57 protein-coding genes (2 of these 57 cut by a window edge) are annotated in these 56,830 nt (G+C 65.6%); 30 read left to right on the top strand and 27 right to left on the bottom strand.

From position 1 onward, the window contains the following. A protein-coding gene (locus ACFO6S_RS10850; RefSeq protein WP_378416767.1) for a TetR/AcrR family transcriptional regulator crosses the window boundary here: on the top strand, position 1 shows a 1-nt sliver of it. It extends 548 nt beyond the left edge of the window; only 1 of the gene's 549 nt is visible here; its start codon lies off the left edge, out of view; its stop codon straddles the left edge of the window (only 1 of its three bases is visible, at position 1). Positions 2-52: 51 nt separating this feature from the next. Beyond that, positions 53-1,702: a GMC oxidoreductase gene (locus ACFO6S_RS10855; RefSeq protein ID WP_378416769.1), complete on the top strand. Its 1,650-nt coding sequence runs from the start codon at positions 53-55 to the stop codon at positions 1,700-1,702. A 94-nt stretch (positions 1,703-1,796) separates the two neighbouring features. Here ACFO6S_RS10855 and ACFO6S_RS10860 read toward each other — a convergent pair whose 3' ends face one another. Further along, on the bottom strand, positions 1,797-2,606 hold the full coding sequence (locus ACFO6S_RS10860; RefSeq protein ID WP_378416771.1) for a class I SAM-dependent methyltransferase: 810 nt from the start codon (positions 2,604-2,606) through the stop codon (positions 1,797-1,799). 112 nt (positions 2,607-2,718) lie between these two features. Beyond that, complete coding sequence (locus ACFO6S_RS10865; protein WP_378416773.1) at positions 2,719-3,189, bottom strand: hypothetical protein; 471 nt, start codon at positions 3,187-3,189, stop codon at positions 2,719-2,721. 258 nt (positions 3,190-3,447) lie between these two features. On the opposite strand from ACFO6S_RS10865, the gene ACFO6S_RS10870 reads away from it, so the two are divergent. Further along, the gene (locus tag ACFO6S_RS10870) at positions 3,448-4,353 is read left to right on the top strand and encodes a hypothetical protein (protein WP_378416774.1); all 906 of its coding nucleotides are present in this window, start codon (positions 3,448-3,450) and stop codon (positions 4,351-4,353) included. Positions 4,354-4,466: 113 nt separating this feature from the next. Here ACFO6S_RS10870 and ACFO6S_RS10875 read toward each other — a convergent pair whose 3' ends face one another. Beyond that, complete coding sequence (locus ACFO6S_RS10875; protein ID WP_378416776.1) at positions 4,467-5,867, bottom strand: wax ester/triacylglycerol synthase domain-containing protein; 1,401 nt, start codon at positions 5,865-5,867, stop codon at positions 4,467-4,469. 269 nt (positions 5,868-6,136) lie between these two features. On the opposite strand from ACFO6S_RS10875, the gene ACFO6S_RS10880 reads away from it, so the two are divergent. Beyond that, entirely contained in the window at positions 6,137-6,478 is a 342-nt protein-coding gene (locus tag ACFO6S_RS10880) for an ArsR/SmtB family transcription factor (RefSeq protein WP_378416778.1), read from the top strand. A 3-nt stretch (positions 6,479-6,481) separates the two neighbouring features. Then, positions 6,482-6,967, top strand: coding sequence for an SRPBCC family protein (locus ACFO6S_RS10885; protein WP_378416780.1), 486 nt, complete (start codon positions 6,482-6,484; stop codon positions 6,965-6,967). Positions 6,968-7,026: 59 nt separating this feature from the next. Here ACFO6S_RS10885 and ACFO6S_RS10890 read toward each other — a convergent pair whose 3' ends face one another. Next, positions 7,027-7,422 (bottom strand): RidA family protein, encoded by a 396-nt coding sequence (locus ACFO6S_RS10890; RefSeq protein ID WP_378416781.1) that lies wholly within the window; start codon positions 7,420-7,422, stop codon positions 7,027-7,029. Positions 7,423-7,557: 135 nt separating this feature from the next. On the opposite strand from ACFO6S_RS10890, the gene ACFO6S_RS10895 reads away from it, so the two are divergent. Further along, positions 7,558-8,532 carry a helix-turn-helix transcriptional regulator gene (locus ACFO6S_RS10895; RefSeq protein ID WP_378416783.1) on the top strand — a complete coding sequence of 325 codons (975 nt, stop codon included), beginning with the start codon at positions 7,558-7,560 and terminating at the stop codon, positions 8,530-8,532. Between the two features lie 32 nt (positions 8,533-8,564). Here ACFO6S_RS10895 and ACFO6S_RS10900 read toward each other — a convergent pair whose 3' ends face one another. Both ACFO6S_RS10900 and ACFO6S_RS10905 read right to left on the bottom strand, forming a co-directional pair. Next, a complete protein-coding gene (locus ACFO6S_RS10900; RefSeq protein WP_378416785.1) occupies positions 8,565-9,188 on the bottom strand; it encodes a class I SAM-dependent methyltransferase in 624 nt (207 codons plus the stop codon). Between the two features lie 118 nt (positions 9,189-9,306). Further along, on the bottom strand, positions 9,307-10,227 hold the full coding sequence (locus ACFO6S_RS10905; RefSeq protein ID WP_378416787.1) for a poly(ethylene terephthalate) hydrolase family protein: 921 nt from the start codon (positions 10,225-10,227) through the stop codon (positions 9,307-9,309). Positions 10,228-10,281: 54 nt separating this feature from the next. Here ACFO6S_RS10905 and ACFO6S_RS10910 point away from each other — a divergent pair, with 54 nt between their 5' ends. Next, the gene (locus ACFO6S_RS10910; RefSeq protein WP_378416789.1) at positions 10,282-11,652 is read left to right on the top strand and encodes a flavin-containing monooxygenase; all 1,371 of its coding nucleotides are present in this window, start codon (positions 10,282-10,284) and stop codon (positions 11,650-11,652) included. A gap of 14 nt (positions 11,653-11,666) precedes the next feature. On the opposite strand, the gene ACFO6S_RS10915 is transcribed toward ACFO6S_RS10910, so the two are convergent. Further along, positions 11,667-12,290, bottom strand: coding sequence for a LysE family translocator (locus ACFO6S_RS10915; protein ID WP_378416791.1), 624 nt, complete (start codon positions 12,288-12,290; stop codon positions 11,667-11,669). Between the two features lie 204 nt (positions 12,291-12,494). On the opposite strand from ACFO6S_RS10915, the gene ACFO6S_RS10920 reads away from it, so the two are divergent. Further along, positions 12,495-12,881, top strand: coding sequence for an HsmA family protein (locus ACFO6S_RS10920; RefSeq protein WP_378416793.1), 387 nt, complete (start codon positions 12,495-12,497; stop codon positions 12,879-12,881). Between the two features lie 23 nt (positions 12,882-12,904). Here the strand turns inward: ACFO6S_RS10920 and ACFO6S_RS10925 are convergent, their stop codons facing one another. The 7 genes from ACFO6S_RS10925 to ACFO6S_RS10955 all read right to left on the bottom strand — a co-directional run bounded on the left by ACFO6S_RS10925 (position 12,905) and on the right by ACFO6S_RS10955 (position 20,464). After that, positions 12,905-13,285: a hypothetical protein gene (locus tag ACFO6S_RS10925; RefSeq protein WP_378416795.1), complete on the bottom strand. Its 381-nt coding sequence runs from the start codon at positions 13,283-13,285 to the stop codon at positions 12,905-12,907. A 255-nt stretch (positions 13,286-13,540) separates the two neighbouring features. Then, positions 13,541-14,887 (bottom strand): LLM class flavin-dependent oxidoreductase, encoded by a 1,347-nt coding sequence (locus ACFO6S_RS10930; RefSeq protein WP_378416797.1) that lies wholly within the window; start codon positions 14,885-14,887, stop codon positions 13,541-13,543. Positions 14,888-14,901: 14 nt separating this feature from the next. Continuing rightward, a complete protein-coding gene (locus ACFO6S_RS10935) occupies positions 14,902-15,780 on the bottom strand; it encodes an ABC transporter permease (RefSeq protein ID WP_378416798.1) in 879 nt (292 codons plus the stop codon). Continuing rightward, positions 15,773-16,606: an ABC transporter ATP-binding protein gene (locus tag ACFO6S_RS10940; RefSeq protein WP_378416800.1), complete on the bottom strand. Its 834-nt coding sequence runs from the start codon at positions 16,604-16,606 to the stop codon at positions 15,773-15,775. The genes ACFO6S_RS10935 and ACFO6S_RS10940 overlap by 8 nt, the downstream gene beginning before the upstream one ends. Next, positions 16,603-17,706 carry an ABC transporter substrate-binding protein gene (locus tag ACFO6S_RS10945; RefSeq protein WP_378416802.1) on the bottom strand — a complete coding sequence of 368 codons (1,104 nt, stop codon included), beginning with the start codon at positions 17,704-17,706 and terminating at the stop codon, positions 16,603-16,605. Before ACFO6S_RS10945 ends, ACFO6S_RS10940 begins: the two co-directional genes overlap by 4 nt. Before the next feature lie 340 nt (positions 17,707-18,046). Next, positions 18,047-18,742: a hypothetical protein gene (locus ACFO6S_RS10950; protein WP_378416804.1), complete on the bottom strand. Its 696-nt coding sequence runs from the start codon at positions 18,740-18,742 to the stop codon at positions 18,047-18,049. A 255-nt stretch (positions 18,743-18,997) separates the two neighbouring features. Further along, positions 18,998-20,464 carry an APC family permease gene (locus tag ACFO6S_RS10955; protein ID WP_378416945.1) on the bottom strand — a complete coding sequence of 489 codons (1,467 nt, stop codon included), beginning with the start codon at positions 20,462-20,464 and terminating at the stop codon, positions 18,998-19,000. Positions 20,465-20,950: 486 nt separating this feature from the next. On the opposite strand from ACFO6S_RS10955, the gene ACFO6S_RS10960 reads away from it, so the two are divergent. Further along, positions 20,951-21,304 carry a glyoxalase superfamily protein gene (locus ACFO6S_RS10960; protein WP_378416806.1) on the top strand — a complete coding sequence of 118 codons (354 nt, stop codon included), beginning with the start codon at positions 20,951-20,953 and terminating at the stop codon, positions 21,302-21,304. A 379-nt stretch (positions 21,305-21,683) separates the two neighbouring features. After that, entirely contained in the window at positions 21,684-22,181 is a 498-nt protein-coding gene (locus tag ACFO6S_RS10965) for a TetR/AcrR family transcriptional regulator (protein WP_378416808.1), read from the top strand. Between the two features lie 99 nt (positions 22,182-22,280). Here ACFO6S_RS10965 and ACFO6S_RS10970 read toward each other — a convergent pair whose 3' ends face one another. After that, entirely contained in the window at positions 22,281-22,709 is a 429-nt protein-coding gene (locus ACFO6S_RS10970; RefSeq protein WP_378416810.1) for a nuclear transport factor 2 family protein, read from the bottom strand. 253 nt (positions 22,710-22,962) lie between these two features. Continuing rightward, positions 22,963-23,265, bottom strand: a complete 303-nt coding sequence (locus ACFO6S_RS10975) for a hypothetical protein (RefSeq protein ID WP_378416812.1) — start codon at positions 23,263-23,265, stop codon at positions 22,963-22,965. Positions 23,266-23,534: 269 nt separating this feature from the next. Between ACFO6S_RS10975 and ACFO6S_RS10980 the strand changes: the two genes are divergently transcribed. The 11 genes from ACFO6S_RS10980 (at position 23,535) to ACFO6S_RS11030 (ending at position 33,713) form a co-directional block, all read left to right on the top strand. Then, complete coding sequence (locus ACFO6S_RS10980; protein ID WP_378416813.1) at positions 23,535-24,038, top strand: hypothetical protein; 504 nt, start codon at positions 23,535-23,537, stop codon at positions 24,036-24,038. A gap of 853 nt (positions 24,039-24,891) precedes the next feature. After that, positions 24,892-27,351: a sensor histidine kinase gene (locus ACFO6S_RS10985; RefSeq protein WP_378416816.1), complete on the top strand. Its 2,460-nt coding sequence runs from the start codon at positions 24,892-24,894 to the stop codon at positions 27,349-27,351. 2 nt (positions 27,352-27,353) lie between these two features. Beyond that, the gene (locus tag ACFO6S_RS10990; protein ID WP_378416946.1) at positions 27,354-27,767 is read left to right on the top strand and encodes a roadblock/LC7 domain-containing protein; all 414 of its coding nucleotides are present in this window, start codon (positions 27,354-27,356) and stop codon (positions 27,765-27,767) included. A 6-nt stretch (positions 27,768-27,773) separates the two neighbouring features. Then, entirely contained in the window at positions 27,774-28,163 is a 390-nt protein-coding gene (locus ACFO6S_RS10995) for a DUF742 domain-containing protein (protein ID WP_378416818.1), read from the top strand. A gap of 6 nt (positions 28,164-28,169) precedes the next feature. Continuing rightward, complete coding sequence (locus ACFO6S_RS11000; protein WP_378416820.1) at positions 28,170-28,751, top strand: GTP-binding protein; 582 nt, start codon at positions 28,170-28,172, stop codon at positions 28,749-28,751. A 742-nt stretch (positions 28,752-29,493) separates the two neighbouring features. After that, positions 29,494-30,168, top strand: coding sequence for a DUF998 domain-containing protein (locus ACFO6S_RS11005; RefSeq protein ID WP_378416822.1), 675 nt, complete (start codon positions 29,494-29,496; stop codon positions 30,166-30,168). Positions 30,169-30,214: 46 nt separating this feature from the next. After that, a complete protein-coding gene (locus ACFO6S_RS11010) occupies positions 30,215-30,664 on the top strand; it encodes a hypothetical protein (protein WP_378416824.1) in 450 nt (149 codons plus the stop codon). 23 nt (positions 30,665-30,687) lie between these two features. Then, positions 30,688-31,056 (top strand): YciI family protein, encoded by a 369-nt coding sequence (locus ACFO6S_RS11015; protein WP_378416826.1) that lies wholly within the window; start codon positions 30,688-30,690, stop codon positions 31,054-31,056. A 5-nt stretch (positions 31,057-31,061) separates the two neighbouring features. Next, positions 31,062-32,309, top strand: a complete 1,248-nt coding sequence (locus ACFO6S_RS11020; protein ID WP_378416828.1) for an RNA polymerase sigma factor — start codon at positions 31,062-31,064, stop codon at positions 32,307-32,309. 413 nt (positions 32,310-32,722) lie between these two features. Next, on the top strand, positions 32,723-33,115 hold the full coding sequence (locus ACFO6S_RS11025; RefSeq protein WP_378416830.1) for a hypothetical protein: 393 nt from the start codon (positions 32,723-32,725) through the stop codon (positions 33,113-33,115). 235 nt (positions 33,116-33,350) lie between these two features. Beyond that, positions 33,351-33,713, top strand: a complete 363-nt coding sequence (locus ACFO6S_RS11030; protein ID WP_378416832.1) for a hypothetical protein — start codon at positions 33,351-33,353, stop codon at positions 33,711-33,713. Positions 33,714-34,002: 289 nt separating this feature from the next. On the opposite strand, the gene ACFO6S_RS11035 is transcribed toward ACFO6S_RS11030, so the two are convergent. Together ACFO6S_RS11035 and ACFO6S_RS11040 are read right to left on the bottom strand one after the other, a co-directional pair. Further along, the gene (locus ACFO6S_RS11035) at positions 34,003-34,341 is read right to left on the bottom strand and encodes an alpha/beta fold hydrolase (RefSeq protein WP_378416948.1); all 339 of its coding nucleotides are present in this window, start codon (positions 34,339-34,341) and stop codon (positions 34,003-34,005) included. Then, positions 34,245-34,469 (bottom strand): NaeI family type II restriction endonuclease, encoded by a 225-nt coding sequence (locus tag ACFO6S_RS11040; protein ID WP_378416950.1) that lies wholly within the window; start codon positions 34,467-34,469, stop codon positions 34,245-34,247. The genes ACFO6S_RS11035 and ACFO6S_RS11040 overlap by 97 nt, the downstream gene beginning before the upstream one ends. Positions 34,470-34,610: 141 nt before the next feature. Between ACFO6S_RS11040 and ACFO6S_RS11045 the strand changes: the two genes are divergently transcribed. Further along, positions 34,611-35,096, top strand: a complete 486-nt coding sequence (locus ACFO6S_RS11045) for a hypothetical protein (protein ID WP_378416833.1) — start codon at positions 34,611-34,613, stop codon at positions 35,094-35,096. A gap of 399 nt (positions 35,097-35,495) precedes the next feature. On the opposite strand, the gene ACFO6S_RS11050 is transcribed toward ACFO6S_RS11045, so the two are convergent. Continuing rightward, positions 35,496-36,464 carry an alpha/beta fold hydrolase gene (locus ACFO6S_RS11050; RefSeq protein ID WP_378416835.1) on the bottom strand — a complete coding sequence of 323 codons (969 nt, stop codon included), beginning with the start codon at positions 36,462-36,464 and terminating at the stop codon, positions 35,496-35,498. Positions 36,465-36,574: 110 nt separating this feature from the next. Between ACFO6S_RS11050 and ACFO6S_RS11055 the strand changes: the two genes are divergently transcribed. Continuing rightward, entirely contained in the window at positions 36,575-37,561 is a 987-nt protein-coding gene (locus tag ACFO6S_RS11055; RefSeq protein WP_378416837.1) for a helix-turn-helix transcriptional regulator, read from the top strand. Between the two features lie 400 nt (positions 37,562-37,961). Here the strand turns inward: ACFO6S_RS11055 and ACFO6S_RS11060 are convergent, their stop codons facing one another. Both ACFO6S_RS11060 and ACFO6S_RS11065 read right to left on the bottom strand, forming a co-directional pair. Continuing rightward, complete coding sequence (locus ACFO6S_RS11060; protein ID WP_378416839.1) at positions 37,962-38,642, bottom strand: hypothetical protein; 681 nt, start codon at positions 38,640-38,642, stop codon at positions 37,962-37,964. A gap of 116 nt (positions 38,643-38,758) precedes the next feature. After that, the gene (locus ACFO6S_RS11065; RefSeq protein ID WP_378416841.1) at positions 38,759-39,004 is read right to left on the bottom strand and encodes a hypothetical protein; all 246 of its coding nucleotides are present in this window, start codon (positions 39,002-39,004) and stop codon (positions 38,759-38,761) included. A gap of 2,901 nt (positions 39,005-41,905) precedes the next feature. On the opposite strand from ACFO6S_RS11065, the gene ACFO6S_RS11070 reads away from it, so the two are divergent. From ACFO6S_RS11070 to ACFO6S_RS11100, 7 genes are all read left to right on the top strand, one after another. After that, on the top strand, positions 41,906-43,078 hold the full coding sequence (locus tag ACFO6S_RS11070) for a sensor histidine kinase (RefSeq protein WP_378416842.1): 1,173 nt from the start codon (positions 41,906-41,908) through the stop codon (positions 43,076-43,078). Then, positions 43,075-43,740 carry a response regulator transcription factor gene (locus ACFO6S_RS11075; RefSeq protein ID WP_378416844.1) on the top strand — a complete coding sequence of 222 codons (666 nt, stop codon included), beginning with the start codon at positions 43,075-43,077 and terminating at the stop codon, positions 43,738-43,740. Before ACFO6S_RS11070 ends, ACFO6S_RS11075 begins: the two co-directional genes overlap by 4 nt. Positions 43,741-44,115: 375 nt before the next feature. Beyond that, the gene (locus tag ACFO6S_RS11080; RefSeq protein WP_378416846.1) at positions 44,116-45,048 is read left to right on the top strand and encodes a polyphosphate polymerase domain-containing protein; all 933 of its coding nucleotides are present in this window, start codon (positions 44,116-44,118) and stop codon (positions 45,046-45,048) included. 52 nt (positions 45,049-45,100) lie between these two features. Next, a complete protein-coding gene (locus ACFO6S_RS11085; protein ID WP_378416848.1) occupies positions 45,101-45,778 on the top strand; it encodes a DUF4956 domain-containing protein in 678 nt (225 codons plus the stop codon). Beyond that, the gene (locus tag ACFO6S_RS11090; RefSeq protein WP_378416850.1) at positions 45,778-47,361 is read left to right on the top strand and encodes a CotH kinase family protein; all 1,584 of its coding nucleotides are present in this window, start codon (positions 45,778-45,780) and stop codon (positions 47,359-47,361) included. The genes ACFO6S_RS11085 and ACFO6S_RS11090 overlap by 1 nt, the downstream gene beginning before the upstream one ends. A 69-nt stretch (positions 47,362-47,430) precedes the next feature. Further along, positions 47,431-48,186 (top strand): hypothetical protein, encoded by a 756-nt coding sequence (locus ACFO6S_RS11095; protein ID WP_378416852.1) that lies wholly within the window; start codon positions 47,431-47,433, stop codon positions 48,184-48,186. A gap of 603 nt (positions 48,187-48,789) precedes the next feature. Beyond that, entirely contained in the window at positions 48,790-49,026 is a 237-nt protein-coding gene (locus tag ACFO6S_RS11100) for a hypothetical protein (protein WP_378416854.1), read from the top strand. Positions 49,027-49,708: 682 nt separating this feature from the next. Here ACFO6S_RS11100 and ACFO6S_RS11105 read toward each other — a convergent pair. From ACFO6S_RS11105 to ACFO6S_RS11130, 6 genes are all read right to left on the bottom strand, one after another. Then, a complete protein-coding gene (locus tag ACFO6S_RS11105) occupies positions 49,709-50,350 on the bottom strand; it encodes a DsbA family oxidoreductase (protein ID WP_378416856.1) in 642 nt (213 codons plus the stop codon). A 121-nt stretch (positions 50,351-50,471) separates the two neighbouring features. Then, on the bottom strand, positions 50,472-50,834 hold the full coding sequence (locus tag ACFO6S_RS11110; RefSeq protein WP_378416858.1) for an antibiotic biosynthesis monooxygenase family protein: 363 nt from the start codon (positions 50,832-50,834) through the stop codon (positions 50,472-50,474). Between the two features lie 81 nt (positions 50,835-50,915). Beyond that, complete coding sequence (locus ACFO6S_RS11115; protein WP_378416859.1) at positions 50,916-51,611, bottom strand: hypothetical protein; 696 nt, start codon at positions 51,609-51,611, stop codon at positions 50,916-50,918. A 121-nt stretch (positions 51,612-51,732) separates the two neighbouring features. Continuing rightward, positions 51,733-51,978, bottom strand: coding sequence for a hypothetical protein (locus ACFO6S_RS11120; protein WP_378416860.1), 246 nt, complete (start codon positions 51,976-51,978; stop codon positions 51,733-51,735). Positions 51,979-53,895: 1,917 nt separating this feature from the next. After that, positions 53,896-54,858, bottom strand: coding sequence for an HAD family hydrolase (locus ACFO6S_RS11125; protein WP_378416862.1), 963 nt, complete (start codon positions 54,856-54,858; stop codon positions 53,896-53,898). Positions 54,859-54,966: 108 nt separating this feature from the next. Then, positions 54,967-56,830, bottom strand: partial view of an arylsulfatase gene (locus tag ACFO6S_RS11130; protein ID WP_378416864.1) — the 3' portion only. 494 nt of this gene lie beyond the right edge of the window; the window shows 1,864 of its 2,358 coding nt (coding positions 495-2,358); its start codon lies beyond the right edge, outside the window; it ends in the stop codon at positions 54,967-54,969.

Consider the following 56,830-nt stretch of genomic DNA (forward strand, 5'->3'; position numbering starts at 1 on the left):
AATGCGTGAATTCGACCGGGCGGGCGGGGTGGTGACCGCGTATCTTCCACGGGTGACCACAGCCGAGTTTGCAGCACGCGTCCCGCACAGCCGACGGTCCGTCCTCCGCGGGGCGGCCCTGAGTCTCGGCGCCGTCGCCGCGGGATCCCTCGTCGGACCGTTCGCCAACGCGCAGGTCGGGGCGGCACCGACCGCGCTGCGCGGCAAGACCGCCGTCGTCGTCGGCAGCGGATTCGGTGGTGCGGTCGCCGCACTGCGCCTGGGCCAGGCCGGCGTGCAGACCACGGTCCTCGAGCGCGGTCGGCGGTGGCCGATCGACCCGGCCGGCAACACCTTCTGCACCATCAACGAGCCCGACCGCCGGGCCGCCTGGTTCGCCGAGCAGCCCCCGGTCAACCCGCTGACCAAGTTCACGCACATCGACCGCTACCCCGGCATCATCGACCGGGTCAAGGGCAACGGCATCGACGCGCTGTACGGGTCGGGGGTCGGCGGCGGCTCGCTGGCGTTCGGCGCGTTCACCCCGCAGCCGCGACGCAAGGACTTCACCCAGGTCTTCCCCGTCCAGATCGACTACGACGAGCTGGACCGGACCTACTACCCGCGGGCCCGGAGGATGCTGGGCACCTCGCCGCTGCCGGCAGACCTGCTCGCACACCCGAACTACCGGGGTGCGCGGGCCTGGCTGGACTACATCGAGGACTTCGGCGGCGAACCCGTCCTGCACGACTTCTGCGTCAACTGGGACATCGTCCGTGACGAGATCGCCGGGCGCAGGCCCGCGTCCTACTCGGTCGGCGAGGGCCCGTACGGCACCAACTCCGGCGCCAAGAACAGCGTCGACCACAACTACCTGCCCGCCGCCGAGGCCACCGGAAACGTGACCATCCTGCCGTTGCACGAGGTGGTCGAGATCCGCGAGGTGTCCGGACAGGACCGCTTCGAGGTGACGGTCAAGCGGATCGACGAGACCGGCGCAGTGCTCGAACACAAGACCTTCGTCGCCGACTTCGTATTCATGGCCGCCGGCTCGTTCTACACCAGCTCGCTGTTGACCACCGCGAAGGCGAAGGGTGCCCTGCCCCGGCTGAACGACAAGGTCGGCAAGGGGTACGGCACCAACGGCGACTTCCTGATGTCGCGGATCCTGCTGCGCCGCGACTGCGGCGCCAAGCAGGGTGGGCCCGGCGTCGCGGTCATGTACGACGACGACAATCCGGACGGTCCCGTGTCCATCTCCTGGGAGGCGTCGCCGTTCCCGGACGTCGCCGGCGGCGGCATGATGGCCAACCTGATCCAGGTGATGACCGACGAACGCGGCACCATCGACTACAACCCGGCGACGGGTCGCGCCGAACTCAACTACCCGTTCGGCGAGGCGAACAGCGACGTCGACGCGCGCGGCCGGAACTTCGCCGGCCGCTTTCACGAGCGCACCGAGGTCCGGCAGGGTTCGCCCGCGACCGGGATCCCGGTCTACACCCGGCTGAGCGACTTCGGCTCGGGCTGCACCTGGCACGGACTCGGCGGCGCGGTGATGGGGCAGGCGTGCGACTTCGAGGGCAAGGTCGACGGCTACTCGAACCTGTTCGTCGTCGACGGTGCGCTGCTGCCCGGCTCGACGGCGCTGGTCAACCCCGCGTTGACCATCACTGCGGTGGCCGAACGCTGCCTGGACCGCTTCGTGCAGTCCCGGTCCTGACGCTCAGTCCGACTCGGCCCCGCTGACGATCGCGGCACGCCGAGTCGGGCGAGCGCGGGTTGGCCTGACCACGGCGCCGGGGGGCGCCCGGCCGCTACGTGCCTACACGGCAGAGGATCTCGCTGTGCAGCAGGGCGAACCACCCGTCCTCGTCGGCGGCCCAGGTTCGCCACCCCGCCGAGAGGCGCGCGAGGTCGTCCGGTCCGGCGAGCCCCAGTTCGACGGCCCGGACGGCGAAGTTCGAGTGCAGCACCCGGTCGGCCCACGACCCGCCCCACCACCGCCTGTCGTCGTCGGACGAGAAGCACCACGTGCTCGCCGTCGTCGCCACGTCGTCGAGCCCGGCCGCGTGCGCCCAGGAACGCAGGCGCCTGCCGGCGTCGGGCTCGCCGCCGTTCGCACGGGCGATGTCCTGGTACAGCGACAGCCACTCGTCGAGTTCGGGATTCTCGGGATACCAGGTGAAGGTGCCGTAGTCGGCGTCCCGGGCCGCGACGATGCCGCCCGGCCGGCAGACGCGGGCCATCTCGCGCAGCGCCTGCACCGGGTCGCCGACGTGCTGCAGGACCTGATGGGCGTGAACCACGTCGAAGGTGTCGTCGGGGAAGTCGAGCGCGTGGACGTCGGATACGACCGTCTCCGCGTTGGTGATCCCGCGCCGCGAGAACTCGGTCCGGGCGAGTTCGAGTGCACCGTCGGTCATTTCGACGGCGGTGACCCGGGCAACCAGCCCGGCGAGGTCCGCGGTGATCGTCCCGGGGCCGCACCCGACGTCGAGGAGGGTCATGTCCGGCCGCAGTTCCGGCAGCAGGTATGCGGCGGAGTTCGCGGCCGTGCGCCAACGGTGGTTGCGCAGGACCGACTCGTCGTGACCGTGGGTGTAGACGGTTTGCCTGTCGCTCATGGTTCGAGCGTACGCAAATGTTCATTCAATGGGATAGCAATCCCATAATGAGAGAAGTCGCATTCATCTCGCGGTTCGCTCCGGACCGCATCGGTCCTGGGCGGGTGCCGACTCACTCGTGGTGTGGATGTGGGTCGTCTCCACCTGAGCGGGCCTCGATGGCCGCGACGGACTTCTCGAACTGCTTCCCCAGGACACGGGTGCCGAAGAGTCCGAGCACGCCCGCGAGAAGGTGTCCCCTGAGGTTCTTGCCGTCGCGGACCACGACAGCATCCACCTCGGTCTCGCCATTTGGCTGCTCGGTGAGGGTGTAGGTGTGGCCCGAGGCGCCGCCCCACAGGTTGGAGTCGGTGGTCGTCATCACGACGCGGTGCGGGTCGGTCCAGTCGTAGTGCAGGCTCTCCCAGATGCCGTTCGAACCCTCCGTGACATCCGCGTCGTGGGGGCCTTCGTGGTGCACCTTGAGGTAGCTGTCCGCGCTGTTGCCGAAGATTTCTTCGCGACCTGGACCGAAGTCGGTGAGACCGGCAAGGACCTGCTCCGGCGTCGCGGTGGTCGTCCGGTGGAGATGGATCGTGGTCATGACGCATTCCTTGGCTCTCGGGTGATCCGTCCCGGTCCTTCAAGGCCGGGGAGATGACCTCTCCAGCACAGCATGCCTGGTGACGGGCGTCCAGGGGTCAGCACCTCCGCGTGTGGGCGGCGCCGACGCCACGACTCGTGGGACTGCACGAATGAACCGTTCCTCGTACCCGGGGTATTGACATGGCGTCGGCCGCGGCGCTTCATTGAGGCGCACGCTTGTGTTGAATCGCCCGACGGTGTTCTGGGAGGTTGACCTATGCACGGCACAGGTTTGGCGGGTCCGGAGCATCGCGGAGCGTTACCCCACCGCCGGTCCCTCTCGGTCCTCGCGCTGGTCGGAGCGTGTCTTCTTGCCCTGGCTGCTCCCCAGGCGGCCAGTGGTGAACCGGCGGCAGCGACCGGCGACACCGGGTTCGGTGTCCCGTTCGTCGGGGCGCCCGGCTACGAGCACCTGGCACCGACGCAGCTGACCGGCCCGGATCAGCTCAACCAGCCGCTCGGCCAGCAGGCGGCGGACGAGATCGCCGGCCGGATCGGGCTCGGCAGGTCGGACGCACTGTCCGAACAGCAGTATCGCGACCTCGTCAGCGGCGGCGGAGTCGGCGGCAGTCGCGACGCCGCCGAGATGATCGATGCAAGCGTCCTGATCCTCACCAACACCACCGGCCGTCCCCTGGTGTCCGACGTGGACGGTCACCTCGTGCCGTCGGTGCTGGCCAGCTACGGGCTCTACGTGAACACCAGCGGACTGCTGGGAAGTCCGGCCAACGCGAATGCGCCGACACGGCAGGTGAACTCGGTGATTGCTCCCGGCGGGTACATGGGGACTTGGATGAGGGACAACGGTGCGACCAGAACCCTGGCGGCGCTCTATCGGTCCGCATACACGGTGCAGGCGCTCTACGGCTTTGCATCGCAAGAGATTTCGGGCACGGCTCAACTGGTGACCAATGCCAAGGGGGGAGTGAGTTCGGAGGTGGGGATGTCGATGGCGCCGCCGCTCTGGATCGTGAACTTCGCCTTGCTCTACATGTTGAAGCCCGCCCTGGCGGCCGCGATGCCAGCCCACTGGGCCCCCATCCCTGCGGCGGTGGCCGACGCCGTGAAGGCGAGCCCCACCGGCCAGGTTCCCTTCGGCGACTACGCGTCCTATTTCCGGTGACTCGAATCACGAGTACGGCGAGGAGGCGGCTCGACCTACCAGCGGAGCGCCGGGCCACCCGCTCAGCGGTGTCGCCACGAACGGCTCCGGAGACGTCGCGAACGGCGGTCGACTCAGCTGCCCTCGGTTCGCGTGGACGCGTATATGTCCGCCTCGATTGCGGCGAAGGACGAGCGGAGTAGTTCGGTGTACCGGGCGGCGTCGCGCAGCTGCGCAGGGTCCGCGGTGAAGCTGATGGCGACGGAGTCGCCGATCGAGCCGATCGAGTGCGCGATCCCGCCTTCGCCGATGAGGGGGGTGACGCCGAATGTCGCGGCAACGGTCAACCCGCACAACGTCATGTCGGCAGGACCCCTCCGAACGTTCGTGATCAGGGTGTTCGCCCCGCCGACCGTGGGCGCGCGCTTGACGGGTAACGCACGGAGCACCCGGAGGCCCTGGCGCACCACGAAGCCGGGGATCGAGTTCACCAGCATGTCGAACTTCATCGTCGCCGGGGACAGCTTCCGGGCCTGATCCGCGCGCATCGACGCGTGGATGGCATGGGTCCGCGCGATCGGGTCCGCGATGTCGGTGTGCAGGTCGACGTACGCGAGGGAGAACTGGTTGCGGGCATTCGCCGCTGCGGCGCCGCGCGTCGAGATCGGGACGCCGGCGGCGAGCGACCCGTCCGGGACGCCGCCGTGCTCGGCAAGGTAGGAATGCAGCGCGCTGCCGACCACCGTCAACATGAGGTCGTTGACCGAGACGCCGCCGATCCGGTCCTTCAGCGCCCGCAGCTCCGGGAATCTGTAGAATACGCTGTCGCAGACCCGGTCCCTCCCGAGTGGCTCGTTGAGGATCGTCCGGGGGCGCCGCGCGGCGGGAGCGGTCCACATGCCCTGCGCCTGTTCGGCTTTCAGCTCGCGGCGGACCGTGCGGATCGCGACCGGCGCAGCGGCGAGCCGCGCCAGGTTCCGCGGGATCGCGGCGACCGCGCGCCCGAACAGCGCCGTGCGTGACGGCTCGCGGTCGTTGGTCGAAGGCAGTGCCGCGGGGAGCTCGTCGGTGAACAGCCGGCGGGCGATGAGCGTGCTGAGCATCCCGTCGGCCACCGCGTGGTGGATCTTGAGGCCGGCGACCGTTGCCGGGCCCTCGATCCCGCCGACGCCGTGCACGCCGGTGGAGACGTGCAGCTCCCACAGTGGGCGACCCCAGTCGAACGGTTCGCCCTGCAGGCGGGCCTGGAGGGCGCACAGCCCCGCCCAGTCCCCGGGCTGGTGGAAGGTGATGTGCCGGGCAGGTGCGAAGCGCGGATCGTCGACCCAGTACGGGTGGTCGAGGTCGGCGGGGACGCGGACCATCCGCTGCCGCAGTTCGGGGATCCGCGCGGCGCGCGCCGTGATCCACGCTGTGATCTCCGCGGTGGTCGCGGTGCCGGGGAAGGCGTACGCGGTGAGCATGGCCTGCCCGGCCCCGGGACTGTCGACGTAGGCGAACACCGCGTCACGCGGTTCGGCGGGTTCGGCGGTCACTGGGCGTCCTCGCGGTTGGTCGGGTTCTGCTGTAGGTCGGCGGCGTCGCCGGCGGTGTCGGGCATGCCTGCAGCACACCAGACAGAACCGTCAGATCGGGCGCGGCTGGCCGAGGGTTTTCGCGAATTAGGTTGAACGGAGGACATGGGTCGGGCGGTATGGGATAATGCCGACCCGCTTTGACGACCACCGGTTTCTCGTGAGTGGGACCCGCATCGCGGCCGGTCCGGGGTTGACAACCTACAACCATTTAGTTGTATGTTTGGGGGGTGAACGGAGACGACGAGGACCGCGCGGACGCCCTGTTCCGTGCGCTTGCCGACCGGACGCGGCGCGACATCATGCGCCGGGTGCTGGCCGGGGAGCACTCGGTTTCCGCGCTCGCCGCGAAGTACGAGATGAGCTTCGCTGCGGTGCAGAAGCACGTCGCCGTGCTGGAGAAGGCCGGCCTGATCACCAAGCGACGCAGCGGTCGAGAGCATCTCGCCAGCGGCGACGTGACGGCGTTGCGGTCGGTGGCCGCCATGCTCACCGAGCTCGAGCAGGTGTGGCGCGGCCGTATCGCACGTATCGATGAACTCATTGCGCTCGACTCACCCAAGGAGGGCTGAACCATGCCTGTGACCGATGTCCAGCAGGACCTCGACAACCGGACCCTGACCATCACCGCTGACTTCGACGCGCCGGTGGAGCGCATCTGGCAGGTCTACGCCGACCCGCGCCAGCTGGAGAAGGTGTGGGGCCCGCCGACGTACCCGGCGACCGTGATCGACCACGCGCTCACGGTGGGAGGCCGCGTCACGTACTTCATGACCGGACCGGACGGCGACAAGTTTGCCGGCTACTGGCAGGTCACGACGGTCGACGAGCCGAGGGGCTTCTCGTTCGACGACGGCTTCGCCGATGAGGACTTCAATCCGAACCCCGCGATGCCGGTCTCGAAGAACGTCTTCACCTTCGCCGAGCACGACGGCGGCACCCGCGCGACCTACGTGAGCACCTACGAGTCCGCCGAGGCCTTGCAGCAGGTGCTGGACATGGGCGTGGTCGAAGGGGCCTCGGCGTCGATCAACCAGATCGACGACCTCATCGCCGCCTGAGCGCGCGCCGCGGCCGAACCGTCCCCAGGTGCTGGGGGCGGTTCGGCCGCGCGCAGGCATCACGCGACGGCAGTTCCCTCGAGCTCGACAATCTGGCCGGGGATCGCCAGCCGGGTGACCCCGAGCATCGTGGTGGCCGGCGCCACCCCGGAAGCGCCCAGCCGCGACGCCAGCACGCCGTAGTGCTGGAAGAGCAGGTCGACGTCGGTGGTGTAGACGTTGAGCCGGACGAGGTTCGCGAGGGACATGCCGGCCTCGCCGAGCACGGCCTCCAGGTTTGCGAGGCTCAGTGCCAACTGTTTCTCCATGTCACCGTCGTGCTGGGGCTTGCCGTCGGCGCTCATTGCGGTCTGCCCGGAGCAGTACAGGGTCCGGGTGTGCCCGGAGACGAGCTCACCCTGGTTGAATCCCATCTCCGCCGACCACGTCACCGGGTTGACTGCCGTTCGTTCCACTGACACATCAGGCTCCATTCGCTTCGTCGAAGTACGTACGTCCATCGGCCCGGTGGCCGCTGTCCGGGACGCCGTGGTGGCAAGCCTCCCAATGAATCACGACACCTTGTGTCGTGTATTCAGTAGAGTTTTCGGATGCGTGCCGACCGGTTGGTGTCGCTGGTGCTGCTGCTGCGCCAGCGCGGCCGACTGACTGCGGCCGAACTGGCCGGCGAGCTGGAGGTGTCCACCCGCACCGTGCTGCGCGACATCGAGGCGCTGTCCGCGGCCGGTGTTCCGGTCTTCGTCGAACGCGGCCGGCACGGTGGCTTTGCCTTGCTACCTGGGTTTCGGACCGAGCTCACCGGGTTGAACCACGACGAGGCGCTCGCCCTGCTGGTCGCCGGATCGCGGCGCGGCGCAGAGGCATTCGGCCTCGGCTCGGCGCTTGCCTCGGCGATGCTCAAGGTGGTCGACGCGCTGCCCGAGAGCTATCGGGACACCGCGGCTGACGTGGCCGAGCGATTGCTCATCGATCCGGAGACCGACCTGCTGTCGCGTCGGCTGGTCGCTGAGGAGGTTCCCGTCAGCATGTTGGCCGAGGTCCGGCGAGCCTTGTTCGGCGGAAACAAGCTGCGCATCCACTACGCGGCGCTCGATCAGGCCCCGAAGTGGCGCACGGTTGACCCGATCGGCCTCGTCGTCGTGCGTGACCGGGGCTACCTGCTGGCCACGAGATCTGGCGCGGATCGCACCTACCGGCTGTCGCGGGTGTTGGCCGCACAGGAACTCCCGGAACCGGCACAGCGGCCGGGCCGGGTCGATCTGGACCGGGCCTGGCAGGAACGCAGCACACAGTTTCGGGCCGGCGGCAACCAGATCGCCGTGCTGGTACGGGTGAACCCGACGAGGCGGGAGGACCTGGTGAGCACCGCGCTTGCGGTCCTCGCCGAGGAGCTCGACGCAGACGGCTGGCTGCGACTCGAGGTGACCTTCCAGGATTCACGACACGCCGAATGGGCGCTGTGGCAGCTCGCCATGGACGCGGAAGCGCTGGCCCCGCGGTCATTGCGCACTGCCCTGTGCAACCGAGTCACCGCGATCGCCGCCCGCTACGACGAACCATCCTGAGGGTTGTCGCCTTCTGCCAGGCGCGCGGAACGTCAGCGGGCGAGGGGCTCGGTGAACCCGAGCGACAGCGCGCCCATGATCTTCGGGGCGCCTTCCTCGTAGAACGTGTCGAGATCGCGGATTTCGAACCCCGCTGCGCGCACGAGAGCGGGGATGTCACGGGTGAGGTGGCAGCCGCCCGCGAGGGCCTTCTGAATCGGCTCGACGCGGTGCTGCCAGCGTCGGACCTTCTCGTGCGGGGCGCGACCGTGTTCGACGAAGTGCAGGGTGCCGCCCGGCTTCAGGACCCGCCGCACCTCGCGCAGGGCGGCATCCACATCGGGGATCGTGCACATGGTCCAGGTCGACAGCGCGGTGTCGAAGGTGTTGTCGGGGAGGGGGAGTGATTGGCCGTCCAGTCCGGATCGTTCGACGGGGACGGGGGAGGCCGCGAGTCGTTCGCCGGCCAGTTTCCACGCCAGGTCCGCGGGCTCGACGGCGCTGACGGAGTCGACGGCGGCCGGGTAGAACGGGACGTTGAGACCGGACCCGAACCCGATTTCGATCACCCGACCGTGCAGTCCGGCACACACCCGCCGCCGCGTCGGCTCGGTCAACGACATCCCGCAGGAGGCGTTCACCAGTCGCGGCACGATCCGATCGTCGTAGAACCCCATGGCAGTCTCCCCGTCGCCGTGCCTGTCCGTCCCAGCATTGTAGGTCGCACAGGGCGCTGCACCGTCGGCTTGCGTTGCGCGGATTGGGTTTCGCCGCGTCGCACCCCCGGATCGTCGACTACCAGCCCTTGACCGCAGTCCCGTCCCACCGTGGATCGGTCAACAGTTCCGGTGCCGGACCGACGAAGGCGCGCGCGGCGTCGGCGTCGCCGGTGAGGGTGAACCGCAGCCACGCGGTGAGGTATCCGCGGAACCCGCCCCCGTCGGTGGGCCAGTTGTGTCCCACCCCCAGCAGGCGGCCGCGTGCCGCGGGCACCGGGCTCACGGCGTGATAGGCGGCCTGCGGTATCGCCGTCGAGACCGGATCGTCGGACCCGGTCAGGTAGAACACCGGACCGGTCAGCCGGGCCACGTCGATCTGGTCGACTGGCCGGGTGGCCCACCACGGATCGGGCAGGTCGAGTACGGCGGTGGAGGTGATGAGCCCGTTGGAGGCGGTGCTGGCATTGATCGACCCCCCGGCACCCTGCGAATGTCCGACGGCCGCGACGTGCGCGACGTCGATGGAGGCGTGAAAGACGCTCTCCGGGTTGTCGTTCTGGGCCAGGATGTAGCGCGCCGCCGCCAGGATCTCGGTCCCGTCGCCGGTGACGCTGCTGTCGGCGACCACCACGACGAAACCCCAGGAGGCCAGGTGGCGGAGCAACTGCTCGTACTGCTCGTACGTCGCGTAGCTGCCGTTGCCGAAGGTGACCACCGGGTGCCGGTCGGGGCTGGTGGCGATGTCGGCGGGGTGGAACACCTGGTACCCGGGCACCGCAAGCGAGGTGACGGCGTGGATACCGGTTGCCGCGTAGCGTTCGCTGACGGACTGCTGCTTCGGAACAGCAAGAGCTGCCGGCGGCGTGGGACCCACCGCGGGAGCCGAGGCCAGGGCCGGTGCGGAGAATCCGGACGCCGTCGACATCGCGATGATCGCCGCGACGAACAGTGTCCGGGTGGGTCGGGTGGTGGGCAGCAGAGGTCGCCGTAACGTCACGAATGCGGATCCTACCCAGCGTCGGTGGCGAGATCTCGTGCGAACATGGCTGCCATGCTCAATGTTGTCAGACCCCGGCGGAGTGCCCCGGCCCCCGGCCCGGTTCCGACCGTCGAGCACCTGCCTCGGGTATGCGTGATCGGTGCGGGGTCGTCGGGCATCGCTGCGGCCAAGGCACTGCACGTCGCAGGCATCCCGTTCGACTGTTTCGAGCAGGGCAGCGTGATCGGCGGCAACTGGGTCTACGACAACCCGAACGGGGTGTCCGCCTGCTACGAGACGTTGGAGATCAACACGTCCGGACCGCGGATGGCGTTCTCGGACTTCCCGATGCCCGCCGACTACCCGCCCTACCTGCGGCACGACCAGGTGGGGGCCTACTTCGAGTCCTACGTGGAGCACTTCGGGTTCCGGGACACCATCACCTTCGGCACCACCGTCGAGCAGGTCGAGCGGGCCGCGGACGGAACGTGGTCGGTCCGGACGACCGGACCCGCCGGCGAGCGCGTGGCGAGCTACGACGCGGTGTTGGTCGCGAACGGGCACCACTGGGACCCCCGCTGGCCGGACCCCACTCCGGGGAGCTTCACCGGCGAGCAGATCCACTCCCATGACTACCGCGCCGCCGACCAGCTCGCCGGCCGCGACGTGGTGGTCGTGGGTATGGGGAACTCGGGTCTCGACATCGCGGTCGAGGCGTCCAAGGTCGCGCGCAGCACCACCCTGGCGGTGCGGCGCAGTCACTGGGTGATGCGCAAGATGTTGTTCGGCAAGCCCGCCGACCGGTTCGTGATGCCGGGCTGGATGCCGGGCTGGGTCATCTCTGCCGGGCTCCGCGTCACCGCACTCACTGCAGGTGACCTGACCCGCTACGGGCTCCCGCGGCCGGCGCATCGGCCGGGTCAGGCGCACCCGGTGCAGTCCGAGCAGATCCGCGCGCGACTGCGGGCCGGTGCGATCAGTCCGCGCCCACAGATCGACCGGTTTGACGGCGACACAGTCATTTTCGCGGACGGTACCCGGTCCCGGGCAGACCTGGTCGTGTGGGCAACCGGCTACCGGGTGAGCTTTCCGTTCTTCGACCCGGAACTCGTCACCGCCCCCGAGAACGACCTTCCGCTGTGGAAACGAACTGTGCACCCGGACCTTCCGGGTCTGTACTTCGTCGGGCTCCTGCAGCCGCTCGGCGCGGTGATGCCGCTCGCCGAGGCGCAGTGCGCGTGGATCGCGGAGACCCTCGCCGGCCGGTACCTGCCGCCGCCCGACGCCGAGATCCGGTCGCAGATGACGGCCGACCACGATCGCGCCAAGCGGCGGTTCTACAACTCGCCGCGGCACACCATGGAGGTCGACTTCGAGCACTACCTCTGGAGTCTCGGGCGGGAGCGCCGTCGCGGGGCGCGCCGCGCCCGCGCGGCGCGTTGACCGGCGGCCCACCCTCAGTCCAGCGCCATCCGCACCGCGAACACTCCCAGCAGCCCGCTGGCGAGCCACTTCTGGATGCTCAACCAGACCGGCCGCCGGGTGAGGAACGCCGAGATGGACGAGGACGCCAGGACGATCACGGCGTTGACGGCCACGGCGACCAGGATCTGAACGGCTCCCAGGAGGAGGGACTGCTGCCAGACGGGACCGCGTGACGGATCGACGAACTGCGGAATGAGCGCCACGTACATGAGGGCGATCTTGGGATTGAGGATGTTGGTGACAAGCCCCATTCCGAAGAGCCGGAAACTGCTGTGGCGCTCCAGTTCCGAAATCTCGAACGCGGACCGTCCGCCCGGTCGGATCATGCTCCACGCGAGATAGCAGAGGTAGGCCGCACCGGCTACCTTGATCACGACGAAAAGTGCTGGGACAGCGAAGAAAACGGCGGTGAGTCCGAGTGACGTGGCGGTCAGGTAGGCGAGGAAGCCGACGGCCACCCCGCCGAGCGATGTCATTCCCGCTCGCCGGCCCTGGCTGATGCTGCGTGAGGCGAGATAGATCATGTTGGGTCCCGGGGTCAGGACCATCGTCAAGGCCACGAGTGCCACCCCTGCCATTGCGGCCGTCGTCACCATCGTCGGTTCCCCTGACTCGTCGTGCGTACTTGTCGAGTCAACCCCGGGTGGGTTCCGGCACCAATATCCACTTGGGGGCGGGTGGACCGCACGTTCGGCCGCTTGGCGCTCGGCACGTCGGAAGTTTGTCCTGCACTGAGCCGACTGCGGTGGACGGCGGCGAGGCATCGCTGATCGGCAGCACGCCCCGGCTAGTCTCGGGACATGCTGGCCGCCGCGATCATCGTCATCACCCTTGCCCTGGTCTTCTACTCCATCGGCGTGTGGTCGGAGCGCATCCAGAAGACCCTGAAGTGGTGGCATGCCGGCGCCTTCGCGCTCGGCCTGGCCTGCGACGCCACCGGTACCTTCCTGATGAGCAAGATCTCCGACGAGTCGTCGGACGCCGGAACCTCGACCTTCGACACGATCATGATCGTCACCGGAGCCCTGGCGATCGTGCTCATGGCCATTCACCTGGTGTGGGCCGTCATCGTCCTGCTCCGGGACCGACCCTCCGAGAAGGCGAAGTTCCACCAGTTCAGCCTGGTCGTGTGGACCATCTGGCTGGTGCCCTACTTCACGGGGGCCGTCGGCGCCATGACCGGCTAGGCCTCCGCCGCCACAACAGTGCGCTACCCGGTGGCGGGCGCGAGTTTGACTGGGATGTCGGTGTTCTCGTCGGTGTGATAGGTCGCGCACACGCGGTGGTAGCCGTCGGCGACCTGGAGTGCCACGTCGGTCGACAGGTCGCCCTGCACGACCAGGATCGGCGAGAGCAACTTGCCCTTGGCGATCTTCGCGAGGTCGGAGCTCACGTGCGGGTTGTCGACGGGCAGCAGCGGAAGCCGGGAGGCGCGGAGCAGGTCCTTGGCCTTCTTGTGCACGATCGGTGCCGCCTCGAGCGCCGCCACGATCGCCTTGACCTGCTGTGGCGGTGCAAGCAGCGCCAGATAGTCCGCGGCCGCCGGATAGTCGTGCTTGTCCGGCTCGGGCTTCCACATCACCTCGGGCATCGGGGCCTCCTCGTCCTGATCGAAACGGTGGCCCGGTGACCAGCATGCCGACGGGCGTGACCCGAGCGGACCCTGCGCTGGTCGAGACCTCGGTCCCGCGGTGGCCCAGACCCTCCCGCGCCGCCATGGGGACGAGACCAGGAGGCCCCGCCGCCATCCACTTCGATTACACGCCCCGTCGCCACTGTTGGACAAGCCCCGGTCCGGCCGGCGGACCACTGGTTCTGCCGAGTGGCGGGCCCCGTCAGGATTCGCTCATGCGCTGGTCCGGTCCAGCGACGCGGCGAACTGGCTGGCCGGATGCGCCAGCCCGTAGTGCCCACGCAGGGTCGACGCCGTGTAGTCGGTTCGGAACAGCCCGCGTCGCTGCAGGATCGGGACCACCTGGTCGACGAAGTCGGTCAGGCCCCCGGGCAGGAAGGGCGGCATGATGTTGAAGCCGTCGGCGGCCCCCTGCTCGAACCACAGCTGGAGCTCGTCCGCGACCTGCTCCGGGGTGCCGGCGAAGGTGCGGTGTCCGCGTCCGCCCCCGAGCAGCCCGATGAGCTCACGTACGGTCGTCCCGTCGGCCTCGGCCAGTTCCTTGACCAGTTCGTAGCGACTCTTGTTGCCCTGGATCTCGTGCACGGAGGGCAGCGGCGGCAGGGGCGAGTCCAGCGAGTACTCGGTGAGGTCGACGCCGACGATTGCGGACAGTTGCCGGAGCGCGTAGTCGGGCGAGATCAGATCGGTGAACTCCCGCTCCAGTGCCCTGGCCTCGGCCTCGGTCGATGCGATGAACGGGACGATCCCCGGCAGCACCTTCAGCTCGTCCGGGTGGCGCCCGTGCGCGGTCACCCGGGCCTTGAGGTCCCGATAGAACTCCTGCGCCTGGGCGAGCGTGCGTTGCGCGGTGAACACCGCTTCGGCGTACCGCGCCGCGAACTCCTTCCCGCTCTCGGACGAGCCCGCCTGTACCAGCAGCGGGCGGCCCTGCGGCGAGCGCGGCGAGTTCAGCGGACCACGGATCCGGAAGTGCTCGCCGTCGTGGTCGATCTCGTGCACCTTGTCCGGATCGGCGAACACCCCGGTGTCCTGGTCCAGCACGACGGCATCGTCCTCCCAGCTGTCCCACAGGGCGACCGCCGCTTCGACGAACTCGTCGGCGCGCTGATACCTGCCGAGGTGGTCCGGGATCCCGTCGAGGCCGAAGTTGGCGGCCTCGTCCTCGCCGGCGCTGGTGACGATGTTCCAGCCGGCCCGGCCGCCGCTGATGTGGTCGAGCGAGGCGAACTTGCGGGCCGTGGTGAACGGGTCGCTGTACGTGGTCGAGGACGTCGCGATCAACCCGATGTGATCCGTCGCGCCCGCGATCGCGGTGAGCAGGGTGACCGGCTCGAAGGTGGCGAGCACGTTGTGCTTGACGCGGGGACCGACCGCGAGCCCGTCGGCGAAGAACACCGAGTCGAGCTTGCCGCGTTCGGCGATCCGGCCGAGCTCGGCGAAATGTTCGACCGACCGCACGTCGTCGGCATTGGTGCGCGGGTGGCGCCAGGCCGCCTCGTGGTGGCCGACTCCCATGAGGAAGGCGTTGAGGTGAAACTGCTTTGGCTGCTGAGACATTGCGATGATCTCCTTTAGATCGGACTGACGCGCCAGCGGGACAGGCGGCGCTCGGCGAGGACGATGATCCCGTTGAAGACGAGACCGAGAAGCGAGATGGCGACGATGCCGGCGTACATCTTCGGTATCTGGAAGTTGTACTGCGAGGCGGTGATCAGATAGCCCAGACCGGCCTTCGCGCCGACCATCTCCGCGGCGATCAGGACGAGGATCGAGGACGCGGCCGCCATCCGGACACCAGTGAAGATGGTCGGGACGGCGGCGGGCAGGATCACCTTCTGGAACAGCCGGATCGGTGTGAGGCCCAGCGACAGGGCGGACTTGACCAGCAGCGGATCCACCGTCCGGACACCGGAGATGGTGTTCAGCAGGATCGGGAAGGTGCTCGCATAAATCACCAGGGCGACCTTGGAGGTCTCCCCGATGCCGAGCACGAGGACGAAGACCGGCAGCAAGGCGAGCGCGGCCGTGTTGCGCAGCAGCTCCAGGATCGGATTGACGAACTCGGCCACCGGGCGGTACCACGCGATGGCGACGCCCAGCGGGATGGCGATCACGATGGCGATGGCAAACCCGGTCAGTGCCCGGCTCAGGCTGGCGGAGGCGTGGTTCCACAGCTCGCCGCTCGCGGCCAGGCCACCGAAGGCGCCCGCGACCACGGAGAACGGCGGCAGGAACACCTTGTCGACCAGGCCCAGCCGGGGGGCCAGCTCCCACAGCAGCAGGAACAGGCCGATCGCCAGTGATGGCTTGAGCACCCGCCAGGCCGTGGTCCGGACCGCCCTGCCGCCGCGGGTGAGGACTCCCGGGCGCCGGGGCACCACCACCTGAGGGGAGGACGCTGCCACCGGACCCGTTGCGACCCGCGGCGCGAGCAGTTCGACGCTAGACATGGACTTCCTCCTTCTCCACGGTCACCGCTACCTCGAGCTCCTGATGCTGGGCGCGTGCCACCTCGTCCTGCAGCTGGCTCCAGATGTGGTGGCGGAACTCCCGGAATCGCTTGCCGGAGCGGACGTCCGCGGACCTGCGGTCGATGTCGATGTCGACCACCGTCTTCACGCGGCCCGGTCGCGAGGTGAGCACCGCCACCCGCTGCCCCAGGTACACGGCCTCGTCGATGCCGTGGGTGATGAACAGAATGGTCTTGCCGGTGGCACGCCAGATCCGCAGCAGCTCGTCCTGCAGCGACTCCCTGGTCTGTGCGTCGAGCGCCGCGAACGGTTCGTCCATCAGCAGCACCTCGGGGTCGAAGGCCAGGCTCCGCGCGATCGCGACCCGCTGCTTCATTCCACCCGACAGCTCGTGCGGGTATCGGTCGCCGAATCCCTGCAACCCGACCAGTTCGAGGTAGTGCTCCGCGATCTCCCGCCGCTCTCGCTTCGGCAGACCCTTTGCCTCCAAGCCGAACTCGATGTTGTGCAGCGCCGTCCGCCACGGCAGCAGCGCGTACTGCTGGAAGACGATCCCGCGGTCGAGGCCGGGGCCGGCGATCGGTCGACCGTCGAGCAGGATCTGCCCCGACGACGGTGTGGTCAGGCCGCCGAGCAGATCCAGCAGCGTGGACTTGCCGCAGCCGCTCGGGCCCACCAGGACCAGGAACTCGCCGTCCGCGACGTCGATGCTGATGTCCTCGATCGCGGTGAACCGGGATTCGGACCCGCGGACACCGAAGTGCTTGCCGACGCGGTCGAGCCGAAGTTTGGGTTCGGTGATCATTTCGCCGCCTCCAGCGCTTGTCCGTCGGCACCGCTGGCGGCGTCGTAGGCGCCGTTCGCGTAGGGGTTGAATTCGTTGGTGAACAGGTCGGCCGCCGTCAGCTCGCCCGGCTCGAGTTCGCCGTTTCGGACCAGCCAGTCGATCCAGGTCTGCAGTTCGCGGTCGGCGATGACTGCCCCCGCGACCGGGATGCCCGGACTGCGCCAGTAGTCGGTCAAGCTGGCGTTCTCGTTGCGGCCGCGCTCGCCGATGATCTCCTTGAACCTGGCCACGACCTGGTCCCGCGGTGTGGTCTGGGCCCAGCGGACGGCCCGTGCCGTGCCCTGGACGAAGTCCTTCGCCGCCTCGGGGTCCTTGGCGATGAAGTCGTCACGCAGGACGTAGGTGCCGTAGCTGAAGTCCCCGAAGATTGCCGAATCCGTGAAGAGTGGGTGCAGGCCGCCGCGGCCGACGGCGGTCTCCCGGAAGACGCCCCCGAGTGCGGCGACGTCGATCTGGCCTTCCCTCAGCGCCTGCTCGGTGTTGATCGGGGGGACGACGATCAACTCGACCTGTTTGATCTCGTCGGGCGTGAGCCCCTGCTGGGCCAGCCATTCGCGTACGACGAATTCGTGGTGGGCGCCAAGGGTATTCATGCCGACCTTCTTGCCGATCAGGTCCCGGGCGCTGGTGATCGGCCCGCCGTCGAGCACGAAGTAGCCGGTGAAGGTGCCCTGGTCGGCGCCGTACGAGCTCACCACCGAGGTGATCGGGGAACCCGCGGAGCGAAGCTTGACGACCGCGCCGTTGAACGCCATGCCGAAGTCGGTCTGTCCGGTCGCCACGGACTGGATGTCCTGCGGCCCGCTGGTGGTGTCACCCACCCACTTCAGCTCGACGTTCTGGAAGTAGCCGAGGTCTGCTGCGAGCTCCGGGAAGATGACCTGTCCGGCCGAGCCCTGGTAGCGCAGCACGGACTTGCCGTCCGCGGTCTGCTCGGTCTCGGTCGACCCTGCGCACGCGCTGACCAGGGAACCGATAGTCAAGAGCGCGGCGAGGGCCGCGAGTGCGCGCGGGGATCGCGATTGCGTTGATCGTCGCTTGGGCGTCGGTGATGCCATGGTCTGAGTCCTCAGGTCGGGCGTGGCGGGATGGTTTGTCAAAGGTGACAGAGGCCGCCGCGACCGGGAACTGTTGCGTTCACCGAGGTTTTAAGTCGAGTCCGTACGATCGGACGCGAAGTTGAAGTTTCCCCAATTCCTGCTAAAAGGAACGGTATTCAAGTCTGTTCTGCCTGGCGCAGTGGCCGTGGCCGTGGCCGTGGCCGTCGCCGGGAACCGTACCGTTGGTGCGGGCGCCGGGCCGGTGTTCGGTCTAGTCACCAATCGCGGGATGACCGCGCCGACCATGCAGGCTCGGTCGCGGCCATCCCGGCGGTGACAAGCCGCGCAGACGAATGGATCAGGATGATCCGCCGTTGAGCGACTTGACGGTCTCAACCCGCGTGTGTCCCGTCAGTTGCCAGTCGTCTGCCGGCGGAACCCCGGTACCGGTGAACTTGGCGCCGTGATCACCGTCGGCGCCGTGCTGAGCGTCGCCCGCCTCGTAGAAGAAGTCGAACTCGATGGACTTATCGCCCATCGACCAGCCCTCCGGTGGTGCCGTCAGCGTGACGGCCCCTGTTGTGGGATCCGACGTCGCGGTCCAGCTCGGCCGCGGCGCGTCGGGGTTGTAGTCGAAAATCGCCGCTTGGGAAAACTTGAATCCCTTCGGGGGCTGATGGGTGACGCTCGTGACGGCCAACGCCGCATCGCCACCGGATTCGCTGTTCCGGAAGACATGGATGCGGAATCGGGCACTCTCCTGGGGCGCCACCGACTTCGGGCTTTCGGAGGCGATCGTGAAGTCTCCGACTTCGGCGCTCGCGCTCGCCGTAGAGTCCCAGCACGGGATGAGGAGGGGGATGAGAAAGATGGCGTCCATGGGGTCGCACTCCCGGAGCATCTGTTGCCCGATCTTGTCGGGCAACAGGTCTCCCGACCCGGACCCGGAACTCCCCTCCGCACCCGCAGCGCCGGTACCGATCGTCAGCCCGCCGACGACGATCGTCACGGCGGCAAGGATCGATGCGCCGCGACGCATCATGTTCTCGGACAAGATTTTTCTCCATTTCGAGTTGTGGGGATCCGGGACCGGGACATCGCAGCAATCGGACATCCCGCCGATTGCGCCGGATCAGGACGGGTGGACGAGACCGACGGGCGTACGACAGCCGTGCCTGGTCAGTCGGACCGATGATGGCCACGAGGATGCACGCCACCATGCGCAGGCCCGTCACAGTGATCACACCGCACCCCGTTGCGGTTGTCCCCGGTGAGAACTACCGGGATCCAGAGGGTTGGTACCGGATGGTCAAGCCTGGTAGACGCTGAGGTCCCCGGGCTCGGTGTCGAGCACCTCCCGGTGAAACCTCAGCATCCACCCGAAGTACACGCCGCCGGCGAGGACCAGACCGACCACGATGCCGACGGGGACGATTGCCTCCGCGGGGGAGACCAGCACGACGAGCACGAGGACCATCCACACCAGCGCGCCGATCGCGATCGGCAGCTCGAGGCGCCCGAGGTCGAAGGCGCCCTTCTTGTGATCGAGTCGCTTGCGCACCACCAGGTAGAGAATCACCGTCGCCCCGTAGACGATCACGGTGAGGATGGTCCCCGCGACGAGCAGCTTCAGCAGCGCGCCGCCGGGCAACGCCAGCATCAGGATGAACCCCATGACACAGATCAGGATCGTCGCCGGGACCGGCGTGTTGGTGCGCGGGCTGATCTGTCGCATCAGCCGGTGGGCGGGAAAGCGCGAGTCGCGCGCCATCGCGAAGACGATCCGCGAGCACGCGGCCATCGTCACCATGCCGGCGCCGAAGAACGCGAACGTGATCGCCACCAGCAGCGTGCTCTCGACGACCGGACCGAGCTGATCGCGCATGATCGCGGCGACCGGCGACTCGCTGGCGCTGATCCGGGTGACGTCGTCGATCGCGACCGTGAGCGCGATCAGGAACAGCAGTCCCAGCAGGCCTGCCGCCACGACTGATCCAACGATCGCGCGTGGGACGGTCCGAAAGGGATCCTTGGCCTCCTCGGCCAGGTTCGCCGCGGCGTCGAAGCCGACCAGCGTGGCCAGGCCCATGATCATCGCGCCCATCAGCCCGCCGCCGACGGCGAAGTAGTCGGGTGCGCCCTCGGTGACACCGCGCGAGGTGAGGTTGTCGACCCCGCCGTTGCCCGTGAGCACCACGGCGACGATGAGCGCGATCGCCAGCACGACGACGATCACCAGTTCGAGCCCAACCGCGCTCGCGTTGATCATCGCGACAATGCGCGTCGAGAAGACGACGAGCAAGGCCTGGGCGAGCAGCATCCCCAGCGTGATCAGCCGCGCGGTGTCCTCGTCCGGCGCCATGTGAAACAGCGGCATGAACGCCTGGCTGGCCATCGCATTGTCGGCGGCGACCACGCCGAACGTCAGGTAGCAGACCGTCAGCCAGCCGAACCCCCAGCCGACCTTCGGGTTGGCCAGCCGTGACGCCCATTGGTAGGTGGAGCCGCTGAGCGGAATGCGGGCGGCGAACTGCGCGTAGACCAGGGCCACCAGCACCTGCCCCGCCGCGACGACGACCCACAGCCAGATCCCGACCGGCCCGGCGTCCCGCAGCACGTCGTCGTACGTCCCGAAGATGCCGACCGCCACCGAGATGAACGCGAACGAGATCGCGAATACCTGGAAGGAGCCGAGCGTGCGTTTCAGCTCCTGGTGGTAGCCGCCCTGCTCGACGGAACCGTCGACGGAGGGCTCGTCTGACTGCTCGGCGCCCATTGCGGCTGTCGCCATTTCCGCCACCATGTCTTCCGGCTCTGCGCCATCACGGGTGGATGACGGATCGGATCAAGCGGTGCGTACTGATTCAGAAGTCAGCGGACTTTCGACCGAGTACATCGCGGGGAACAGTGCACGCCACAGCGGCCATGCCCACGGACGGTCGAACGGGTAGAAGCACATCGGGTCACAGATCATCACGGCCTCCGGATGGGCGGCCCCGCCGCCTCGTACAGACTATTCCGAAGCCGGGTGAGCCGCCAGGAGCCGAGAAGTCCGACCGCTGCCGCGACCGTTCGGGGTCTGCGCCCGAGTTCTGTCCCGATTCCGCGAGCAGCCCCCGTAGATCGGCCCCGCGGACACCCACAAGTCGCCAGAACTGTTGCGCGGCAGACGTACCTGTCGACCCGGGCGGGCAGCGGCGGGTCGACACGACCTGGATTTCGGGCGATCATCGTTCGTACCGACTGCAGGCAGGGGAACCACATGCGCGCTACCCGCATCACGACCAACCTTCGCGTGGCTGACGTCGACGCGGCGAAGAGCTTCTACACCGACTACCTCGGGCTGAGCGCCGAGGAGTTCAACATGGGATGGGTGGCCCGCTACGCCTCGCCCGAGACGGGGGTGAACGTCCAACTCGTGACGCGCGACGCCAGCGCCCCGGAGGACTCGGTCGTTTCCGTCCACACCGACGACGTCGACGGTGCGTACCGGGAGGCGCAGGAACTCGGCTACGAGATCGTGTACCCGCTGACGACGGAGCAGTGGGGCGTGCGGCGGTTCTTCGTCCGTGCGCCGGACGGCAACGTTCTCAACATCGTGCAGCACAAGGACTGAGCTACGGCCGGGTGGAGCGGTGTTCGCCCTTGCCGGTTCGTTATGGGCTGCATACGGATTGGACAAGTGGACAAGCCGGCAATCGTGCCTGGCGAGGGCTCCTCGTCACACAGATCTGAATGCGTCAATGTTGCTGATGGGCGGCACGTTCTCGTGGATCATCGCCGCATCGAGCCAGGCTACCGTCGGCCCGATTCGTCGGACACCAAGCGAAGGATGGCATACCCGCCGAACGATGTGATCATGACGACGCAGAGCAGAAGCAGAATGTCGAAGAGAATGAGCATGCGTTCCTCTCTCGGATTCGGTCGATTCGAGTCGTTCTCCACTCGGAGAATTTCTCCGAGTGGAGAAGAAGGTAGCACGGTATCTTTTCTGCGTGGTGAAGTCGACGCGGGAGGCAATTCTGGACGCCGGGCTCGAGCTGCTCGGCCGGGTCGGGTTCCGAAACTGGTCGGTGCGTGGCGTCGAGGATGAGGCAGGCGTGCCTCACGGAAGCGCACGGCACCATTTCGCGAACCAGCGGGGCCTGGTGTCGGAGTTGGTGCACCACTTGCTCGACGGCGACCTGCCTCGACCAGGGGAGACGCCGCGGCAGCAGATCGCGCGGTGGTTGGGGCCGGAGTCGAGCCGGACCCGGGCCCGTTACGAACTGATCGTCGCGTCCTTCCATGACGCCGAACTCGCGGCGGAACTGGTGCTCGGCCGGGACCGCTTTGTCGCAACGCTGACCGAACGCGGCATGGCGCCCGCCGAGGCCGCCGAGTTGGTCGCTGCGTTGGACGGGCTCGTGCTGGACGCTCTGCTGCGGCGGAGGGCGTCGGAGGCCGTGGATCCGGAGAGGATGATCGGCCGGTTCGTTCCGTCGATGCGCTGAGCGGTGTGCTCGGCGAGTGCCGGTCAGCCCGCCCGGGGCGCTGGCGCCCGGTCTATCTGCAGGAAACCTGCACCTGCACCTGCACTTCTGTCGCAGCGTCTAGCGGAAGAAGCCGTAGATTCTGCTGATTCTGCCGTGCTCCAGCACCACAACATCCCAGCCGTCAGCCACTGGAGATTCACTGGGCGGGCCGAAGCTCCAGTAGAAGTGTGCGAGGTTGTGGTGGCTGCGTACCTCACCGAGGCGAAAGACCGTGTCGGTGAACTGCAGTTGCCATCCGCTGACGTAAGTGTCGATGGCCGGCCGGCCCTCCGCTGAGATGTTGGGGTCCGAATACAACACGTCTGGGGTGAATACCTCGCTGCCGATGGCGCGACGGACCGCCGGGTCTCGCTCGTTCCAGAGCGAGATGTATGCGGTCAGCAGTTGGACTACGGTGTCGGCATTCTCGCTGGTCAGGGAACTCCACTCTGCCTTGCTGAGTTGTTCGATCAGGGCGTGTCGGCGGCCGTCAGCCCGTGCGGCCACACACGCCGCCAATGAAGACACCCCGTCGCTGAGTCCGGATGTGTGAACACCGGGAGCGACGGGGCGTCGGAGCATTCCCCTACCAAAAGGCATGCACGCCTACTGTATCCGAACGGTGGAGGGTGAGTGGCGGGCCGTGTGGATGGGGAGAGGTGTTCACCAACTTCATTGTGGTGACTCGGCGCGGAGCCAGGTTTTGTGCGGGCAGGGCGAGAACTCGCGGTATGTCATCGGCTTCGCACCCATCCTGGGATCACCCGATTCCGGGAAGGCAGTCCATAATTGTCTCGCCGCCGAGGAGCACGCACAGCACCTCGAACGGGGCTACGAACACAGTGTTGGCGAGCTCGGTGGACCCGGAGTTCTGTTCGAGCTGGCTGGATCCGGAGTCTTGGCCGTCGTGCGGGTAGAAGAAGTCGCTGCTGCCGGAACTGCTGCCGGCCCAGGGGGTAGGGAGGGTCGGACCTTCGAGGTCTACGGGCGCGGCCGATGCCGAAGCCACGGTGCCGAGGGCGATGGTCGCGCCGGCCAACGCAACGATGAGTGAACGCTTCAAGATGGTCCTCTGCGCTAGTGCTGTTTCGACGCCGAGCGACGTCCCAGTGATTACACCGCACCCCGCTGTGGTTGTCCCCGGTGAGAGTTACCGGGATCCGGCGGGTTGGGTATCCGGTGGTCTTTGCTCATTCGTCGCGTCGCGTCGGTGCAACCCGGCCTGTCCGTCAGTGGCCAGGGACAGGTCTCGCGATGCTGTTAACTGGTGGCAAGTTCGGGCCGGTGCGCCTCCGTGTGCCGCGAGAAGGAGAGTGTCGAGGTGCTGACGCAGTGACTATTGATCCCCGGGTGGTGCGACTCGGTGTCACAGAGTCGATCGAGTCGATCCTGGAGGTGGCGACGCTCGTGTCGCAACTCCGCGCGGCCACCGAGACCTTGGAGGGCTTCGAGGGTGCGGGTGCCCGGCTCGACCAGGCCGCCGCGGCGCTCGCTGCTGCGGCGGATTCGCTGTCGGGCACCGTTGCGGAGTTGGGATCGCGGTCTGACCACGTGGAGGCCGGCGTGCGCACCTATACCGCTTTCATCGACCCCGCGGGGGAGACCCAGTGGTTGGACGCCCCCGATCCTCTGGCGCGTGCCAGCACCTCGGGACGGATCCGTGTGGTCGGTGACGACGACGGAACCGAAGCCGCGGTGCTGCCCTGCGACAGCGGAACTGCGTCGAAGCTTCCGTACAGCGACACGCTGCTCTTCGACGCCGGGTGGGTGCGGATCGGGCCGTGGTGCCAGGACCGCTTCTGCGCGGTCGAGCCTGTTCAGGGCCGGATGCCTTGACCGGGTGGACGGATGGATGGTGTTGGCTCGGTGGATGGAGGGGTGTTCACCAATGACGGAGTGCGTTGGGCTGCAAGCGGATTGGATAGGACTACCGGTCGGTAGTCGCACTTGAGGAGGGCTCCAGATCACACAAATCTGGATCGGATCCACGGTGTCCGCGGTCGGGGAGTTCGACGGGGACTCGCGGCATCGAGCCAGGTCCGACCGACCGACTTGGGTACCCGCCTTCGGAGCCGTTGGGCTACCCCGGAGGGGAGCCGTCGGTGGCAGCGCTCATCGCGGCCGCTTCGTGAGATGGGCCGATGCGTAGCCTCCTGGAGTCGGAGTGCGACGGGCTTCCTCGTATCCGAACCGGGCGAATCGCCGGAGATTGCCGACGCTGCGTTCGCCCGTGAACAACTGCAGTTCGGTGACCGACACGGGTAGACGGTTCTCCACGAGTTCGAGCAGCCGACTGCCCAGCCCTCGACCCTGCGCAACCGGGACCACAACCTGCCCAACTCGGCCAAATGTGAATCAGCCGTTGAGCGGAGTACGCGCACAGTAGTGACGAGACGATTGGCATCGTCGCGCCCGTCTTCCTCCGCGTTTCACTGGCCGATCGTTCAACGCATTCGTGCGCATCGCTTGGATCAGGCCGGCCGCACCGGACACCGCCGGGGCAGTCCCTATCGGCCAGCTCCGCCATCGTCTCTTGAAGCACTACGAACAGAGAAATTCTTTAGCCTTGCAACCTACATCGGCCCACCCGAGGATAGGGTTAAACACCAAGCGGCACAACCGAATCAAGAACGGTCGGGGTAGCGAGGCCGAAGTAAACGCTACGGATACGGCCAGCTATATTCCCCCGATGTTGAAAGTGCGCCTCGGTGTCCGAGCTCGGATCCTGGCCATCGCGTTGGTTCCGAGCCTGGCGCTGCTCGGAATCGGTGTAGGCACCGCTGGATACCTGATACGTGAGGGCCGACAGTCCCAACAATGGGCGGCAGCGAATAGCGATGCCGTGACCCACGCTCGCGATGTGGTTGCCGGCGTAGAACAGGAACGGATGCTGTCGCTGTGGCATCTGTCCGGCGAACAGGGCGATCCGGCCGCGCTCGACGCGGCACGGAACCGGCTCGACACCGCGTTTGCCGGGCTGGCCCCCTACGAATCGAGTTTGCAGAGCGCGTCGCAGGGCACCATGGGTGCCGACACGGGTGGATTCGACACCTTGCTGGCCAGCCTGCCTCAGATCCGCGGTCAGATCGACGCAGGACGAATGTCGATCGGCGACACGTATGCCCTCTACAACAGCATTCTCGATGCAGTTGCGCTCGGCAGCAACCTCATCACCGCCAACGCGCCCGACGCCCAGGTCGGCGTCACGCTCCTCAATGCCATGCGCGCCCTGCACGCGATGGAGGGAATGTCACGTTCCGCCGCGCTCACCGCCGCCGAACTGCGGGGACAGCTCAGCGGTGGTCCGCTGCACAACGACTATCGAAATCTGGTCGGGTACTACCGGACCGCACTTCCGCAGCTCGCCGCCGACCTGGGCGCTGATCCATCAGCTGAGAAGATCCAGGCAGCGCTGGCCTCTCCCGCCTGGCAGCAGGTGGCCGCGATGGAGGACTACCTCATCAACCCGCCGGAGCCGGACGAAGACGGTGACGTCCCGCCGCCACCAATGACTTTCGCCGAGTGGCATACCGCGCAGGGGCAGCTGTATGAAGGCGTGATCAGCGCATGGAAGGGTCTGAACAGCCATGCGAACCAGATCGCTGCCGACGAGGGCAAACGCACCGCGGCGAACTCACTGTGGGCGGGTGCCGCTGTGCTCGCGCTTGCGCTCGCGGCGTTCCTGCTGTCGCTGTGGCTGGCCAACCGACTGATCGGGCGGCTCGAGCGCCTACGGCGGGAAACACTGGACCTGGCAGAGGTCGAACTGCCCGAAACCATGCGCAAGCTGGGCGCGGGCGAGCAGGTCGATCCCAATCCTGCGCACCTGGACTTCGGTGACGACGAAATCGGCTCGGTGGCAAAGGCCTTCAACCGTGCACACACAGCGGCCGTTTCTGCCGCGATCACCGAGGCCCGTACCCGCACGGGCGTGCGCGCGGTGTTCCTCAACATCGCCCACCGGAGTCAGATGGTGGTGCACAAGCAACTCGAGGTCCTGGACGAGGCCGAGCAAAGCCAAGAGGATCCTGCCATGCTTGAGACATTCTTCCGGCTCGACCACCTGGCAACCCGCGAACGCCGCAACGCCGAGAACCTCATCATCCTCGGTGGCGGCGAGCCCGGCCGCCAGTGGCGGAGTCCGGTTCCCCTAGTCGATCTGGTGCGTAGCGCGATCGGCGAGAGCCTCGACTACACGCGGGTACACACCCGCCGCATGCCTCAGGTGTTCATCATGGGCAACGTGGTCGCCGACCTCATCCACCTGCTCGCCGAACTGGTCGACAACGCGACGGCGTTTTCTCCGCCGCAGTCGCGCGTCGAGGTGAGCGGCAACGTGGTCGGCAAGGGGGTCGCGATCGAGATCACTGACCAGGGTGTGGGGATGTCCGTCGAGGAACTCGACCGCGTCAACGAGATGCTGCGCAATCCACCGGATTTCGGAGTCGAAACGCTCTCTGCGACTTCATGCCTGGGCTTGTTCATCGTTTCGCAACTGGGTGCTCGACACGGAATCTCTGTGCAGCTGACCGAATCCGAGTACGGCGGCATTCGCGCCATCGTGCTGGTGCCGAACTCGGTGGTCGCCGCCGATGCGACACCTGTGGTCGGTCATCTGCCGAATCGGCTCGCTGGACGTCGGTCCGAGATGCAGGTAGCCGAACCGATGGCGGAACTTGATTCGGCCGTGTCTGTCTCGGCTGCAGTGGGTGTCGCATCACTGGCGCCGCCGACTCCAGGGCCCCTCGCCGAACAGCCAGTGCAGTCGGTGACCGCGTCGCAGGCGTGGGCGAACGTCGAGCACATCGACAGTGCGCCACACACCGAGTACACGGATCATTCTCTGGCATCCCTGTGGCACGATCCGTCGACCCCCGCTGTCGAACCGGAGTCCCGCACTCCGCAACTGTTGCCCGACAACGATGGTGGCCTTCGCCCGAGCTTGCCTCGCCGTCGCCGGCAGGCCAGTCTGGCGCCGGAGCTGGCGCGCGATCCTCAACTCGAGGTGGACGCGCAGCAGTCGTCACGCTCGGCGGAGCAAGCGCGAGATCGGATGTCCGCCATCGCGTACGGTACCCAGCAGGCTCGGCATTCGGGATCCCCATCAGGGTATGCAACGAGGGACGAAATGGAAGGTGAAGGAAGGTGACGGTGACGACTTCTAACTCAGGTGACCTGAACTGGCTTCTCGACGATCTGGTAGATCGTCTTGCCGGGGTGCGCTACGCAGTCGTGCTTTCCACCGATGGCCTACTGTTGGGCCGATCTACGTCGATGGGCCGTGAAGACGCCGAGCACTTCGGTGCCATGTCGGCCACTCTGTACGGGCTGGCACGCAGCGCGGGACGTCGCTTTCAAGGCGGCGGCGTTCGCCAGGCCGTCATCGAACTCGAGAATGCGGTGATGTTCGTGACGGCGGCCGGAAGTAACGCATGTATCGCATTGCAAGCCAACGACACTGCGAATCTGGGTATGGTCGCGTATGAAATGAACCTGACTGTTCAGCGTGTCGGTACCTATCTGTCGGCGAATCCCCGTAGCGGTATGGCCGAGCATGGAGCGTAGATTGCCGTGACACGTATAGGTCAACCGTGGTTCGACGATGCGGCCGGTCCTCTTGTCCGCCCGTACGCCGTCACGCGGGGTCGCACGATGGGCGCGGGACACGATCTCGACATGCTCACGCTCGTAGTGACCGTGTCCCCCGCTCCGCGGCTGCAGCACATCGAAACGGAGTACGCGGAAATCGTTCAGTTGTGTCGTACTGCGCAGTCGGTGGCCGAGGTCTCGGCGCACCTGAATCTGCCTCTGGCGGTTACCAAGATCCTGGTCGGTGATCTCATCGCCGAGGGAATGCTGAACTTCAGGGCTCCCGCCAGCAGCGACTCTTACAACGACATTTCCGGTATTGGCGACCTGAACATTCTGCAAGCAGTACTCGATGGAATCCGAAAGCTGTAGACAACTATGCATGACAACGCGTCCTCAGCCGACCTGGCTGCCTCGGTCAAGATCCTCGTAGCCGGCGGCTTCGGAGTCGGCAAGACCACGATGGTGTCCTCCGTCAGCGAGATCGCACCACTGCGCACCGAGGAAACGATTACCGAATTGTCCACCGGCATCGATGATTTGTCGGGCGTGGAGGGTAAGACCACGACCACCGTGGCCCTGGACTTCGGTCGTATCACCATCGATGAGAGCCTGGTTCTATACCTGTTCGGCACGCCTGGACAGGACCGATTTTGGTTCCTCTGGGACGAACTGGTGCGCGGGGCGCTCGGCGCCGTCGTTCTCGCAGACACCCGTCGGTTGGAGAACTCGTTCGCCGCGATCGACTTCTTCGAACGACGCGGAGTCTCGTTCGCGGTCGCGGTGAACTGCTTTGACGGCGCCCAGACCTACACAACTGACGAGGTTCGCGAGGCGCTCGACCTCGACCTCGAAACCCCCATCGTGCTGTGCGACGCGCGTGATCGCGATTCGTGCAAGTCTGTACTGATAACGCTAGTCGAACACCTCATCGCCCAGGTCAGGACCTCAGTGGCCTGAGCAAGGCAACGTTTGTCGTCGGACTCACCGGGCGGTTCACCCCCCCCGGTGTGGCGGACGATCCGGCCGGTTCCTCACGGTGGCTCAGGTTTCCAGTCTCGTTGCGGCGACGCCATGGCCGTGCAACGTTCACGCCCACGTGGCAGCGCTCCGTCAATCGTGAAGATGGTCCGCTCAAGACGTCTTCGGCCTTGGGAACGGTGTGCCGCCCGGTCGCGCGTAGACCGGTGGGCTTCTGCGCGACCATTCGCATCGCCGGGAACAGAGGCGCGGTGAGGTCATCGTTGCCGGGGTGCCGTGCCAGGTAGTGGCGTAGATCCCATTGGTTTCTCGATACATGCCATCGACCAGGACTCGCTTGAATGCGACCTCCCGAACTGCCCGCGTTGACTGGCTGTCTGCGTTGACGTCAGCGATTGCCGCACGTTCGTCCTCGGCGAGCCTGGCTTTGAGGAATTGGACCAGCGAAGGCCCGGTCGCCCGTCGAGGATGAGCCGCCGGTGGGTCCCGCCGGTGGATGATCGAGGGCTCGTCGAAGGGTGGAGGGAGCTGGACGGTGGCGTCCGGGCGCTCGACCTTCACCGGTGCCCGGTGGGGACCTCCTCGTCGACGACCTCGAATTCCGCCCCGCTGCTGCTCCCTCGGCGTAGCGACCGAAAGTCACTTCGCCCTCGTGTGTCGAAGCCCGTCACTCGGCAACGAGGTAGCAGTGGAAGCCCGTTACCGACGAGAGGACCACGCGATGGCGATCATCGATCACACAACGACTGCCAGGTATTCCGACGCTGGCCGGACCACCACGACGCGGCGACTGCTGGCGTGCGGAGTAGCCGCCGGCCCGATCTACCTCGCGGTGGTAGCCGCGCAGGTGGTGACCCGCGACGGGTTCGACCTGACCCGCCACCCGCTCAGCCTGCTGAGCCTGGGCCCCGGCGGATGGATACAGACCGCCAACTTCATCGTCAGCGGCGTGCTGTTCGTCGCGGGCGCCGTCGGCATGAGGCGGGCCATGACCGCCGGCATCGGCCGGACGTGGGTCCCGAGGCTGATCGGCGTCTTCGGGTTCAGTTCGGTGTGGGCCGGGGTGTTCGTGGCCGACCCGATGAACGGCTTCCCCACGACCGCGGGGACGTCCGACCCGACGGTGCACGGCATTCTCCACAGCATCGCGCCGGTGTTCGCGTTCCTCGCGCTGATCGCCGCGTGCATCGTGCTGGCACGACGGTACTTCCGCGCGGGTCGGCGCGCGTGGGGCGTGTACAGCGCGGTCGTGGGCGTCGCGCTGCTCGCCCCCGACCTGTTGATGGGGCGCGACGGGTTCTCCCTCGCCCTCGCGGCGGCCGCGGTCGTGGGCTGGACCTGGGTCTCGGCGGTGGCCGCCGACCTGCTGCGCACCACCGTCAGCCAACTCTCCTGAATTCCTCAACGAGTTTTCCGAAGAGCACATCGAAAGGACATCAATGATGAGCGAGCAAGAGATCACCCAGCCGGTACCGGCGCCCTCCGCGGACCTCGAGCGTCTCGACCGGCTCGTGGGCACCTGGAGCGTCACTGGCGGAGCCGAGGGAACCGTGACCTACTCGTGGATGGAGGGCCGTTACTTCCTGATCCAGCAGGTCGAGCTCGAGCAGTTCGGTGAGTCAATCGTCGGCACGGAGTTCATCGGCAACCTCCGTCCCTTCGGTGAGGAGCCGGGCACGGACGTCGTGTCCCGGTTCTACGACAGTCAGGGCAACACGTTGGACTACGTCTACGAACTCGACGGCGACACGTTGACGATCTGGGGAGGGGCGAAGGGCTCGCCAGCGTATTTTCGTGGGACCTTCGTCGAGGACGACACCGTCCTCGACGGTGAATGGGTCTATCCGGGAGGCGGCGGCTACCCGTCGACGATGACCAGGACAGCGCAGTGATACCGATCGAACGAGGAGATCCGATGAAGTACATGCTGCTGGCGTACACGAATCAGGCGGACTGGGACGCGGTGGACGTGACGAGCCCGGAGTTCCGGGCCATGTGCGAGTTCTACGAGAATCTCGAGCGCGAACTCACCGACTCCGGCGAACTTGTCATGACACAGGGACTCTCGGATCCGTCCCTGACCAAGACCGTGCGCAAGGTGGACGGGACGCCGATCGCCTCGGACGGTCCGTACGCCGAGGCCAAGGAGGTGCTGGCCAGCTTCTCCATCATCGAGTGCGCGACGCACGACCGTGCACTCGCCATCACCGCCCGCATCGTCGACGCGGTCGGCGACACCGTCGAACTGCGACCGGTGATGGAAGGCGACCCCGCCGCGGTCTGAAAGTCATGGACGACGTCGCCTTCGGGCACCTGCTGCGCGAACTCGCGCCGCAGGTGCTCGGCGCGCTGGTGCGACGTTACGGCCACTTCGACGTTGCCGAGGACGCCGTGCAGGAGGCACTGCTCGCGGCGGCGCTGCAATGGCCGCGCGAGGGCGTGCCCGTCGATCCCCGACCCTGGCTTATCCGGGTCGCGTCGAGGCGCATGATCGATCAGCTTCGCAGCGACCAGGCCCGGCGGCGGCGCGAGGACAGCTCGGCTACGCGAACGCCGGATGACGAACTGCACGCGCCACCGGCCGACGTCGGCCCTTCGCCCGGCGAGGACGACTCGTTGACACTGCTGATCATGTGCTGCCACCCCGCGTTGAGCGGCCCATCGCAGGTCGCCCTCACCCTGCGCGCGGTGGGCGGGCTGACCACCACCGAGATCGCCAGGGCCCTGCTCACGCCGGAATCGACAGTCGGCCAACGCATCAGCCGCGCCAAGTCCCAGATCAAGCGTTCCGGCATCGCCTTCGCGCTGCCACCGGAACACGAGAGGGTCGAGCGGCTCGACGCCGTCCTCCATGTGCTGTACCTGATCTTCAATGAGGGGTACACCAGTTCCTCGGGTCCGAACCTGCATCGCGTCGAGCTGTCGGCAGAGGCCGTCCGCCTTACCCGCCTGCTCCGTGACGCCGTCCCCGACAACGGCGAGGTGGCAGGGCTTCTCGCGCTCATGCTGCTCACCGACGCCCGTCGGCCGGCACGCAGCACCGCAGACGGACGGCTGATCCCGATGGCAGAGCAGGACCGCGGACTGTGGCACCGCGACGCCATCGACGAGGGCATCGACATCGTCACGGACGCGATGTCGCGAACAGCACTGGGCTCCTATCAAATCCAGGCCGCCATCGCCGCACTCCACGCCGAGGCCCCCGCCGCGGAAGCCACCGACTGGATGCAGATTCTCGGCCTGTACACCCTGCTCGAGACGATGACCGACAATCCCGCGGTGACGCTCAATCGGGCCGTGGCGACGGCGATGGTCTACGGACCCCAGGCAGGCCTGCGTCTGCTGAGCACCCTGGACGGCGACCCGCGGCTGGCCCGTTCGCACCGCCCCGACGCGGTCCGCGCCCATCTACTCGAGCTGACCGGCGACCTCGACGCTGCCGCGGCGCTCTACCGATCCGCCGCCCGCAAAACCATGAGCATCCCCGAGCAGAACTACCTGCGGGCGCGGGCGACCGAACTCGGCCACGCGGGCTAGTTTCACTCGATGGATCGCACTGTACCGGTGGAGGGGTGTTCGCCCATGACGGGCTGTGCTGGGCTGCATGCAGATTGGATTGGTTTACCGATGGGTGATTACACATAAGAAGGGTGCCAGATCACACCAATCCCGATGAGATCCAGCGACGGAGGCCAGGTCTCCCACAACCCAAACCTGATAGGTGAGACCCGTCGAGCCTTCGGCAATGGCAGGCTCTCGCCCTACTCGGGCGTGTACCGCCGATCACCGTCGACATGCAGCTCAGCGAGCGCATTTGAAGCTCGTCGAAAGCAGGACGGCCGACCGGCAGGTTGCCGTCGGCCGAGGCCGGACGCCAGGCCTCGTGGGAGATTCAACGGATGGTCGGGCGTATCCGGGTACTTCTGGGTGGTGCAGGGTCTTGCAGGCGTGTGCTCTTCGCTGCCGTCGCCACGCCGCTGCTGCTCAGTGGCTGCGGTGGCTATTCGGGGCAAGTCATCACTCCCGGCTATGAGTCATTGCCCCGATGCGCCGTGCGCGAGGAGATCCCGGTCGACGAGCTCGATCAGGACCGGCTTCACGACTGCAATCCCGAAGGTCTGAACATCCGGATGCCGGATGGACGGGTTGTCCAGGTTTACGCGGTGGGTGGTACCTACTCAACGAGCGGCTCGGATCCCGGACTGCCCGGCGAGATCACCGTCATCAACTGGGGCATGGAAGGGGTGGGTGTCGCGTTTCGTAGCGGTGACGAGCGGCGGGTCTGGGGAAGCACCGACCGGGCCCGGGGAAAGCAGGAAGCGGCGATTCCCGCACTCCGATAAGGGTTGCCCGCATGTCGGGTCTCGATGCTTGTGCCGATCGCGGACGCATACTTGCCCGGCGCCCGCCGCAGGCCTGCCCGCGAACGAAGGCCGTGGCCCGAGCATCGCCTCTCGTATGAACGCGGGCACAGTCTGACCCGCCAGAGTTTCGTCGTCGCGCTGCCCGTAATGGATCCCTGGGCTCGCCCGATGAACAGACTGTCCATTCTGTTTTACCTTCGGAAGGCAACTGACGATGAACCGCAAGCACCTTCTAGGCTCCTGCGCCCTGGCAATCATTCTCGGAACGGTGCTCGCCCCGACCGCGTCGGCTGAGGTGCGCACGGGACAAGGTGGACCGGAGTCACGCCCGTGCAGCGACCAGTTTGTGGTGCCGCTCGATCCGCAGGCCTGGACCACCGACAAGATGGTCGTCATCAGCCCGTACGGCACGGACCGTATCGAATGTGGCGCCTGGCATGGGTTCTTCTACGCGAGCCAGACCGATCCGCAGGGCAAGGTTCACGCCCTGGAGAACGCGGCCACAGCGATCGGACTTTTCGGCTCGGGGTCCGGGGCGGGGTACGGAGGCGGAAAGGTTTACATCTGGCGTCCCTAGGGCTCTTTTCGCGGTCACTCACACTGGTGAATGGCTCCAAGGGGCGGGGCAGCGCCAATCCCTGTGCGTCATAGGTCGGTGATCTGTGGGTCAGTTCCGATCGTCGATCGAGACACTCACTATGCGCCGAATCGGGCCAGTGAGGCCCAGTCGAGGGGAAATCGGCCTAGGAAACCTGACAGTGGGGGAGTCGATCCATGCGCTCCGCATCTCGGAGCCAGGCATGGGATGCACGTGCTTGAGCTACCTCGGCAGGCCCACTTGTCGACCAATGGGCAAGCATGTGCGCCTACCAGAGCGACCAGGCTGAGAACTTGTTTGGGCATGTCGACAGGAGGTGTTCGATGGTGAAGCTGCCGAGGGAGTAGCCGACCAGCGCCGGCGGCTGATCGAATGCCAGGGTGTCGATGAGGGACATGAGGTCCTCGGCGAGGTCCGCGACGGTGCACTGGGGTGACGGAGCGTCGCTGGGGACAACGCCTCGAGACGCGTATCCGATGACATCAAAGCCATTGCCGGCAAGGGCGGCTGTCAGCCCGGAAACCTCCCAGGCGATGGGAGGCATCCCCGTCCCGCCGACCAGGATGACTGGCGGCCCTTCGCCGCGGCGTTCCGCCCCGAGCTGGATTCGTCCGGTATCGATGGCAGCATCCACGAACCACTTGTCTGGCTCCACTTGGCGTCGACTTGATGTCCGGCGATTCGGCAGTCGGTCTCATCTGCACCCCTGAAGCCAAACTCCCTCTGGGCATTGATCTTTCGTTACAAGCCATCAGTAACAAACATGGCCATCTGAGGGATACCTCAAGAGACGTCAGATCTTGACGCGCACATTCGCAGTGGACCAAACAGAGGGGGTTTCTAGTGTCAGTGGCTAGGAAGTGTGCAGTCGGTGTCATGGCTGCAGCAGTAACGATGGGGGTGGCGCTCTCTGGTGCGACTGCAGCGTCTGCATCCGACCTGGACTCAATCGGTGCGACGGCGGCCGGTCTGGCCGTTGGTGACATCATGGCGCCGACTGGACTCACGGGTCAGGCAGTGACGGCGGCATGGAATGCTCACATTCCCATCTACGCGGTGGTGTCGATGCAGAACCGCAAGTATCCGAGGGGCACCATGCAGATCATCGAGTACCGCAGGGTGCGGAGTTTCGATGATCTGGGTACGGGTTACACGAAGTTCATCGGGTTTGGGGCGGAGGCTCCGGACACGTTCTGGATGGGCCGCGGCGGCACCATCCTCGTGAACATGCGTGAGTACCATCCGGAGAATCTCGCCTCCTCGTGGCCGATCTTCGACAAGACCTCTCAGAAGTTCCTGCAGAGCCCTCTCGTTCAGCTCCCTGACAACGGACCTGCTGTAGGGGTTTCATTTATCCGGTAGGTCATGCACAGACGAAAGCCCCCGATGCAGTACGTGCACCGGGGGCTTTCCCATACTTAGCAGTTCGGCTCGACGAGTACTCGGCGACGTCTCGCGAGCGCGCGGCGCGTGCCGGGAAGGACGGCCTGCTCGACAGCCAGGTCACCGTGTGAACGACCTGCCAACCGACGAGACGATCCGGCCCAGCACGACGACCGACGTGCTCGCCACGCCGGCGGCGGCGTCACCTCGTCTCCGTGCGACACGAGGAGTCGTCGTCGGCCGCCCTCTCCGGCAGCGGAATCTATGGATTCCGCCGCTCAACCTCGACCACATCACGGAAGCGGTCGTCCGTAGCTGCTTCGGGATCGACATTCGGCCCAGTCTGGATGCGAATCGCGCCGTAATCCTGCGCGAAAGTCACGCGGAGGCAGTGCTCAGCCTTGACTCCGTGGCTTCCTGCCGCTCGAGCCAGCTCAAGATCGCTCGGTTCGCTTCATCCGGCAGTTCCTGCTGGATCCAGTGACCGCAATCCAGATTGACCACTTCCACGTGGGGCACGAACTCCGCCATTTTCTCAGACCTCTGGACCACATCCCTGTCGCCGTAGATCATGAGCGTGGGCTGCTGGATGATCGGGTCCACGTCGGCCAGCAAGCGCCAGTTGCGGTCAAGGTTCCTATACCAGTTCACACTTCCCGTGAACCCTGTCGATTCAAATGCGGAGACGAAAACGGCCAATTCGCTATCGCTCATCAGAGGCTCACCGAGTGGCGTCTCTGCTCTGGCAAGATCGATCAGCGCCATACCCGGCTGAGGCTCCCTGAGGGGTTCGTTCTTCCGGTACAGGTTGCGGAGGAACCGGAAGGTGTTGTCTTCGAACACGGCGTCCGCGACGCCCGGCTGTCGATTGAAGTGGACGAAGTAGAAGTCACTGCCAAGCACGGCTTCCATGAACTCAATCCAGGGCTGCTCTCCGCGATCCTGGTAGGGCAGGCTCAGGTTGATCACCTTGTTTACCCGGTCCGGGTGCAACAGGGTCAGGCCCCACACGACAAAGGCGCCCCAATCGTGACCGACAAAGGTGGCATCTTCGTAGCCGTAGTGATCGAGAAGCGCGATGAGATCACCCGACAAATGTTCAATGTCATAGTCCGTCACTTTGGTCGGACGTGATGAGTTGCCGTAGCCGCGCTGGTTCGGGACGATGACGTGGTAGCCCGCAGCGACAAGGGCGGGCACCTGGTATCGCCAAGAATAGGCGTGCTCTGGCCATCCGTGACACAGCACGATGGGCTTCCCGGCATTGTGTCGTCCTGCTTCAAAGACTTCGAGTTCCACGCCGTTGACTGGGATAAGGACGGGCGTGGGGAAGTCGGATGGATTCACGGATGCTCCTTTGGGTTGAGTACCGATCTCGTGTCTGGATCGGCCGGTTGATCCGACGATAGGGAGCATCGTGGACACATGAAGTCCTAGATCGCTGGCAATCTAAAGAAATGCGGAACGATCCCACAGCCCGAGCACTGCAACTGCTCTCGCTCCTTCAGACTCATCGTTTCTGGCACTGTGCCGAACTTGCCGCACGACTCGATGTCACGCAGCGAACGGTGCGGCGCGACATCGATCGCCTACGCGACCTTGGCTATCCGGTCGATTCCACGTCCGGAAGATACGGGGGCTACCGACTTGCAACGGGGGCACACGTGCCGCCCCTGATCCTCGACGATGACGAGTCCGTGGCGGTAGCCGTCGGACTGCGCTACGCCGCCGAGGCCGCCATCGGCGGCATCGAAGAAACGTCGCTGCGCGCGCTGACGAAGATCGAAACACTCCTGCCCCATCGGCTACGCCGACGTGTGTCGGCACTGCATTCGAGCGTTAGTTCCATGCGGCGGGCCGACGACGACATCGTCGACCCCGAAGCGCTCAGTGTGCTCGCTGCGGCATGTCGCGACCACGAGCACGTGCGTTTCGACTACCGGCGAGGTGATGGCGAGAGCAGCAGGCGGCTTGTCGAGCCGCACCGCCTTGTCACGGCGGGACGTCGTTGGTATCTCGTAGCATGGGACCACCATCGTGCCGACTGGCGAACATTTCGACTGGACCGGCTCTCGGAGCCCTGGCTGGCAGGCAGTCATTTCACGCCACGCGAGATCCCGGGCGGTGACGCGGCAGGCTTCGTCGCGAGATCAGTCGGCTCGCCACCCCGTCACCACGATGCAAAACTCGCCATCCAAGCCACGTTCGCCGAACTCGAGGGTGTGCTCCGATGGATTGATCACACACCAATCGAGGTGGAAGCGGCCTGCTGTCTTGTCCAGATCCGCAGTGAAGATCTCGGCCGACTGGCGATGACGGTTGCACGCATCGCGCTCACCGCTCCGGTGACGGTTGTCGAACCAGCCGAGCTTGCCGACGCCGTCAGGCAGCTCGCCATCCACCTCAGCGCCGCGCCATCTGGCGAACAGGCGGGGACCGGTTGATCAGGCCGTGCAGGCTCACGTCATCGCCGAGACCGGTTGGCAGTGGTGTTCCCCACGCCGGCCTCTCGGCTATCGAGGCATGGATGGAACGAACGATGGAATGGAGAGGTGTTCACCCATGACGGAGCATGGTGGGCTGCATGTGGATTGGATAGGCCTACCGGTCGGTAGTCACACTTAAGGAGGGCTCCTGATCACGCAGAATCTGGATGAGTTCTAGATTGTCGACTGCCAGAGGCTCGGTCGAGGTGCCGGTTTGGGGCAGGTCACCGTGCCAACCAAGCCGGGGTAGTCCCGCGGCTCGGCGTTCGGTCGACTTCCCGATCGCGGGATGACCGCGCCGACCATGCAGGCTCGGTCGCGGCCATCCCGGCGGTGACAAGCCGCGGAGACGAACGGATCAGGATGATCCGCCGTTGAGCGAGCTGACGGTCTCAACCCGCGTGTGCCCCGTCAGCTGCCAACCGTCTGCCGGCGGAACCCCGGTACCGGTGAATTTGGCACCGTGATCACCGTCGGCGGCGTCTTGCGCGTCACCCGCCGTGTAGAGGAATTCGATCTTGATGTCGTCGACCATCGGCCAACCCTCCGGTGGTGCAGTCAGCGTGACGGCCCCTGTTGCGGGATCCGTCGTCGCAGGCCAGCCCCAGAGCTGTATCTCGAAGCCGAGGCCGTAGATCTGCGTTTTGGAAAACTTGAATCCCTTCGGGGGCTGATGGGTGATGCTCGTGACGAGCGCCGCATCGCCACCGGATTCGCTCTTTCGGGCGATTGTGACGATGTATGCGGCACTACTCTGAGGTGCCACCGACTTTGGGCTTTGGTACTGCATCGTGAAGTCTCCGATTTCGGTCCTCGCGCTCATCCACGGTTCCCAGCACGGGAAGAGCGGAAACATGTAGTCCCTGGTGTCGCACTCTCGGAGCAGTTGTTGCCCGATCTTGTCCGGCAACAGGTCTCCCGAACCGGACCCTGAACTCCCCTCCGCGCCCGCTGCACCCGCACCGATCATCAGCCCGCCGACGCCGATCGTTACGGCGGCAAGGATCGATGCGCCGCGGCGCATCATGTTCTTGGACAAGATGTTTCTCCATTTCGAATTGTCGGGACCCGGAACCGGAACGGCGATCGGAGGTCCCCCGTTTGCGCCCGATAATTGCGGGCCGCCGGGACTACCGGTACGACAGCCGTGCCTGGTTAGTTGGGACCGCAGACGATGGCGACGAAGACACACAGCACCGGGAACAACAGGCCGCCCGCCACACTGTTGGCGAGGTCGGTGGATCCGGAGTTCTCACCGGGGGTCGCGTGGAAGAAGTTGCTGCTTCCGGAATCGGCGACATCGGAGGGATTTCCGAGGTCGACCGGCGCGGCCGATGCCGAAGCCACGGTGCCGAAGGCGATGGTTGCGCCGGCCAACGCGACGATGAGTGAACGCTTCAAGATTGTCCTCTGCGCTAGTGCTGTTTCGACGCCGAGCGACGTCCCAGTGATCACACCGCACTCCGCTGCGTTTGTCCCCGGTGAGAGTTACCGGGATCCGACGGGTTGGTAGCGGATGGTATTCGCTGATTAGTCGCGTTGGTGCGGGTGTCGGCGGTTACCTCGGCTCAGGTTGGATGCGAGTCGTGCCGCGATCAGGTCGACGACGTGCTGAATCCGGCACCCAATGCGGCTCGGCGGAGTGGGAACCGGCCTCTGAAAACCGTGCGCGGTTCCAATAGGTGAACGCAACGGGCGCTGATGGGTGAACGCGCTAGCTGGATTTGAGTGGGTGGATGGAGGATGGAGAGGTGTTCACCAATGGCAGGTCGTTCAGGGCTGCATGAGGATTGGATAGGTTGACCAGTCGACGATCACACTTAAGGACGGCTCCAGATCACAAAAAATCTGGATGAGTTCCAGCTTTGTGTCAGCTGTTTGCGACACCTACTCCACCCGTCGGGATCGAACCTGCCACCCTTATCCGCCTCTCGATCTGTATCGCTGTCGCTGTCGGTTGCTGTGGAGCTGTCTACGCGGTAGGTAGCACCGTTCTTGAGTTCGTCGGACGTGAAGGTCTGCTGTGCGAAGTGGTTGTTCACCCAGATCTCGTAGCTTCTCTGGTTCGCAGGTACGGCCTCGAAGTGCGCGGTGTACGTGCAGACGGTCCCGAGCGCGGTTGGCTACAAACTGCTGAGTGCGCGACGGCGGGCAGATCCAAATTTTGCTGGCCCGTCATTTGTCAGAACGTCGTGTACCACCAGGCGAGCGCGACGTCGATGACGTAGCCGATGGGGCCGTACCAGAAGGTCCAGGTGTCCATTTCGTTCACCTCCTCAGTGGTAGCGGTAGCCGCCCGCCTGGCAGGTCGGCCGTCGTCGTTGTCCTTAACCGGGGAAGCAGCCCTGCCGGAAGTCGGCCAGGCACGGATAGGTCGCGGCCAGCCATCGCAGGGTCTCGTACGGAATCGGCAGGAACCAGAAGGTGTCGCCCATGCCGGGATCCTTTCGGGGCTAGGGCAGTGACCGCTGGCGTGTCCGTGTCAGCGAATCAGGCCGAGGACGTAGAGCAGGGAGGCGAGCGGCAGCCACGGCCCGTAGAAATTAGGGTTGTCCATCATTCAACTGACCTCCTCTAGCTGGGATAGTCATATGGGCAGCTCGCCAGCCCCCACAGCTGGCAGGGTGTGACTGCCCGTATGGCTTCTCGCAGTTCTGGCGGAAAGTTCATCGTCCACCACCAAAGCTGGAAATTGAACATGGTCAACGCCTTTCGTTGGTCATGTCAGTTGATCGGCACGCCGAGTAGGTAGAGGACGTAGACGACCTGGCCAGCAACTGGCCCCCAAAAGGCCCAATCCGTTGCAGTCATTCAACTCACCTCGTCAGAGACATACATGAGGTGCCGCCGCATTCGCATGGGAGGGCTTCCGACAGTGCTATTCGCAGCTCCTGCGGCAGTGGCAGGAACCAGATCCAACCGCCTGGAATTACCATTTCCACCCTCCGGGCCTCCCCGACCGTCTGACCAGGTTAGACCCCCGGCGTAGTGCAGCGGAAGGTTCAGGGCCGCCACTCCAGGCCGATGGCGTTGACGTCGAACACCCGCGAATACGGGCCTGAGGCTGCACAACGATCCGGAGGGCCACACGGACCGCCTGCCGCTGCACCAACAGATCGAGGTCTTCCACACTTTGCGGCCGTCGTAGCCTGCCAGCGATGCCAGCAACGGCGACGACGACGCATCCTTGACGTTCATCCGCGCGGCCTGGAACAAGGTGCGGTCCCCGTCGAGGACTCGCTGGACGGCCTCTTTGAGAGCGGCGCGGTGTCGGGATCCGGCACCCATCCTTTCGTGGATGAGTCCTGTTTCGGGGTCTATCCAAATTCCCGCAGTGCGTCCACGGAGGTACGGGAAGCCTTTAGAACTACGAAAGCCCCGACCAGAAAACGCTCTGGGCGGGGCTTTCATCTGAGATGTGGATGGATGGATGGATGGACATGGAGGGGTGTTCACCAATGACGGAGTGTGTTGGGCTGCATGCGGATTGGATAGGCCTACCGGTCGGTAGTCACGCTTAAGGAGGGCTTCGGATCACACACGTTTGGAAGAGTTCCAAGTCTTGTCGGTCCGGGTGCGCTCGAGTTCGGTATGGGTCAGCTCTCCCGGATGGAGATGCAGGGACAGGTTGCCGGGATACCTGCGCCGGCCTCTGGTGGTCGAGATCTGACTCCCTGATCACGGTGTATTCAAGACTGGACTGCCGTTGTCGACCGCAGGCACCCACATGTCGAGAACGCCGGCCGTTCTTGAAGCTCTGTGCCAGATCGGCGAGCGAGGGCCACCGCATGCTGCTGTCGCTCTTGCGCAGGAACTCGCTGATGCAGCCGTGTCGCGGACCAGAGCGGGTGTCGACGACGGAGAAGTCTCCGTCGTCGCCGGCGATAGGAACGAAGGCGCCGACGAAGGCGAACGCTCTGGTCTTTCCGCAAGCCGACAACCCACAGGGCCCCTGGAACGGCACGGCAGACCATCAGCGACCCGCTGCTGCCCTCCGTGTACGGCTGCATCGTGCACCCGTGGGCCTGCGGCCTCTACCTCGAGTCCGTGTCACCGCCTGGGACCGTACAACTTCATCGACATGCGCACATGGCTACCATCGACCAGGTCGACCGGCCGGACCCGGCGACCACAGGCGAGGCGCAATGGATCGGCACCGAGTTCCCGGACGTGCTGGTGCCCGCCGATGCGGAGTGATGGCCCGATCCCGCGTGGGTGCCGCATCCGCGTACCGCGGATGCGGTATCCGGGGTCACCTGCGAGCGGGTCGCGCGGCGTGACTCGCCGGGCGAAGATGGACGCGTGACGCGTGCCGGGTTTGTTGCCATGCCGCTCCGCACTGCGATGCCTTGGATCGGGCACCTGGTGGTGACGGTCGTGGTTGTGATGGGTGGCGCACTTCCTGACCATCCCGGCGGCGGGTTCGTGTGGTCGCCACACCGCGTGCTCTTCAACGCGGTGGCAGCCGCGATTCTGCTCGGCCGGAATCGGGCGCCATTCGTGGTGTTGCCGGTGGTCATCGCCCTGGTCGGTGTCTCGGCTGTGGTCGGGTTGTTCAACCCGGGACTCCCCGTGGCAACTGCAGTCGCGGTCTATGCAGTGGTGTTGAACACCAGTCGGCGGAATGGCCTCGCGCTTACCGCGGTTGTCGCCGCACTCATGATCGTCCCTGTCGTCGTCGACGGCTACAACGGGTTCCAGAGCGTCCTGACCGTCCTGCTCGGGGGCGCGGTCGGCGAGGCCGTCCGAACCCAGCGCAGCTATGTGGCGGCCGTCACCGAGCGAGCCGAGCGGGCCGAACGCACCCGGGAGGCACTGGCACGCCAGCGAGTCGCCGAAACGCGGCTGGCGATCGCCCGCGATCTGCACGATGTTGTCGCCCATCAGATATCGGTGATCAACCTCCACGCTGGGGTCGCGGCGTCGGCGTTGCGTGATCGACCGGCCGACGCCGAGAAGTCACTGACGATCGTCCGCCGTGCCTCGCGCGCCGTGCTGTCCGAGATTGGAGATCTGATGGCGACGCTGCGCGACCCCGATGCCGGCACCGGCCCGCCCGGCCTCGGGCAACTCGACGACGTGGTGCGTGAGTTCGCCAGCCATGGCATGGCGGTCACCGTCCGTATCGACGGCGACTGCCACGATCTACCCGGGACTCCAGACGTCACTGCGCTGCGGATCATTCAGGAGGCGTTGACCAACGCTCACAAGCACGGAACGGGCCGGGACGCGGACGTCCTCGTTGAGTGTCGACCTCACTCCCTGCGGGTCACTGTCACGAACCCGACAGCGCCGGCCAACACCGACGGCGACCATCTCGGCACGCGGCAGGGACTGATCGGGATGGGTGAGCGTGTCGAGTCGGTTCGCGGCACGCTCACATACGGGCCCAACGGGAAAGGGATGTGGATACTTGTCGCGGACGTGCCGATCGGGCCCGTCGACAACCGGACGACTACGGAGGGCCGCTCGTGATCAGCGTGCTTATCGTTGACGACCAAGCACTCATCCGGTCGGCGGTCATGGACCTCGTGTCCCACGCCGAGGGACTCGATGTGGTGGGAGAGGCGGCCGACGGACTGCTCGCCATCGAGCTTGCCCGCAGCCTACGACCCGATGTGGTGCTCATGGACATCCGTATGCCCGGCACCGATGGAATCGGTGCCACGCGAGCCATTTGCTCCGATCCTGATCTCGCCGGGGTGAAAGTACTGATCTTGACCACGTTCGAAGAGGACCAGTACATAGTCGGTGCCCTGCGTGCCGGCGCGAGCGGATTCATCGGCAAAGGATTCGAACCCGATCAGATCATTGATGCGATTCGGGCGGTGCATCGCGGCGACGCACTGCTCTCGCCCACAGCGACCCGCAGTCTCATCGACCGCTACGTCCAGCCGGTGGCACCTACGGGCCAGGTCCCACCGGCACTCGAGCACCTCACGGAGAGGGAAGTCGAGGTGCTCACTCTGGTCGGCGCAGGCCGATCGAACGATGAGATCGCAATCGATCTGGTGATCTCACCGCACACCGCAAAGACCCATGTCAATCGCATCATGAGCAAAATCCAGGCCCATGACCGTGCGCAGCTGGTCATCGCCGCCTACGAGAACGGGCTGATCCGGCCGCAGGCCATCTGAACCAGCCGCGCAACACGCGCCCGTCCGCCCTGCCGCCTTCGCGGCCGCGTACCGCGCTTGCAGTACGTGAAGATGCCGCCACCGCGGGACGCGCCGGGCGCCGGAAAACGCGATGCTGGATGAGTGTCACAAGCCTGACCGTCCAGCAGAACAGCGGTGTCAGTGCAGCCGGAGAATCCGCGCACATCGGTGTTCGCCGTGCTGCTCGTTGCGTTGCCGGCCACGGTCCGCAGCGGAGAACTCGGCGATGGGTTCCCAGCTGATTGCCAGGTTCCTTGCTGGTTGTTTTGAAGTTCACAAGCTGCACTTGGTTTGTTCACTGCCCGAGCAGGATTCCACCTGCAGACATCGACGTAGTCGGGAGATCGCAGAGCAATGAGTTTCTTGGACCGATTCCGGAACCAGTCCACGCCGGATGGAGGCTCCGGATCGGCCGACCCTGGGTCTACTGAAGATGTCGCGACCGTTGCAACGGGTTACGCGCAGACCGCGAGCAAGCTGCACGCGTTCAACCGGTACGAGATCAAGTACTTCGTCGACGAGATGAAGGTTCCCGAACTGCGGCAGGAACTCGCCGCCCGGATGGATACGGACCCGTACTCGCCGCACGGCGGATACCCGGTGACCTCGCTGTATTACGACACTCCTGACCTGAGGTTCTACTGGGAGAAGATCGAGGGCCTGAAGTTTCGCCGCAAGCTGAGGCTGCGGTTGTACGGCGAGCCCTCCGATTGCACTGACGACACCCCTGTGCAGATCGAGATCAAGCAGCGTGTCAACCGCGTGACACAGAAGCGTCGGATTGCGTTGCCGTACGGGGTCGCCCAGCGTTGGCTCAACGGTCGCGAGGAGATCGAGTGCGATCCGTCGCAGAGTCCGTTCGTCAACGAGGTGACGACCCTGATCGGCAACCTCGACCTGCGTCCGATGGTGACCACCGGCTACCTGCGGGAGGCGTTCGTCGGCCGGGAGGCCGACCTGGGTCTGCGGGTAACGATCGATCACAAGGTGCATGGCCGGGACCGGGATTTCCATTTCGCGTCTGGTGCCGAGAATCGCTTCATCCTTCCGCCGAAGCTCGCCATCGTCGAACTCAAGGCAAACGAGCGGGTGCCGTACTGGGCCACGGATCTGACGGCCCGACTGAACATGTCGGTGATCCGGGTGTCGAAGTACTGCCAGTCCGTCGAGGCGTTCGGCATGGCACCGCGCTCACGGCACGGCGCACCCGAACTGGTGTTGCCCGCCGGGTACGACGACCGCGCACCGACCGATGTCTTCGGCACCGTGACCCCGGTCGCCAGCTGACCTTTGACCGCACTTTCTTGAGTAGTTCACGACAACAGAAACAGGAAAATCAATGAATTTCGACCTTCAGGAGCTGAGCGGGACGTTCAGCACCTTTGACATCACCGTGTCGCTGGCGCTCTCGTTCGTGCTGTCCGCGATCATCGGCTGGGTCTACCGGTACACCCACAAGAACGTCTCCTACAGCCAGTCCTACGTGCAGACCCTCGTTATGGTCGGCATGATCATCTCGCTGATCATGCTCGTCGTCGGCTCCAACATCGCCCGCGCGTTCGCGCTCGTCGGCGCACTGTCCGTAGTCCGATTCCGCAACGCCATCAAGGAAACTCGTGACGTCGGGTTCATCTTCCTCGTGATGGCGATCGGCATGACGACCGGCACGCGGTTCTACCTTCTCGCCATCGCCGCGACGGTCGCCATCTGCCTGGTCCTGCTGATCATGAACAAGTTCAACTGGTTCAAGCTCGACGTCCAGCGACAGGTGGTCAAGGTGCAGGTGCCGCCGGAGCAGGAGTACGCGGCGCTCGTCGAAGACGTACTGATCAAGCACTGCACCGAGTTCGAACTCGTGTCCACCGAAGCGGTCCGCTCCGGTGCCCTCAACGAGATGTACTTCACCGCACAGATGAAGAAGGGCATCAAGCCCGCCGAACTGATCTCCGCACTCAGCGCCGTCAACGCCGGACAGCGCGTCACCGTCCTGACCGGATACGACCAGACGGACATCTGATGACCGCGACGAACACCGCCGGGGCACCGGCACCGAAACGCAAGCTCCGGCACCGGATTCCGATCTCGCTGCGTCAGCACTGGACGTTGCTGGTGGTGTTCGTCACCTTCGTGGCGATCATGGCGACCGCGTTCGGTAACACCCGGATCCGCCCGTACATCACCGGCGACGCCTCGGTGATCGCATCAGAGATCACCGACAACATCACCGGCACCGTCGACCTGTTCGACGACTCGGTCTCCCACGAAGTCTTACTCGACATCACCGACGCCGAGTACCAGGACATGATCACATCCTTCCAGAGCACGGGTGAGAAGAAGTGGATCACCGCCGATCTCACCATCGACGACACCTTCGTCAACGACGTCTCGGTCCGGTTGAAGGGCAACTCCACTCTGAGGGGGGTGCGTGGTATCGGACCGGGCAGCGAAGGATTCCAGCCGCCGGAAGGGATGGAGATCCCCGAGGGTTTCAATCCGATGGACGCCATGGGGGAACAGGCGTCGGAAGATGATCCGACCTCCCTGCCCCTGCTGATCAGTTTCAACGAGAACGAGGACGGACGTGCATACCAGGGGATGACGGAATTGTCGGTCCGGCCGGGCTCACCCGTGCTGAACGAGGCAATGTCACTGTCGTTGACGGCAGAGACCGGGCAGGTCACCCAGCGCTACGCCTACACGGTGTACTCGATCAACGACAGCGCCACCACGACCCGACTGCTGCTCGAGCACCCGGACGACGGCTACGCCAACTCGCTGTCCGAGTCCGACGGCTACCTGTACAAAGCGGATGCGAACTCGCGCTTCAAGTACACCGGTGATGACCAGGCCGCGTACGCCGATCAGTTCAAACAGATCAACGCTGTGGACAGCGGAAACCTGCAGCCGATCATCAACTTCCTGAAGTGGATCGACACTGCGAGCGACGAGGAGTTCGACGCGCACCTGGCCGACTGGGTCGACGTCGAGACGTTCGCCGATTACCTGGCCACGCAGAACCTGCTCGTCAACGGTGACGACATCAGTGGTCCCGGCCAGAACTACTACCTCTGGTACGACCTCGACACCGAGAAGATCACCGTCATCTCCTGGGACCTCAACCTGGCGATGCAGGGCGATGCGGCTACAGGTCCGCACGACACCGTGGGGTTGTCTTTACCCCGGCTCGGCGGGACCGGCGACACCGCTCCCGGTGCGGGGATGACTCTTCCGGAGGGGATGATCCCGCCGGAACGCATGACGCCTCCGGGCAACGCCGGCGTCTCGAACGAGGCGGACGCGCAGAGCGGCCAGGCGAAGTTGCCCGGTATGGGCGGCCCCCCTGGACTACACGCTTCCAATGCCCTGAAGACCCGGTTCCTGGAATCGGATGCCTTCAAGCTCGTGTACGAGGACGCCTACTGGGAGCTGTTCGACCGGATGTACTCAGGCGGGCTCGCGTCCGAAACCCTGGACCGGCTCACGGAATCCATCCCGGTCAGCGACGGACTCAGTGCGGAGGACCTGCAGTCGAGCGTTGACGAGATGCGCACCTGGATCAATCAACGCGCCACGGTACTGATCGAGCAGCGCGCCGATTGATCGACGGTGGCGGCGGGGCGCACTGCCCGCGCCGCCACCGGGTGGACCGGTACCGCGAAGGTCTCGTTGGTGACGCTCGGATACACCACGATCTACGACCTGCATCCGAATCAGCGTGGGATGCATCCCGGACCCGAAGGCACGCACACCCTCTGGATCGACGGCGTCCTCTACCCGGACAGCCTCCCGGAAGGTCTGTACGACCTCGACCCGATCGAGACCGACATGCCCGACGACGAACGGGAGCGCCTCGAGCGGCGTCATCAGGCGCGTCAGGCGTACGCCTTCGTTCCGCATGACGCCCGACATCCCGATGGGTCACGTCGCTACCGCGGGCCCGCGGTCGAACCAACCCGGGTCCGCTGCCCAAACAACCCTGTCTCGATGCGTGCGCCGCAGAGCATGCCGACGACCTCCTGCACGCGCGGTGAGGAATGTGGGTGCGGTCGCACGATCACCCTGCACGACACCGACTACCCCGATCTGCGGATGCCGTTCCAACACGGGACCCTTGCGTGGGAGGAGTCGTATCACCGCAGGGTCGGCATCGAGAGTGTGTTCGCTGACCTGAAGCAAAACCGGCTGCACGTGCACCGCGGGTACTTGCGCGGTTTCGGGATCCGGCGGTACACATTGCTTGCCGGGTTCACCCTCGCGGCGCTCAATCTTCTCAACCTGCATGACTGGTACTGCAAGCGTGAGCGTCTCGATCCGTGGGGCCGGTTCCTCGGTGAACCGGAACCAGCACACACGCCACGCCGGCGGCGTCACCTCGTCTCCATGCACCCTGACGAGTCGTCGGCGGCAGCCGAATTCGGCAGATAGCTATCCCGCCCCGGCAGCGAAATCCATGGATTCCGCGGCTCGACCTCGACCACATCACGGAAGCGGTCGTCCGTAGCTGCTTCGGGAGCGACATTCGGCCCAGTCTGGATGCGAATCGCGCCGCAATCGGGTCGGAAGTCCGCCGAATCGGGCCAACAAGGTCCAGTTGAGGGGAATCGGTCTCGGAAACCCGGCAGCGGGTCCAATTGGTGAACGCAACGGGCGTTGATGGGTGAACACCCTATGGATGGAGGGGTGTTCACCAATGACGGAGCGTGGTGGGCTGCATGCGGATTGGATAGGCCTACCGGTCGGTAGTCACACTTAACGAGGGCTTCTAATCACACGGATCTGGATGAGTTCCAGGGTTCATGTCGGTTGAAGTCCGTTGGGCCCAGGTTCCCTGGCCTGACATGCAGGAGTGTCGCCGGAACGCCTGTGCTGCCCTCCCGTTGTCGAGATGCGGGACGAAGATGATCCCGTTGACGGGTAAGCCTGACCCCGGGCTTCGCGCGCAGGCATTGACTAGGGTGCCAGCGTGACGTACTCGTGGTTGGGGCGAAGAACTGCAAGTAGGGGCTCGGGCGCTTGAAGGAGTCGATCGTGGATGACATCGAACCTATGAACATGATCGAGCAGGAAAGCCTCGAGCTGGGTAGCCCTCATCGCTACTGGATGTGGGCGACGAGCGTGACCGTGTTCGTTGCCGTGTTCGTTTCGATCCTGCTGGGCTTTCCGTGGTGGAGCGCCGTGTCGATTCTCGTGGTGGCTGTTTCGATTTGGTCAGTTGGGGAGCGCTTCTTGTTCCGCGGTGGAACGGACTGCTCCGAAAAGCAGTAGTGGGCGAAGAGAGTGACGCCGGCGGGGTCAGTCATCTTGACCACAGATCGTCCCACGGTGCCGGTGGCAACGGGATACGGTGGCGATCAGCATCAGATGAGGGGGAGATCAGAATGCATCAACCTAGCTGGCGGGGAATGACTTTCACGGATATCGCCCGAACCTGGGTTCGCTACCAACGAGCACGCCTCGCCTGGGGCGTCCCCATCCTGACCTTCGCGGCGGTCATGTCTTTCATCGTTCTGCGCATCAACTAGACACAACATCGCGCACCGGGGAGCGCCGCTTCGGGTGTTCAGAGCAATGAACGACCCGACGCCCACCGGCAGGGCGAGTAGGTCGCCCGCAACCACGAGGGGACGCCGCCAGCTGCGCAAAGCGCTAGCTCTGCTCGGCGTCGCGGTCGGCCTCGTCGTCTACATCGCTGCGTTCTTCGTCAACGCTCCAATCGAAGTGTGTATCTCGCAGCCGATCATCCCGCCATCGATGCTGGCCGGTGGCGACGGCGTGATGGCGTCCCCCGCGCTCTTCGATAAAGCCTGGGTTGTCATCGTTGCGTCGCGTTGTGACCTGACGTTCCCTGCTACGGGCACTCACGTCTCGACTCTCGTCATCGAATGGGGCCCGTCAGCACTCGCCATCGCCGGCCTGATCGGTGCAGCATCGTCGCTGTGGATCTGGTTCAGAGCGGGACGCCTTGTGAGCCGGCCCCGTTCGGCTCCAGCAGCTGGCGCAGGTCGCTGATGGGCTGGACCGCGGAGACCGGCGTGCCGCCGTCGATCACCAGAGTGGGAACGCCGGTGACGCCGTGCTCGGCCCCGCGCCGCCGGTCTGCACGTACATGTTCGGCGTATTCGTCACCGGCCTGGACTGCCGACATCTCATCGGCGTCCAGGCCGGCCTCGCGGCCGAGCCGCTGCAGGACGTGCGGGTCGGCCAGGTTGAGCCCCTCGGTGTGGTACGCGTGGAGGAGCAGCTCCATCATCTGGTCGGCACGGCCGCGGTCGGCCGCCAGCTTGGACAGGCGGTGCGCGTCGAAGGTGCTGACTGGCCGGGATAGATGCATGTTCAGCTCCAGGCCTTCCGTAGCGCCCAACGACCGGATCCGGGCGATCCGGGAAGGTGCCTCGTCACCCCACCATCCGACCATTGCCTCGGCGGCAGTCTCGCCGGGGATCCCACTGACCTCCGGCGCGAGCTCGAAACTGCGCCAGACTAGCTCCACGCTCTTGGGGTCAGCGAGCGTTGACAGTGCTGCCGCCAGTCGTCGTTTACCGATGTAGCACCAGGGGCACAGCACGTCGGCATATATTTCCACCTTCATGAGCGTCCTTCTGTCGGTGATCGTGACTGTTGGGTTCCAACGCGTTCGTCGCACCCTGGGTCAGCGAACGCCGATCCGGGGGCAACACGGGGAGCACACCGACTGCGCGGGGCATTGGCCATCAGGAGTCCAGGCGCTTTGGCCCGGGTCCGATTTCACGGACGACCGTGTAGGTGGGCGCCCCGGTCATGCGCGCCTCGGCCTTGCCAGACAGGCCCTCCAACGCCTTTTCGATGGCGGCCATCCGGCCGTCGGTATCGGAGTTCTCCACAAAGTTGCGGTAGTCCGCCTCGCTCCTCCAGCGCACGATGTTGTACACGCGGGTGCCGTCGGTGCTCACGTGGAACCGGGATGAGCTGTAGCCAGGATAGAAGCGCACCCACTGCTCCTGAATTTCCGCGAAGGCCTCAACAAGCTCTTGCTGAGTGTCGAAGCCGTCGGCGGTGTAGTCAATGATTGAATAGAAGCCAGTATCAGTGCTCACGTAAATGCTCCTCGAGATCGAATGCGGGAAGGGGCCCGGTCGCGGCCATCCCGGCGGTGACAAGCCGCGGAGACGAACGGATCAGGATGATCCGCCGTTGAGCGAGCTGACGGTCTCAACCCGTGTGTGTCCGGTCAGCTGCCAGTCGTCTGCCGGCGGAACCCCGGTACCGGTGAACTTGACGGCGGAATCACCGTCGGCGCCGTCCAGTGCGTCGCCCGCGTGGTAGTAGAAGTGGAACTCGATGGACTTATCCATCGGCCAGCCCTCCGGTGGTGCCGTCAGAGTGACGGCCCCTATTGCGGGATCCGACGTCGCGGTCCAGCTCAGCCGCGACGTACCGGGGATGTCCCAGTCGTAAATCGACGCGTCGGAAAACTTGAATCCCTTCGGGGGCTGATGGGTGACGCTCGTGACCGTCAATGCCGCATCACCAGCCGATTCGCTGTTCCGGGACACATAGATGCTGTAATTGACATAACCCTGAGGTTTCACCGACTTCGGGCTTTCGTACCTGACCTTGAAGTCTCCGATCTCGACCGTCTCGTACTCCGTCGGGTTCCAGCACGGGAGTAGCAGGAGCACGGGGAAGAAGCCGTCCATGGGGTTGCACTGCGCGAGCAATTGTTGGCCGACCTTGTCGGGCAACAAGTCTCCCGACCCGGACCCGGAGCTTCCCTGCGCACCCGCAGCGCCCGTACCGATCGTCAGCCCGCCGACGCCGATCATCACGGCGGCAAGGATTGATGCGCCGCGGCGCATCATGTTCTTGGACAAGATGTTTCTCCATTTCGAGTTGCAGGGACCCGGGATCAGAACGTCACCGCGATCGGATGTCCCCCGACGTACCCGACGATTTGCCGGCCGCCGGGACTACCGGTACGACAACGGCACCTGGTCAGTTGGGACCACAGAGGATTGCGACGAAGACACACAGCACCGGGAACAACAGGCCGCCCGCCACACTGTTGGCGAGGTCGGTGGATCCGGAGTTCGCGCCGGGGGCCGCGTGGAAGAAGTTGCTGCCGCCGGAATCGGCAACATCGGACGGATTTCCGAGGTCGACCGGCGCGGCCGATGCCGAGGCCACGGTGCCGAAGGCGATGGTGGCGCCGGCCAATACAGCGATGAGTGAACGCTTCAAGTCGGTCCTCTGCGCAGTGCTGATTCGACGCCGAGCGCGTCTCATTGATCACACCGCACTCCGCTGCGTTTGTCCCCGGTGAGAACTACCGGGATCGGGCGGGTTGGTCCCCGTGGTCTTTCCTGATTCGTCGCGTCGCGTCGCGTCGGTGCGGGCGTCGGCGGTTACCTTGGCTGAGGTTAGATGCGAATAGTGCCGCGATCAGGTCGACGACGCGCTGAATCCGGCCAACGCGGCTCGGCCGAGGGGGAATCGACCTCCGGAAACCGTGCGCGGTTCCACAACGTGGTCGGCCGGCAATGGATGGAGTTGTCGGGGGTGTTCACCAATGGCGGAGCGTGTTGGGCTGCATGCGGATTGGATAGGCATCCCGGTTGGTAGTCACGCTTAAGGACGGCTGCAGATCACACAAATCTGGAAGTGTTCCAGCCCTTCGGCGGTGTGGGTGAGGCCAACTGGAGCATGACCTCCGGGTGATACCGATGATGCCCGTGTGCACTGTCTCTGTGGTTGGCTGCGTGTATGGGGTGGGTCAATTGGTCGGATCTGGAACCTGGACAGTAGGGGGTATCAATGGAATCAAGAGCGCGAGTGATCGAGGCCGACCTCGAGGTGCAGCCTGGGTCTACGCTTCCGTTCCAGCAGGCAGATTCGCCTCTTCCGGGCCGTATGCCTGGCCGGATTGGTGACATCCTTACGTGGGATGAGAGCCAATTTTTACTGGTGGTTACCACCGGGACGCCATTGGGTGCGGTCGGCTTTCGGGCTGAAGAACACTCCGCACAGCCGCCGATGCAAGAGGTCGGGTGGGAGCAGTGTCAAGAGGTCTCGGCGCGGTTCGAGGCAGGGGAAGTCCTATTGCGTGACCTCGACGCAACGAGACGCTCCTCGCCGACAGTTTGATTTCGCGTCCCGGGCGGTACCGGATTCGGCTGTATGCCACAGGACGGGATTCGGGTGTCGAACTGCAGGAGGCAGGGGACGATCTGGTCGAGCGATACTTGATGCAACTGTGGCTGGAGGACCAGGAGCGATCAGGGACGCCACTGAATCGACTCGACTGACAGGTGTGGGGTCGAGAATCTGCCGAATCCGACCGTTTGGGCGGACTTGCGATGTAAGCGGAGGTCCGACTTCAGTCATGGTCCCAATAGGTGAACCCAACCGGCCTCAATGGGTGAACACCCTTGTCATGGAGGGGTGTTCACCAATGACAGAACGTGCTGGGCTGCATGCGGATTGGATAGGTTGACCAGTTGGTAATCACACTTAGTGGTGCCCGTCGATCACACGGTAATCTGGATTCGTTCCAGCTATGCGATAGTTGCGCAACGACGTCCTGTGGGCATTGCTTCGCGATGAACGCGAATGGCAATCGGCGATCCAAACGCGGATGGCCGCTGGATAGTTCCTGTGCCGCTGGCCCTCGGCAGGCGCAGGTCGTTCATCGGGCTGTCGAGGTCGTGTTGAGCTTGAGTGCGGTTCGTCCGTCTACCGATAGGGGCGAGGCACGAAAAATACTGTCGCACTGCCTATCTCGATTGTCCTCTGTCTGCGCGCCTACCAGGGTCAAGCTGGGCGTTGTGATAGTTAGTTGAGGTGAATACAGAAGAAGTTCCCAGCCGTCAGCGCTCATGTCCGCCGCCGCTCGGGCCGCGCACACCGTCGTAGATGATGTGCCTCATGCCTTCGCGGATCCTGTCGCGCGGGCATTAAAGGCCCTCCGGTTGGGGGACAACCCGGGAAATTATCTCCGGTAGTGCCGGGAGACGGTGTCCGGTTGGGAGAGCGCGGACGCTTCCGACCCCGCTGGCGGGTGTGCCATTGCCGACGCCGTGCTGGATCGCTTTGTCGACTCAGGGCCGCGCGCTAGTTGCTCTGAGCGCCGGATCCGACGCGTCTGCTCCCCGACCCCAGCTAGAACACGGTGGTCCAGTCGTTCTTGGTGCTGACGGTGGTCCACCCCCGGGTGCCGGCCAGTTCGAGCGCCTGCTCGGCGCCCGCGACGTAGTCGAACTCGCGGTCGGGATCATCGTGGCGCACGAGGAGTCGTAGTGCGGGACGGTTCGGTTGTTCGGAGAACTGCAGCATCGGGATGTCGCCGTTGGAATTTCCAGCCGACAGCAGTGGGCGCCTTCCGATGCGGTTCCAGATCCGCACCGGCTTCTCGGGGCCGTCGTCGAGGACATCGGCCTCGGGTTTGCGGACGATCGCGCCGCTGCGGCCGTCGTCCTTCCAGGCCAGCGAGACGGCGCTGCCGATGACCCGCTGCCGCGGCACGCGGTACATCTCCTGGCTGATCGGTCGCATGAAGTCGCGGCCACCGCCGGAGGCGATGTAGTTGCGGAACCCGTTGACGGCCAGGTAGTCGAGCAGCTCGACCATCGGTGCGTAACTGCACGCCAGGTAGACGCGGCCCAGGGTGGGATGCCGGGCGGTGCGCAGGAACTGGTCGGACTGGGCCTCGAAATCCTCCACCGTGATGTCGGCAAAGGCCGCCAGCACCCCGCCGGCGAGCACCTTCACCCCGCTGTCGTCGCCTCGGTAGTGCTTGGTGACGACGTCGCTGAGCCAGCCGTAGTCCTTGGCGTAGGCGGCCTGCCAGGGTTGACGGTCGCGCAGCGCCGGATCTTGCTCGGCCATGACGACGAGGCGGCGCAGGATGAAGTCGAGCTGGATAGGCATCGGCTTCTCACACCACAGGGTGCCGTCGTTGTCGAAGACCGCGACCCGATCCTCCGGCGGGACTCCGTCGGCTGTCACGCGTTCGACGAAGTCCAGAACAGCAGTCCTGGTGGCACCGTCCCGCCAGCTGGGTAAAGGATCGCCGGCCGGGGCCGCGCCCTGCCGGCTGGTTTCGGGCTCGTGTGTTTCCGTCATGGCGCGGACTCCTTCATATCCGGTGCTGCACATCAACCCGCCCGCGCGACGCGCTGGCTCTGCCGAGTCACGTCGGCAGAGCCCCGACACCTCGTCGGCTCGGCGCTGCTATTCGCGCGAAAGCATGGCGACGGCTTCGCGTTCAAGGTCGACATAGGGTTCGCCGCTGACGTCGACGGCCACCCGATTCAACGTGCCGCCGGTGAACGCCCACGGGGCGGTGCCCGGGTAGTCGTCGGTGACGGGTTCGCCGCTGTCGCGGCCGGCGTTGAGGCCCTCGCCGGTCAGACTGAACTTGCCGGGCTGGGTCCGGATCCGGCCCTCGCCGACCTTGCGGTCCCCGTGGTACAGACTCAGCACCCCGTGCGCGGTGCCGGGCGAATCCTCGCCGTCCTTCTCGAACGACGCAGCCAGGATCAGGTTCTCCCCGGTCGGCAGGTCCTCGGTCGCGTCGACCTTCTGCTGATCCATGCCCAGGAAGTTGTACACGTAGTGCAGCCGATTGTCCTTGACATACAGAGTGTGCCCACCGAACCTGCCGCCGTGCGAGAACAACACCCCCGAGGCGCCGGGTTCGGGGAGGTCGACGAGCGCCCCGATCGAGTAGGAGCGGTTGCGGATATTCACCGCGACCGCCTCGGGGACCTCGGCGCCGCCGGGTCGGTAGACGTAGCGGTTGCGCGGGGGCGCGAGTTGCGGGCGGGCGGTGGTGAAGATTTCGACGGCAGTGCGGTCGTCGAGCGGCAGCGCCTGGTTCGCGCCGGCCTCGTGGAACCACAGTCCGACGAGCTCGGCGAGCCTGCTCGGTTCCTCGGCGGCGAGATCTCGGAGTTCGGAGCGGTCCACCTGGGTGTGGTACAGCTCCCAGGTGTCCTCCGGGAAACGGCTCCACCCGCTGATCGCGGGGTGTGTGGTCACCGCTTTCCAGCCGTCGTGCCAGATCCCCCTGGTGCCGAGCATCGAATAGAACTGGGTGTGCTTGGCGGTGGGGATGGTTTCGGCGTCGAAGCTGTAGCGCATGCTCACCCCCTGGATCGGGTGCTGGGTGTACCCCTTCACCGTCTCGGGGAGTTCCACCCCTAGGCAGTCGAGCAATGTCGGGACGATGTCGATGGCGTGGTGGTACTGGTCGCGGATCTCACCGCGGGCGGCGATCCCGGCGGGCCAGGAGATGACACACGGGTCGGAGGTGCCGCCGTTGAACGAGTACCGTTTCCACATCTTGAACGGGGTGTTGAAGGCCATCGCCCACCCGTTCGGGTAGTGGTTGTACGTGTTGGGTCCGCCCAATTCGTCGATCATGGCCAGGTTGTCGGCAAGATCGTCGGGGACCCCGTTGGCGAATTTGTTTTCGTTGACCGATCCGTTGGGGCCGCCCTCGGCGCTGGCGCCGTTGTCGGAGACCACCACGATGATGGTGTTGTCGAGCTGCTCGATCTCCTCGAGGTACGCGAGCAGTCGGCCGATCTGGTCGTCGCAATGGGAGAGGAAACCGGCATACACCTCCGCCATGCGGGCGAAGAGCAGCTTTTCGTCGGCGGAGAGGGTGTCCCAGGGGCGGGTGAAGTCCAGCGGCGGGAACGGCTGGCCGTCGGGTCCGGTGCGGGTCTCGGGGGTGCCGATCGGGTTGAGCGGCGGCAACTCGGTGTCCGGAGGTACGAGGCCCATCTCCTTCTGCCGGGCCAGGGTCTTCTCGCGCATCGCCTCGTAGCCGTCGTCGAACCTGCCGCGGTAGCGGTCGGCCCATTCGCGGGGCACCTGGTGCGGGGCGTGCGCGCAGCCGGGTGCGTAGTACAGGAACACCGGCCGGTCCGGGGCGATCGCCTTGACGTCGCCGAGGTAGTCGAGTGCGTGGTCGGTGATGTCGACGCTGAAGTGGTAGCCCTGCTCCGGGGTGGCGGGCTGTTCGACGGGATGGTTGTCGTGCACCAGATCCGGGTACCACTGGTTCGTCTCCGCGCCGAGGAAGCCG

Source organism: Rhodococcus kronopolitis (assembly GCF_042654025.1).
Taxonomy (GTDB): Bacteria; Actinomycetota; Actinomycetes; order Mycobacteriales; family Mycobacteriaceae; genus Rhodococcus_G; species Rhodococcus_G kronopolitis.

What these genes read in the sequence shown, in the direction of transcription:
- ACFO6S_RS10860 (WP_378416771.1), bottom strand. Translation starts at nt 2,606, where the DNA reads ATGAGCGACAGGCAAACCGTCTACACCCACGGTCACGACGAGTCGGTC.
- ACFO6S_RS10865 (WP_378416773.1), bottom strand. Translation starts at nt 3,189, where the DNA reads ATGACCACGATCCATCTCCACCGGACGACCACCGCGACGCCGGAGCAG.
- ACFO6S_RS10870 (WP_378416774.1), top strand. Translation starts at nt 3,448, where the DNA reads ATGCACGGCACAGGTTTGGCGGGTCCGGAGCATCGCGGAGCGTTACCC.
- ACFO6S_RS10885 (WP_378416780.1), top strand. Translation starts at nt 6,482, where the DNA reads ATGCCTGTGACCGATGTCCAGCAGGACCTCGACAACCGGACCCTGACC.
- ACFO6S_RS10895 (WP_378416783.1), top strand. Translation starts at nt 7,558, where the DNA reads ATGCGTGCCGACCGGTTGGTGTCGCTGGTGCTGCTGCTGCGCCAGCGC.
- ACFO6S_RS10900 (WP_378416785.1), bottom strand. Translation starts at nt 9,188, where the DNA reads ATGGGGTTCTACGACGATCGGATCGTGCCGCGACTGGTGAACGCCTCC.
- ACFO6S_RS10910 (WP_378416789.1), top strand. Translation starts at nt 10,282, where the DNA reads ATGCTCAATGTTGTCAGACCCCGGCGGAGTGCCCCGGCCCCCGGCCCG.
- ACFO6S_RS10915 (WP_378416791.1), bottom strand. Translation starts at nt 12,290, where the DNA reads ATGGTGACGACGGCCGCAATGGCAGGGGTGGCACTCGTGGCCTTGACG.
- ACFO6S_RS10920 (WP_378416793.1), top strand. Translation starts at nt 12,495, where the DNA reads ATGCTGGCCGCCGCGATCATCGTCATCACCCTTGCCCTGGTCTTCTAC.
- ACFO6S_RS10925 (WP_378416795.1), bottom strand. Translation starts at nt 13,285, where the DNA reads ATGCCCGAGGTGATGTGGAAGCCCGAGCCGGACAAGCACGACTATCCG.
- ACFO6S_RS10930 (WP_378416797.1), bottom strand. Translation starts at nt 14,887, where the DNA reads ATGTCTCAGCAGCCAAAGCAGTTTCACCTCAACGCCTTCCTCATGGGA.
- ACFO6S_RS10935 (WP_378416798.1), bottom strand. Translation starts at nt 15,780, where the DNA reads ATGTCTAGCGTCGAACTGCTCGCGCCGCGGGTCGCAACGGGTCCGGTG.
- ACFO6S_RS10940 (WP_378416800.1), bottom strand. Translation starts at nt 16,606, where the DNA reads ATGATCACCGAACCCAAACTTCGGCTCGACCGCGTCGGCAAGCACTTC.
- ACFO6S_RS10945 (WP_378416802.1), bottom strand. Translation starts at nt 17,706, where the DNA reads ATGGCATCACCGACGCCCAAGCGACGATCAACGCAATCGCGATCCCCG.
- ACFO6S_RS10955 (WP_378416945.1), bottom strand. Translation starts at nt 20,464, where the DNA reads ATGGGCGCCGAGCAGTCAGACGAGCCCTCCGTCGACGGTTCCGTCGAG.
- ACFO6S_RS10960 (WP_378416806.1), top strand. Translation starts at nt 20,951, where the DNA reads ATGCGCGCTACCCGCATCACGACCAACCTTCGCGTGGCTGACGTCGAC.
- ACFO6S_RS10985 (WP_378416816.1), top strand. Translation starts at nt 24,892, where the DNA reads ATGTTGAAAGTGCGCCTCGGTGTCCGAGCTCGGATCCTGGCCATCGCG.
- ACFO6S_RS11000 (WP_378416820.1), top strand. Translation starts at nt 28,170, where the DNA reads ATGCATGACAACGCGTCCTCAGCCGACCTGGCTGCCTCGGTCAAGATC.
- ACFO6S_RS11005 (WP_378416822.1), top strand. Translation starts at nt 29,494, where the DNA reads ATGGCGATCATCGATCACACAACGACTGCCAGGTATTCCGACGCTGGC.
- ACFO6S_RS11010 (WP_378416824.1), top strand. Translation starts at nt 30,215, where the DNA reads ATGAGCGAGCAAGAGATCACCCAGCCGGTACCGGCGCCCTCCGCGGAC.
- ACFO6S_RS11015 (WP_378416826.1), top strand. Translation starts at nt 30,688, where the DNA reads ATGAAGTACATGCTGCTGGCGTACACGAATCAGGCGGACTGGGACGCG.
- ACFO6S_RS11020 (WP_378416828.1), top strand. Translation starts at nt 31,062, where the DNA reads ATGGACGACGTCGCCTTCGGGCACCTGCTGCGCGAACTCGCGCCGCAG.
- ACFO6S_RS11030 (WP_378416832.1), top strand. Translation starts at nt 33,351, where the DNA reads ATGAACCGCAAGCACCTTCTAGGCTCCTGCGCCCTGGCAATCATTCTC.
- ACFO6S_RS11045 (WP_378416833.1), top strand. Translation starts at nt 34,611, where the DNA reads ATGGCTGCAGCAGTAACGATGGGGGTGGCGCTCTCTGGTGCGACTGCA.
- ACFO6S_RS11055 (WP_378416837.1), top strand. Translation starts at nt 36,575, where the DNA reads ATGCGGAACGATCCCACAGCCCGAGCACTGCAACTGCTCTCGCTCCTT.
- ACFO6S_RS11080 (WP_378416846.1), top strand. Translation starts at nt 44,116, where the DNA reads ATGAGTTTCTTGGACCGATTCCGGAACCAGTCCACGCCGGATGGAGGC.
- ACFO6S_RS11085 (WP_378416848.1), top strand. Translation starts at nt 45,101, where the DNA reads ATGAATTTCGACCTTCAGGAGCTGAGCGGGACGTTCAGCACCTTTGAC.
- ACFO6S_RS11090 (WP_378416850.1), top strand. Translation starts at nt 45,778, where the DNA reads ATGACCGCGACGAACACCGCCGGGGCACCGGCACCGAAACGCAAGCTC.
- ACFO6S_RS11105 (WP_378416856.1), bottom strand. Translation starts at nt 50,350, where the DNA reads ATGAAGGTGGAAATATATGCCGACGTGCTGTGCCCCTGGTGCTACATC.
- ACFO6S_RS11125 (WP_378416862.1), bottom strand. Translation starts at nt 54,858, where the DNA reads ATGACGGAAACACACGAGCCCGAAACCAGCCGGCAGGGCGCGGCCCCG.